The organism is Paenibacillus glycanilyticus, assembly GCF_051200795.1.
Lineage (GTDB): Bacteria > Bacillota > Bacilli > Paenibacillales > Paenibacillaceae > Pristimantibacillus > Pristimantibacillus glycanilyticus.
Window position 1 is genome coordinate 4960857 of sequence record NZ_CP195155.1, and the last position, 57671, is coordinate 5018527.

Here is a 57671-nt window from a genome sequence, read left to right on the forward strand (position 1 = left end):
GATTAAATACGAATAAAACGAGAAATATGCAACTATTTTGGTCAGTTATTTTTAAGTTCATATTCTTATATAAATCGTTGTCTATTTTATATATCCTATTCACTTTACAGCATCTATTATAGTTTGTATCTTTTATAATTTTTATATGGCGGTGATCAACTTGTTATTTGCAGGAACAAACTACCATCCGCATGACTGGCCACCAGAGCGGTGGAGACGCGACATTGAATTCATGCGCGAAGCTTCTTTTAACATTGTCCGGCTCGGGCATTTATGTTGGGACAGCTATGAGCCTTCCGAAGGGAATTTTACGTTTGAGTGGTTTGACGAGGTTATGGACCTGTTCCATGAAGCAGGGATCCAGGTTGTACTTGATATCGCCACCCGCCCTGCGCCTACTTGGCTGCATAAGAAATACCCGGACATTAGTCTCACCGATACCAATGGTATTCGAATGGAAGCACAATCACGTTATATGGAGGATATCGGGCATCCGGCCTTCCAGGAATATGCGCTGCGATTCGCCGAAAAGCTGATAGGCCGGTACCGAAGCCACCCTGCGCTATACGCTTTTGGTCTATGTAACGAGCTTGGCTCCGGGGCTCCTTCCTATTCCAACGCTGCAAGGGATCGTTTTATAGAGTGGCTTAGCCAAAAATACGAGACAATAGGTAATCTGAATGCTGCTTGGACCTCCCAAAGATGGTCGCGCAAGCTGGGCAGCTTCCATGATGTTGTCCTCCCTGTATCCGGTAAGGTTCAAGGCGCTCCGGAACGTGTTCTGGATATGTGGCGTTTCTATTCAGACGAAACGTTAGCCTATATGCAGAAATTGAGCGATCTAGTCAAAAAATTAGCTCCGGGTGTAAGAGAGACTACCAATCACTGGTCTGAAAATCCCGGTTACGGATTCGATTACTTGAAGCAATACCGGGAAATCGTAGATTTACCGGGCATCGGCTTCTATCCGGGCACCAACCCTGAAGACAGGCGCGCTTTGACGGCTGCGTGCTTCTTCATGGATCACCGTACCGGAGAGCTTGACGAACCTATATGGTGCCTCGAATTCCAGACAGGCGATTTTGGAGGCTACGGATCTCCTCGTAAAGCGATGAGAATGTATGCATATTTATCTCTCGTTTATAGATCTCAGGCAGTTTGTGCTTGGACCTGGCGCTCTATGCTTGGGGGAGAAGAACAGTATATATTCGGCCTGCTCGATCATGACGGTGTTCCAGGCTGGAAATATGACGAATTCAAGCAATTCTCGGAGGAATTCAAGCTGCTGCAGGACCATGGCTTCCCGCGAAAAACAAAACCGGAAATTGCCATCGCTTATTCCTATGAAAGCTTGAAGGTTATGGCCGGCAACCGCAGCTACTATAAATCTGATTATACCCATCAGGTGCTTCAAGCTTACGATTCGGTTGTTAGAGCTAACCTAGACTGCAACATCGTGAATTTGCGAGATATGCGCAAGGACTACAAAATCCTTCTTGTTCCTGGTCATGCTGTCATGGACAAAGCCTCCGCTGCAGCTATTCGTTCCTTTACGGAGAATGGCGGGACCGTTATCATGACAGCTTACTCTGCTAAGGTCAATGAACACAACCAAGTATTCGACACAACCTTACCGGGGGAGCTCAGCGATGTATTCGGCATCCGTTGCGGAGCGTTCACGCGCACCAGAAGCCATACTCCTTCCGAAAACGCCGGAGGTCTGGAGAAGGTCGAGCTTAGGCTGGAACGTGAGCGTCCGGTTATTCAACTCGGGGATTCGAAGCATGTTCCTGAGATCGATTATTATGAGATACTCGAAGTCCGCACTGCAGAGGCAATGGCCACTTTCACAAATACGCTTGAATCGTCCCCTGCCGTTACGAGGAACCGTTATGGTAAGGGAGAAGCTATTTATGTCGCGATTCCTGCGGAAACTTCCTTTATAAGCTCGCTGCTTGAGCAGCTTTATCCGGATCTGGGTATTATCAAGGGGCCAATTACTCCTCTTGGCGTAGTCGCGCGCAGACTTGAGGATGATTCCGTCATCTACGTAAATACGACTGGCACGGAGCAAGCCATTACGCTCAACAAGCCTGCAACGGGGTTATTGACGGGTCGCCGTTTCGATCAAGTGATGGTCCTTAGCGGCTATGAAGCAGAGCTATTAATTTAAGATCTACCATTAGGAGGAGACCACATATGACAGAACGCATCAAACAAGTTGCGCAAATCGCACCTTCAGCAAGACAATTGGCCTGGCAAGAGCTTGAGTTCTATTCCTTCATTCACTTCGGAGTTAATACGTTCACGGACAAAGAGTGGGGACTTGGAGACGAAGAACCCTCGATCTTTAATCCAAGCGATTTTGACGCAAAGCAGTGGGTTGAGGTATGCAAATCGGCAGGCATGAAAGGACTCATTCTGACCTGCAAGCATCATGACGGTTTCTGTCTATGGCCGAGTTCGCATACCGATCATTCGGTTAAGAATAGTCCGTGGAAAGACGGAGCAGGCGACATGGTACGTGAAGTAGCCGATGCCTGCCGCGAAGGCGGATTAGCCTTTGGTGTCTATCTGTCGCCATGGGACCGGCATGATCAGCGCTACGGAACCGAGGAATATAACGATTACTTCAAGGATCAGCTTCGGGAGCTTCTCACCGCCTATGGAGATGTCTTTTGTGTATGGTTTGACGGCGCATGCGGAGAAGGACCTAATGGCTTAAAGCAAGTGTACGATTGGGACGGCTATTACGAAGTTATTCGCGAGCTTCAACCAAATGCGGTCATTTCCGTATGCGGTCCGGATGTTCGGTGGTGCGGCAATGAGGCTGGACATACGAGGGATTCGGAATGGAGCGTTGTTCCCGAAGAGCTCCAGGATTGCGAGAAAATTCAGGAGGAATCCCAGCATGTCGACGATGGCGAGTTCTCCAAACGCTCTAATTCCCGCGACGAGAATCTGGGAAGCAGAGAAGCCATTAAGAACAAAGAGAAGCTAATATGGTATCCCGCTGAAGTAAATACATCCATTCGGCCAGGATGGTTCTATCATTCCGCCGAAGACGACAAGGTAAGAAGCCTTGAGGCCCTGCTCGATATTTATTACAAATCCGTTGGAGGCAACTCTACATTTCTATTGAATCTACCTCCAGACCAACGGGGGCTTATCCATGAGAACGACGCCTGTCGCATGGCGGAACTTGGTCAAGTCATCAGAACGGTTTTCCAACATAACCTTGCCTCCGGGGCTGTTGCAATTGCAGAGGAATCGCTTGATGAGGAGCACAATGCAATGCGCATGCTTGATGGCAGCAAAGATACTTACTGGTGTCCACTGGAAGGAACTGAACAGGCTGTTATTGACATTGACCTTGGGACTACCCAAACCTTTGATACCATCGTACTGCAAGAACATATTCGCTCTGGCCAGCGTATTGAAAAACTTCGTATAGAGGTTCTGGAGGACGGAGTATGGAAGCGAGCAGCCGGTTGCACGATTGTAGGCTATAAACGTATCCTAACCTTTGCTGAAACCACGGCAAGGCAGATCAGACTGGTAATCGAAGAATCCCGTTGGTGTCCGACGATTTCCACATTTGAAGTATATTCCAGCACTGGTCAAAAAAGATAAAACAACAACAATTTTGTAAAGTTATTTAATTATAAATACCGCAGCAACCCTTAAAGTGACTATGCTCCCCTTATGGCGGACAGGTGAAAAATGCAACCTGATTACTGTAAAGGGGAGCTTTTTACGAATTACGAATGCCTATCACGCTTATTGGAATTCAAAGCGAGATCTTGAAAGAAGGGTTAGTCAGAGGTAAACTGCTGGAACTATTGTTTGATGTTGCGGATGCCGACGAACAGTTTTTCTATCAATTCCTGCAATTAAAACGAAGGGTCAGAAAAGGAATTACAGAAATTATGGAACTGAATGTTACAAATCCGGTTTCGCGTAAGGATCTTGCCTACTTGTCTGGTCGAAGTTTGTCGACATTCAAACGCGATTTTCAAGCGATACATTATACCTCGCCCCTGCGTTGGATTCGTAATCGCCGGCTGGACATAGAAAGAGACATGCTGCTTCATACGTTTGCTTCCGTTACCGATATATGCTTCTCAGTGAGTATTTCAAGAGCGGCTGCCCCAATAGTTACGTTCAAAAAAACTAAGTTCTTCAGTGGCCCCAAAATACCTCAAATATTTTTCGTCCCCAATCCGTCCCCAATTACCGAAATCGGGTACTTTACCGCTAATAAGCATCGTTTTAAAAAATAAGAAAAAACCCTTGAAACACAAGGGTTTTGAGTGTTTTATTATGGTGGAGCCAAGGGGGATCGAACCCCTGACCTCATCTCTGCCAGAGACAATATTCTTTTCCCATATTCTATGGTTCAATTAGACCTTAAAAACTTTCTTCGTGCCCCAATCAGACTTAATCATCTCAACCGCTTCTCTGAACCTCAACGAATGGACAATCTCACGTTCACGAAGAAACTTTAAGCCATCCTGTAAATCCACATCATCAGTCATATCGATTAGCCATTGGTAGGTGGCGCGTGCCTTCTCCTCAGCGGCAATATCCTCATACAGATCAGCGATTGGATCTCCTTTCGCCTGGATATAAGCTGCAGTCCACGGAACACCCGAAGCATTCACATACATCATACCATTATCATGGTTGACAAAGTTCTCTCCTAGCCCCGCCTCATCCAACTGCCTAGGAGTTGCATCTTTTGTCAATTTATAGACCATTGTAGCGATCATCTCCAAGTGGGCAAATTCTTCCGTGCCTATATCCGTTAATAGCCCTATGACTTTATCCGGAATCGAATACCGTTGATTCAAATATCGCAGCGCAGCGGATAATTCGCCATCTGCCCCACCGTATTGCTCAATTAAGTATCTGGCCATCCTAGGATCACATTTGCTTACCCTGACGGGGTATTGCAACTTCTTCTCGTATAACCACATCCGTTTGACACGTCCCCTTTCTCAAGTGGAAATACAGGCTCAAACCGTGTTACTACACCTGCCACGGCCATGGACTTTGAGACCACTGCCAGGGATAATTTGAGAAGCTGTTCCCGAATTGAAGCGTTGGGCCGTATAGGCTTTCGAACGCCTGCCTGCATTGATGCTGCTGCATTGCAAGCTGATTAAACTGCTGGATCGCCTGTGCGTCATGCGGATGGGTGTCCAAATATAAGGTCAATTCCACCAAGGCAAAACTTATCGCCTGAAGCTCTTCCAGCTTGCTATAGTATTGTTCGTCCAGAACAATGCTCAAGAAAATCAACCTCCTCAAAAGAATTGCGAAGCAATTCTTACTTCGAAAGCATAAACCTTAAGAATTGTCACCCATTTGGCCATTCTCTGGCCATTTGTGATAATTCTTACTTCGTAAGCGTAAACCGAGAATTGCGAAGCAATTCTTACTTCGTAAGCGTAAACCGAGAATTGTCACACATTTGGGCCAGTACCTGGCCATTTGTGATAATTCTTACTTCTTACTTTACAAGTAATACCTGGACTGATAGGAGCTGAACAATGCCGGCCAGAGCGTTCCCCGCCTTAATGCCTCATGGATAGGATACTGGGGCAGCCCCTGCGGCTGATACGGGATAAACAGGTGAGGCGGTAAGACATAAGTTTTCAGTTTCATCGGCGGACATGGATCGCATGGACCGATAAAAGGCTCATACACATGGACCTGATTAAGCGGGTTTGTGTTATTTGCGGTCTTGTACCCCGTATTTTCCTTGCCTATTGCCATGTTCTCTACTGGCGCCATATTTGGCATAGGGGCATTATTGGCTGCAGCCGCAACATTTTCTGCGTTAGCTGCATTTGCCTCTGCATGAAATACGTTTGCTGCATTCGGAACACTGTTCATAGCTTGAGCAGCCATACTATTGTTGCTTTCCACGCGGTCATTGCTCTCGGTGGTCATCCGGATATCCCTCCCGACAATTAGACATCTCCTAATAACTGTATGCGGGCAGGGCTTTTCCCCATTATCACAATAAAAAAAAATCCGACAGCAGCTGCCGGATCCTTATCGTTCCTCTTCTTACATTAAAGAAACAGCTCAATATCACCTAATTTCAACCATAGTGTCGAGGGGACGTCTCAGCACGATACAGCCAGTTCGCTGGCACGTCATCAAGCTCTTTGAGCTGCACGAAACGCGTCCCGATTTCTGCAAAGCGCTCTTCTATATTTTTGTCGAGGAGTCCCCTTTGGTTCGGCGCCCCGTTCAATAAGAACGTGACGTTGTGACGATTCGCATCCTCAACCTTTTGCAATACCCAATCCGTACTTTTCAATTCCATAGTGGAATCGGTTTTTCTCCAGAACCAGGTTTTGGTCAGAATGTTGCAGCTTGCACCCGGCCCGCTGAAGGAATCTTCTATTTCCTGACCGGCGGCATTCTCGTAAAAGACGATATCCGTATGCTCCAATGTCGATTCGCAGCTGATATTCATCAGCAAGCATTGCGGTTGGAATCCTTTTACCCATTCATCTATCTCTTCGAACGGAAGCTCCTCGTAATTCGGACCACCCCAATGCGCGTTCCACCCATCGATGATGATGAACGGAATCTCTCCATAGCTTGTCAGCAGCTCCTCCAGTTGATTTTTGATAAAATGCTTATCCTCTGGCGTACACTTCTTACGGCCGATTTGATGGTGCAAGTCCAGCATAGAGAAATAAAGCCCCGCCTCAATGCCTTCTTGCCTGAAAGCATCCAGGTACTCCTTGACGACATCACGCTGAATGGCTGCGTTTTTCACGCTGTGCTCCGTATAACGGGTCGGCCATAAGCTGAACCCTTCGTGATGCTTCGCTGTTAATGCGGCAAACTTCATACCTGCTGATTGAGCTGCCTTAGCCCACTGCGCGCAATCCAATTCTGACGGATTCCAGCTCTTCGGGTCAAAAGGGAATCTGCGAGGCTCGTCGTGATTCTCGTGCGCATATTCCCAATCCTCTATTTCCGTATCGGCAAACTGAAAGGTAGCGCTATTGAAGTGAATAAACATGCCGAATCGTTGATTAACAAACCATTTCTGCCTCTGCACCAGCTCGGGGTTTATCATTTTTTTGATCCTCCTTATTATTGCGAGCAACCACTCGATATCGTATGATATCTACTAATGTATCTCATTTATTTATTGAATTAATCAGACAATGACGACTAATAATCATACAATATCTACATGGATTAGAAGGAGATGATACCATGCTGGTCGTCGAACTGCCCGTCCCGCCATTTCCTTTATTGACGACTATCGGGCATACGCTGTGGCAAAGCGGAGTTGTGCATGCTCGCCGCCAATTCAATGTATACGACCTGATTATCTGCACCAAAGGTACGTTATACATGGAAGAGAACGATATCCCGTACATGCTTGAACAAGGGATGATGCTTCTTCTGGAACCCGGGAAAATACACGGTGGCTACCGCCCCACGGAATCGGAAACGGAAGTGTACTGGATCCATTTTCAATACCCGTCGCCCGAGCTTTTGCTACTGAAAGAGAAGTTCATCTCCCCCCAGCCCCTGCTGCAGGTAACGGACCAGGATATCGTCCCTCCCCCCGCCATCATCGATATTCCCAAGTTTGCAGCTATCAATGTGCGGGCAATCGTTCCCTTGTTGCAAGAAATGATCAAATTGCACAGCAAGCTGACTCTTTCGCGCTCTTTCGAATTAGAGATCCTCTTCGGTCAGCTTCTCATTCTCTTACAGAATGGACTACGGGAGAACAGCCCAAATGCCCGCACATACGAAATTGGCGAGATGATGGCTTCCTACCTGGCAGACCAGCTCGAACTTCCTTTCGATTCCAAACGGATTGAATTGGATTTAAATTATCATTTCGACTATTTGGCGCGCTGTCTAAAGGAATATTCCGGCATGAGCCCCATGCAGTACAGGCATCACTTGCAGATCGATCGCGCAAAAAAACTCCTCGCGCATACCAAGCTTCCTCTGGTTAAAGTCGGGGAGCAATGCGGCTTTCAGGATATAAATTACTTTTCGCGTCTGCTTAAGCGCCACACTTCGTATACCCCCGGAGAATACCGAAAAAAACATCAAATATTCCATACGTAATCGAATTGCAAAATAAAAAAATCCGGCAGCATCTGCCGGATCGCGTTATAGCTTAATATTTATTTTGAATAAACCTGCTTTGCGGATTGCCATGTAGATAATGACAACCAGCGGTCCAAGGAAAACCCCGATTACGCCAACCAGCTTAAAACCAACGTACAAGCTGATCAAAGCGGACAAGGAGCCGATGCCTACCGAATCGCCCAGAATCTTCGGCTCTACAATGCGGCGGAATACCGTCATGAACAGGAACAGGATGTAGAGTCCAATTCCGGCATACAGGTCACCGGTGATCACTAGATAAGTTCCCCATGGGACTAGCACCGTGCCCGTACCCAAGATTGGCATAATATCCACGATTACGATAAGAAGGGCGATCGCCAGCGGATACTTGATATCCAGGATAATCAGACCGATCAACGAGAGGATGTAGGTTAGAGCACTCAGAATAATTTGCGACCGAAGGAAGCCAAAGATCGACTTTTTCAAATTTTCGAGTACTTCATTGACTTGAGGCCTTGATTTCTCCTCGAACAGCGTCAGGAACGTATCTTTCATCGTATTGAGGCTGAAGCCGAACATGTACACCGCAACGAGAAAGACGATAAAGAAAATGAACATGCTCGGAATCCCCGAAGCGAAAGAAATAACGGAGGACGACAATGTGCCTACCATACCTGTAAGCGACTTGCTCATATCGGTCAGCCAATTCTCGATCTGGCCTACGGTATCCGGCGAGAAGTTCGCATAAAGCGATCTTGCATTCTCGACCAGATCGGTTACGTATGTACTGGCATCCCCAACATAGTTGGGTACTTTCTGCGCGAAGGCGATAAGCTCCGCGACCACCTTGACACCCAGCAGCGCCATGAGTCCAATCAGGATAACCGTAAACAGGCTGCTTGAAATCGTCGAAGCTACGAGACGATTGGTCTTAAGCCGGCGGATCAGAAACTGGGTTAGCGGCTCGAGGAAAATAGCGACAACCAGCGCAAGCAGGAACGGCGCCCCAACCGTAAACAACAGATACAACAGGAACAGCCCAAACGCAACCATGACTAACGTTTTAATCGACACTCTAACGATACCTCCTTTCCTCTGGAAAAGTTTACGAACCGTTATGTAAGCGGGGCTATGACTTTCGTATGAGCTTCGTCCACTATCAGCATACGCCCATTTCCGAAAGTAATGTCCCCTTTTCCGCGCGGAAGCTTAAAGAATGGCTTTCTTCTGGTGGAAATCCTCATCCTTATAATACATGTCTTTCACCAGCAGGTTTGGACCGCAGCAAGCGGCCGCCGGACAATGGCAGTTCACGCTTTTTGCGAGCTTATGGTCAAGCCAGCGATCAAACAATTGGTCCAGCTGCTCATCATTAATGTTGCCAAATGCAGGCACATCCGAGAAGTCGGTTACAAATACTTCACCGGTAAAAAGATTTACGTTCAGACGGTTACGGCCGTCCGGATCATTACGCACCGTCACATTCGGCTCCGAAGCCAGTCTCGACAAGAGCTTTCGTTCCTCCGGATTGTCACTGCACTGATAGAACGGCAGGGTCCCGAACAGCATCCACACATTCTTGTCCCTAGTATCGAGCAGTCTGCTGATCGCCCGTTGCATATCTTCCTTGGATAAGACCGGGAGATCCTTCGCGAACGAGCTAGGATACATCGGATGCACCTCATGGCGCTGACAGCCCATCTCGATAATTAACCGGTGAATTTCTTCAATTTGATGATGAGTGCGGTAGTTAATCATCGATTCGGCGGATACAAGAACGCCAGCATCGCTTAACCGCTTGGCATTATCAATCATCCGGTCATACAGCTTGGCAGCGGCTTCGCGGGATACCGCATGGCCGGCCTTCGCGAAGCCAATCTGGTGGAAATCGTCCGCATTCGTATAGTTAAAAGAAATATGCATCACGTCCAGATAAGGAGCGAGCTGCTCATAGCGGCTATAAGGCAGCGTGACATTCGAGTTAATCTGCGAACGAATGCCGCGGCTTCTCGCATATTGAAGAAGCGGAACCATGTACTCCTTCACGGTGCGATCCGAGAAAGACGGCTCACCGCCCGTAATGCTTATGGTCTCCAAATGCTTCACTTCATCCAGACGTTTGATCATCAGCTCTAGAGGAAGCTTAGCCGGCTCCGACATTACAAGCGTATCGCCTACGGCGCAATGCTCGCAGCGCATATTACAAAGGTTGGATACGGTCATCTCGACACTGGTCAAGGTATGGCGTCCATATTGCTGCAAGGATCGGATCGGGTCCCAAGGATCATTAAGGGGAGATAATGGCGTGAGGGTATTGTTTTTCAAAGCGTAATCTATCGTATTCATTAATATCAGCACCTGACTTACATGGTTAAATTGGGTATAGCTTATACCATTGTAATGTTCGAAGGGGAATGAAGCAAATGGAAATAGGTATAAAAAACGAAAAAAGAGGCCGGACAGCCTCCTTTTCTCCTATTATATTCCCGAGGCTAGACCAACATTCGACTGCTCGCCGTTTACGCTGACAATCATCGTGCTGAGCTGCTTCGATAAATCGATTTCGTAAGGCACGGCCAGCTCTTCCCCCGCTTCGTTATAGAGCATCCGGATAATTGGCCGGTGCGGATACGAATGGTTGAAATCGACGACAACTCCGGTCTCGCCCGTATGGATCTTGACCGTTATCCCGATTGGATAAATAGCGACCTTGTCTCTGAAGAGCTGCACCATATGCTGTTCGTATAAGGTGCCGGTGCCGGCATACAGCAATTCGATTGCTTGATGAGGCAGCATAGGCGCACGGTATACGCGGTTTGTCGTCATGGCGTCATAAGAATCAACCAGGCCGATCCACTTGGCGAAATCATGGATTTCGTCCCCTTTAATCCCGCGCGGATAACCGCTTCCGTCAACCCGTTCATGGTGCTGGAACGCGCAATGCGCGACAATTAGCGGCATATTTGGCTCATCCTTCAGTAGCTCGAATCCGATTTTGGCATGATTGCGCATCATCTGGAATTCATGATCCGTCAAAGAGCCCGGTTTTTTCAGCACGTCCATCGGAATCTGCGTCTTCCCTATATCATGAAGCAAAGCGCCCATTCCGAGCTTCATCAATTCATCCCTTGTATATCCGTGGGCAGAGCCTAGCAATGTCGTATATACGCAGACATTCAGTGAATGCTGATAGAGGTATTCGTCGACAATCCCCATGTTCATCAACATAATCATGGCATCTTTATGATTGGATAAATCATCGATAATCATATTCATGATCTGTTTGAAAGGCTGCGCGATGTACGGGTATGGAGCGCCTTTTTTCTGCTTCGGCAACTCCATCATCGCGCGGAAATTCGTTTTGATCTCCTTCAAGGCGAGACTGATCGTATTTTCGCTTATAATTTCCGGAACAACGATATCATCCGTCCTCGGATCCTTAATAAACACATAATGAATACCATATTGTTCCAGGCGGAAAATATGGCGACTCGTTAATTCCATGTTTTCTCCCAAGAGGACTAATCCGTCGCCCGAGAAAATCTTTTTGGCAAGTCTCATGCCAGGCTGGCATTGCGATATGGGTACCAAGCGCATGTTCCTGATCCTTCCCCTTAACAAAACGGTGTCTATACTAACAGAAAAAACTTATACATTCTTATATTCGGTCAAAACTATCCGTATTGTTAATGTAAGGTATAAATTCACGCTTGGCAACCATTTTATACTAAAAATTCGACAATATTCTCCATCTTTCTCGGTGACAAGCGCTGATTCCATGTCCTTCCTTCAGTTCTTCGGCAAGAAGATCCCGGATAAATTCGGGCAGATAGTAGGATACCTCCGTCGCCTTTCCCAGCGACAAATAGCCGATATGGAACGTAAACATATCGATGCAGCCAACCACGTATTCCCGCTCGTCGGAGAGCGGCTCGCCGTTAACATGAATCGACACGATTCGATGCAGCTCCGGAAGGGACGGATCGTATTCGACCTCCATGCCGTCAATCGCAAGCGTCCCGAGCACCTCGCCGCGGAAGCCGTAGCCTTTGATCGGCATGCCCGTGAAGGAAGGCAGCAGCGCTTCTTCCAGCGCTGCCCGGATATTCGCGCCGCTGAGCAGCAGGCGGCACGGATTTATCGGCGACGGACAGAGGGCATGCAGCTGCCCCTCCGTCACGTCGCCCTGCTGCAGGCCGCCTAGCAGCTGCCCCGTGTTCACGATGCCGATCTCGGCATCGGCATGGCGGCGCAGGCCGGCGGCCAGCAGGTTCCCGAGCGGCGATTCCCGCTCGGGGAGGGCGGGCAGCGGCGCATCCAGCCGGGCGATAACCCGGCTGAGGCGCCGCTCGCCCGCCTCGCGGTAGCCGCCGATAATCGCGGCGGCTGCGGGATGCTCCGCATAGGCGGCCATCGGCACGCATGCTGCGCGGATAATGGGACGCTCCGCGCTCTCGTCAAGCTCGAGCTCGACGCGTCCGATCTGCTCGCCGTATTTCCCGGCGGCGCAAATTGAAGTGCCGCCGATAACAAGCGGCTCCTCAAGCAAATGATGCGTATGCCCGCCCATGATCAGATCGATGCCCGGTATTTTTTCCGCCATCTGCTTATCGACGTTAATCCCGAGGTGAGACATCACGGCTATCACGTCAACCTGCTCTCTAAGCCTCCTCACTTCTCCCCCAATGGCTTCAAGAGGATCAGTCAGATCCCAGCCAAGCAGCTCGTAAAAGTCCGTGTAACGGGCCGTAGCGGCGATGAGACCAATACGGATGCCGTTCTTCTCCATAACCGTGCCGGGCAGCAGCCATTCCGGCAGCTTGCCGGTATCGAGCTCGCGCATATTGGCACCAAGAATCGCAAACTTCGCCTCGCGGTATACCCGCTCCAGAGTATCCTTCGAATACGTTAAGCCTTCGTTATTGCCAAGCGTTACCGCATCATAGCCGGCCGCATTCAGCAGCTCGACATTCACCATGCCGTCGCTGCCCTCGGTTTCCAGCCGGATGCGGTCCATATGATCGCCGATATCCAGGCAGAGAATATGTTCGCTGCCGTAGGCGGCACGCTGTTCCTCTATATAAGTCATTATTTTTGCTGCATTCTCGAGACGGCTATGAATATCGTTGCTATGCAGAATTAGAATTGATCGATTTGAGAATGTCATGCCTGCCTCCTCCGGTTCGTTACCCGCCAATTTGAGACATTCGGCGGTCGGTTGGCGTATGGGACAACGCCTCATTCGCCAGCTTAGCCGCCATTTCATGATTTTCAGGCTTCAGATCCATCGCCTTGTAGAAAATGTCGCGCATCGCTTCGGGATCACCAAGCGCCGCTTTCACATTCAGCTCATCCACCCAATACAGGCATGGCTTCATCGAACCGTCTGCCGTTAGGCGAAGCCGGTTGCAGCTCTTGCAGAAATGATCGCTGACCGGATGAATAAGGCCAAAGGAGCCCTTGCCGCCTTCCATCTGCCAATCATCGGACGGGCCGTTTCCTTTTACGTTCGTACGTCTTGCAATCGAGTAGCCCTCGCGCTGTGCCGTATCCAGCACATGCGACAACGGCAAATAATGGTTGCGCCAATTATCGTCCGCATGGCCAATCGGCATATATTCAATAAATCGGACATGCATCGGCTGCTCGTATGCCAGCTTCAGGAACGAAGCGATTTCGTCCTCGTTAATTCCTTTGAGCAATACGCAATTCAGCTTAATCGGAGCAAGGCCAGCCCTGCCGGCTGCCTCAATCCCCTCAATGACCCGTTTCAGCTCGCCGCGGCGGGCAATAAACTTGAACCTCGCGGGATCAAGCGTATCCAGGCTTATATTGACGCGGTTCAAACCCGCAGCCTTTAAAGCCTCGGCGTATTTGCCGAGCAGCATGCCGTTTGTCGTCAAGGCAATGTCCTCAATGCCCGGGATCGCCTTCAGCCTGCGGATCAGAGTATCCAGATCCGGGCGGACAAGCGGTTCGCCGCCAGTAATTCGCAGCTTGGTAATACCAAGCTCCGCAGCCGTCTGAACGACCTCCACAATATGATCATAGCTGAGCAGATGACTGGCATCAGCGAATTCCATGCCTTCCTCGGGCATGCAGTATAAACAACGCAAATTGCATCTATCCGTAACCGAAATACGCAAATAATCGTGTTCTCTCCCGAAACGGTCCAACAATGGGGGCATGCCTCTCACTCCTTTTCTCTTCTACTAGAATAACATTTTTCACATGATTATGGTATGCTAATACGGAGTTCACCCTTTAGCGATGAGAGGTTATATAACATGGCGTATACTTGGAAAATCCAGTTATTCGCCGGGCTTTCCGACCGATTCGGCAGCCCGGTCATTCAAATAGAGACAGACACTCCCTCGATGACGGTAGAAGCCCTTAAGCAGGAGCTCGCCGGCAGTTTTCCGGAGCAGGCAGAGCTTGTGCGTATTTCGTTTGTGGCTTGCAATCAGACTTATGCTTCCGACGATACCGTTATTCAAGCATCGGACGAGCTTGCGGTCCTCCCTCCCGTCTCGGGCGGAGAGCCGGAGCAGAATGAAGCAGACGGATCGGAATGCTCATCCGCGGACGGCCGTTACATGATTACGAAGCAGCCTCTGACTTCGGATGAAGTGCTAGCTAAAGTCATTGTACCCGAACATGGCGCGGCGATTGCGTTTGTGGGAACGACGCGAGAATGGACCAATGGACAGCGCACGGTCCGTCTGGAATACGAAGCGTATGCGCCTATGGCCGTACGTACGATGGAACAGGTCGGCGCGGAGCTTAATGAACGCTGGCCGGGCACGTTAACGGCGATTTCCCACCGGATCGGCGTTGTTGACCTGGCGGAGACAAGCGTCGTTATCGCTGTCTCCTCCCCCCATAGAGATGCCTGCTATGAAGCAAGCCGGTATGCCATCGAAAGACTGAAGCAGATCGTTCCGATTTGGAAAAAGGAAATTTGGGAGGACGGTTCCGAATGGAAAGGGCATCAGCAGGGCAGCCCTTGGAATCCCATCGAGCCCTTATCCAATTAATGGATGGAAATTCGCGGAGTGGTGCTAAACGTATAGGACAATAGTCATGTTTTCGCATCCCTCTTATTGCCATAACATTCATTCATTGTTACTATTATTTCATATATTCTGTACATAATTTACTATAGAGGTGCAACGATGAGGCTGCATATATCAGATTTAAAAGAGGGAGATATCCTGCTTAAGGACACCTTTAACGGATACGGCCTGCACGTTTTGTCCAAGGGTACCGTCCTAGCGCAAAAGGATATTGCGAAGCTGTTTCAGCATCAAGTTGACTATGTTGACATTGAGGAACGGCGGACAACAGAGCAACCGGTTCATCGTACGCTTGAGACTACCGTAAATCCCAAATGGCTGCCCAATGTGCGTCCCGATTATGAGAATGCCGTCAAAGGCTTTCAGGATTTGTTCCAGAAAGCAACGGACGGCGGGGTTGTCAAGCAGGACGAAGTCGCAGCCGCCTTCCAGCCTCTTCTTAAAAATTTCCAAATGGAGCGCGATGTTGTCTCCATGCTTCTTCTGTTAAATACGGCTGATGATTATACGTATCAGCATTCCGTGCAAGTGGGCATGTTATCTTATTACTTGGCCTCATGGCTTGGCTATACGGAATTGGAAGCGCTTGAAATTTCGAAATCCGGCTATCTCCATGATATCGGCAAGAGCAGAATTCCTTCCAGCATTCTGAACAAGCCAGCCAAGCTGACCGACGAGGAATTTGAGGAAGTAAAGAAGCATACGCTATACGGCTATGATATTATTCAACAATCGTTTGAGGACGAATCGGAAATAATGGCGCTAAGCGCTCTTCAGCATCATGAACGCAATGACGGCAGCGGGTATCCGCATGGCCTGCGTGGTGACGAGATACATCCGGTAGCCAAGCTTATTGCCGTCGTTGATATTTACAGCGCGATGATCTCCGAACGCGTCTACAAGAAAAAGCGCGATCTGTTCTACGTATTGAAGGAGCTGTACAAGATGAGCTTCAACGAGCTGGATGCTCATACGACCCATACGTTTATCAAGCATATGATCCCTAACTTTATCGGCAAAAAAGCCGTCCTCGAATCCGGCGAAGTGGGTACCATCGTCATGACCCATCCAACCGAATTTTTCCGCCCGCTTATTCAAACGGGGGAACGGTTTATCGATCTTACCGTTGACCGCGAGTATGAAATCAAGGAAATTATTTTCTAAAGGAATAGCTGTACGTTGAAATGCCCGTCCAGATTGGACGGGCATTTCTTATTTTGCACATTTTCACACAAGGCAAGATTACTCCTAATCCCGCCTCCCTTCCAAACTAAAAATACGTGTCCGAGAATCTCGGACACGTATCCTAACCATTTATTAACCGATCGAGCCTTCCATCTCAAACTTGATGAGACGGTTCATCTCAACCGCGTATTCCATCGGAAGCTCTTTCGTGAACGGCTCGATGAAGCCCATTACGATCATTTGCGTCGCTTCCGCCTCGGACAATCCGCGGCTCATCAGGTAGAACAGCTGATCCTCGGATACCTTCGATACGGTTGCTTCGTGCTCAAGCGTAATGTTGTCGTTCATAATCTCGTTGTAAGGAATCGTATCGGATGTCGATTCGTTATCGAGAATGAGCGTATCGCATTTGATGTTGGATTTCGAACCTTCGGAATTGCGTCCGAACGATGCGAGACCGCGATAAGTTACTTTACCGCCATGCTTACTGATCGACTTCGATACGATCGTCGAAGTTGTGTCAGGAGCCAGGTGAAGCATTTTCGCGCCTGCATCCTGATGCTGGCCTTTGCCCGCAACGGCGATGGAAAGCACCATGCCTTTTGCGCCGCGTCCTTTCAGGATTACCGCAGGATATTTCATTGTCAGCTTGGAGCCGATGTTGCCGTCAACCCATTCCATCGTCGCGTTTTCTTCCGCAACCGCGCGTTTGGTAACGAGGTTGTAGATGTTAGGCGCCCAGTTCTGGATCGTCGTGTAGCGGCAGCGAGCGTTCTTCTTAACGAGAATCTCTACAACCGCGCTATGCAGCGAGTTCGTGCTGTAGATCGGAGCCGTGCAGCCTTCTACGTAGTGTACGAAGCTGTCTTCGTCGGCGATGATCAGCGTACGTTCGAATTGGCCCATGTTCTCGGAGTTGATACGGAAGTAAGCTTGCAGCGGAACTTCGCATTTCACGCCTTTTGGAACATAGATGAAGCTGCCGCCGGACCATACCGCACTGTTCAGAGCTGCGAATTTGTTATCCGTACGAGGAATGATCGTGCTGAAATATTCTTTAACAAGGTCTGGATATTCGCGAAGCGCGGTATCCATGTCGGTGAAGATAACGCCTTGCTTCTCCAGATCTTCCTGCATGCTGTGGTATACGACCTCGGACTCGTATTGAGCCGATACGCCCGCGAGGAACTTCTGTTCCGCCTCGGGAATACCCAGCTTATCGAAGGTTTCTTTAATTTCTTGCGGTACTTCTTCCCATGTCTTGCCTTGCTTCTCGGATGGCTTAACATAGTATTGAATGTCGCTGAAATCAAGATCAGCCATGTCGCCGCCCCAGTTAGGCATTGGCATTTTGTTGAATTGCTCCAGCGATTTCAGACGGAATTCGAGCATCCAGTCCGGCTCGCCTTTCATCTCGGAAATCGTGCGTACGATTTCCTCCGTCAATCCCTTACCGGATTGGAAGACCGCTTTATGCTCGTCACGGAAACCATACTTATAATCTTCCATTTCAGGCATTGTTCCTGGCATGGTATTCACACTCCTTCAAGTATTCGATTCGTTCTATACGTGCTTCTGCTCGATTCCTTTGCGCAATGCGTTCCACGCCAGTGTTGCGCATTTGATCCGTGCAGGGAACTTGTTAACCCCGGATAAGGCTTCGATGTCTTCGTTCTCCTCGAACTCGACGTCTTCGCCTTTCATCAATCCGGAGAATCGTTCGGCAAGCTCCATAGCTTCATCGTAAGTTTTGCCTTTAACTGCTTCCGTCATCATAGAGGCGGAGCTTAAGCTGATGGAGCAGCCTTCTCCGCTGAATTTCGCATCGATTACTTTGCCGTCCTCTACTTGAAGCTGAAGCGAGATGCGGTCGCCGCAAGTCGGGTTGTTCAAGTTGATGGTGACGGCATCAGTATCCAATGTTCCGCGGTTGCGTGGATTTTTATAATGATCCATGATGACTCGACGATATAAATCATCCAATTGCATGACCGAAGAACTCCTTTGTCCGGATGAGGCCGTCCACCAAGCGGTCGATCTCTTCCTCGTTATTGTATAGATAAAAGCTTGCTCTCGCCGTAGCCGATACATTCAGCCAGCGCATCAGCGGCTGGGCGCAATGATGGCCTGCGCGAATGGCAATGCCGTAAGAATCAAGCACGGTCGATACGTCATGAGGATGGATATCGCCCAGATTGAACGTGACAAGACCAACGCGGTTCGTTTTTGGTCCGTAGATCGTAACGTCTTCAATCGTGGACAGTTTATCGTAGGCGTAGGTTGCCAGCTTCTTCTCATGCTTATCGATCTCGTCAAGTCCGATCTGCTCCAGGAAGTCAATCGCGGCGCCAAGTCCTACGGCTCCCGCGATAATCGGCGTACCGCCTTCGAAGCGATACGGGGATTCCTTCCAGGTTGATTCATACAAATCAACAAAGTCGATCATCTCGCCGCCGTATTCGATCGGCTCCATGTTCGACAAGAGCTCTTTCTTGCCGTACAACGCGCCGATACCGGTAGGCCCGCACATTTTATGACCAGAGAAAGCGTAGAAATCGCAATCTAAATCCTGGACGTCAACCTTCATATGCGGCGTGCTTTGCGCTCCGTCAACGACCATTACCGCACCGTTCTTATGCGCGATAGCCGTAACTTCCTTAATAGGATTCACAACGCCAAGCACGTTCGATACGTGAGTCATCGCAACGACCTTTGTATTTGGCGTAACCGTCTGTTCCACGTCCGCCAACGAAACCGTGCCGTCCGGCTGAAGAGGAATATACTTCAGCGTCGCTCCCGTCGCTTTCGCTGCCTGCTGCCACGGAATAAGGTTGGCATGATGCTCCATCGGCGTAATGACGATCTCGTCGCCTTCCTTGCACACGGTGCGGGCATAGCTCGATGCGACTAGGTTAAGCGCCGTCGTCGTACCGCGCGTGAACACGATTTCTTCCGCCGACTTCGCATTCAGAAACTTGGCTACCTTCTCCCGTGCACCTTCGTAAGCATCCGTCGCCCGGGAACCAAGCGTGTGGACTCCGCGGTGCACATTGGAGTGATCCAGTTCGTAATAACGACTAACCGCATCAATGACGGAACGCGGCTTCTGGGAAGACGCCGCGCTGTCGAGGTAAACGAGCGGATGCCCGTTTACCTGCTGATGCAGTATCGGGAATTGCTCCCTTACCGCTTCTATATTCATCCTTCAAGCTTCCTTTCGAGCAAACGCTGAAGCTGCTCGCGTACCGCATCAATCGGAATTTCCGATACGACAGGCGCCAAGAATCCGTAAATAATTAAACGTTCAGCGTCTTGCTTGCTGATTCCGCGGGACATCAGGTAATAAACCTGCTCCGGGTTAACCTGGCCTACGCTTGCCGCGTGGCCCGCTTTAACATCGTCCTCGTCGATCAGAAGGATCGGATTGGCGTCACCGCGCGCTTTCGGGCTGAGCATCAGAACTTTTTCCGTTTGCACGCCGTTAGCTTTCGTAGCGCCCTTCTCGATCTTCGTGATGCCGTTGATGATAGCCGTAGCGTTGTCTCTCATAACCGCGCGGGTTACCATGTTGGACTCCGAGCTGCGGCCGAAGTGCGTCGCTTGCGTCGTAAGGCTCATCTTCATCTCGTTGCCGCCGATGCTGATGACTTTCGCATCGGAGTTCGAGCCATTGCCTTTCAGCAAGGATACCGTATCGGATACCGTGTAGCCGTCGTTCAAGTCACCGACAACCCACTCCATTTGCCCGTCATTCTCGATTACGGAGCGGCGGAGCGTCATGTCAACGCCATTCTCGGCCATATGGTGAATGGAACCGAAACGAACATGCGCGCCCGGCTTCACGAATACTTCAACAACCGAGTGATGGACGAACGCCGCATCGATCGAACCCGGTTCGGATACGACATAATCCACGTAAGTAACCGAGCTGTTGCTTTCCGCAACGATCAGAATGTGCGGAGCAAACGCGGCGCCTGCTTTGTTGTTGAACAGCACCGCTTGGAGCGGAAGCTCGACTTCAACGTTTTTAGGCACGTATACGAATACGCCGCCGTTCCACAGTGCCGCGTGCATCGCGGTCAGCTTGTTCTCGCCCGCGGATACCGCTTGGAACAAATATGGTTTGACGAGATCCGCATGCTCTTTGCATGCTGTCTCGAGATCTGTGAAAATAACGCCTTTAGCGGCAAGCTCTGCAGACAATTGCTTCAGAACCGCGCTCGAGTTGTGCTGAACAACGATATTCTCCGTGCCTTCAGCGACCAGCTCGCGGACTACTTCCGGCAGTTCGGCAACCGAACCTACCGCTTTGCCTTGCTCGTAAGCGCCGACAGCTGTCAAATTCCAGCGGTCGATACGCATTTTCTCCGGCTTCGGCCATTCCAATGTACCAGCCAGCTCAGCCGCTTCACCGCGAAGATCGACGAGCCATTGCGGTTCGCCTTTGCTGCGTGCAAGCGCTTCGGCCGATTGACGGTCCGTCGGAGTCGTTAATTGTGTACTCATCCCGTTATGCTCCCTTCTCCGCCGATTAAGCTTGGCCTACTGTTTCGTCAACAATGCCGAGTTCTTCTTTAACCCAATCATAGCCTTCGTTTTCAAGACGCTCCGCAAGCTCCGGTCCGCCGGATTTCACGATGCGGCCTTGCATCATAACGTGTACGAAGTCAGGCGTGATATAGTTCAGCAAACGTTGGTAGTGAGTAATGATCAGGAATCCGCGGTCTTCGGAACGCATAGCGTTCACGCCGTTGGATACGATTTTCAGGGCGTCAATGTCGAGGCCGGAGTCAATCTCGTCAAGAACGACGATTTTCGGCTCAAGCATAGCCATTTGCAAAATTTCGTTACGTTTTTTCTCGCCGCCGGAGAAGCCTTCGTTCAGGTAACGGTGAGCGAACTCAGGGTTCATCTCAAGATCCTTCATTTTCTTTTCCATTTGACGGATGAACTTGATCAGCGAAATTTCGCTGCCTTCTTCGCGGCGTGCGTTGATTGCGCTGCGGAGGAAGTCGGAGTTCGTAACGCCGGGAATCTCGCTAGGATATTGCATAGCAAGGAACAGGCCGGCGCGTGCTCTCTCGTCAACGCTCATTTCCAGCAGGTCTTCACCGTCAATCGTAGCGGAGCCTTCCGTTACTTCGTATTTCGGGTGACCCATCAGCGCGGATGCGAGAGTACTTTTACCCGTACCGTTAGGACCCATGATCGCATGGATTTCTCCGCCTTTGATTTCAAGGTTAATGCCTTTCAAAATCTCTTTTCCTTCGATCTCTGCTTTCAGGCCATCGATGACAAAATGCGTTGCCATAATATACTTATCCCTCCAAGGTTGGTAATCGGTTTTTAGGCTCATCCCTATAAAAGCTTTCCAAATGGGAATATTATAGAGTGATTCTCATTGATTCTCAATAATTATTTTATTATAAGTTTTGTTATTAATCAATGCGGGAACGTCCGGCGGCTGGAATTAGGAGCCCTCCGAAATATCTCTTCCTATTAATGCTTGTTTGATTAATTCAACCTGCTGCTGGAATTGTTCATCCGGTATTACGGGAGTCATGGCAGGCTGAAGCATCCCCTCGTCCAGTTTTACCCAAGATTTGCATCCGGTATAAGCAGGCTGCATCGGCAGCTCTACCGGTTTCTCCAGACGGTATACTCTCAGCAAAAGCAAATGCAGCGGCTTCGTGCGCTTCCATTTGAGCCGCTCCTCGGCGAACGTATCCGTCCAAATGTGGAAATCCCGGATCCGGTCCAAAGTCTCCTGGTCCGTAATCTCGATATCCTCTACCGCTTCCGCGTAAGTGTTCAGCTCCATGGACGGCATGTCGGGCGACCAGCCCTGCATGATACCCTGGATCTGCCCTTGATAAGCATCCTTCAGTAAATGCTCCTTCTGATGCTCGTATGCGGGCATTAAATAGAAGCCTTTGCTCACCAGCTGAAAATCCCGCGTCTCCTCGACAATCCCGCCTTTGCGCATAACAAGGATAAGATGCCCTTCCCGCAGCGCTTTTACCGTCACGGCCCATTCCTTGAGCGCAACCGGCTCCCGTTCGTTATTCGACATTAAAGGACCTCCTTCGTATAAAAATGTGATTACTCTTGCTCCATGTAGCTTCCATGCATTGCCCGCTTGTCCTTAATCATGTAACATTATATCATTTGGAGGTATTCCAAGGCGAAATAATATCCGCTATACTATGTTGAGGAGTTTACTAGGCATTAAGACGCCTTTTCAAATACGAAATCGGAGGTGGACGAACCATGTCTGCTTATCATGCATTAACCGAACAAGAAGCGATTGAAATCGCAGGCGGCATCGAAGGTTTTTTCCCTGCAGGTGCTCAGCTTAACTGCCGTGAAATCGGCGACGGAAACTTGAATCTCGTCTTCCACATTACCGATCCGGCAAGCGGCAAAAGCCTCATTATGAAGCAGGCCCTTCCTTACGCGAAGGTTGTCGGCGAATCCTGGCCGTTGTCGCTCGACCGCGCCCGGATCGAGAGCGAGTCCCTGATTCTCCAGAACAAGCTTGCTCCCGGCCTTGTGCCCGTTGTATACCGGTATGACGCCGAGCTTGCGCTTACGGTCATGGAGGATCTGAGCGATCACCTGATTATGCGCCAAGGGCTTATCAAAGGCATCCGTTATCCGAAATTCGCGGAAGATATTTCGACCTTTATGGCAAATACGCTGTTCTTCACTTCGGATCTCGGCATGAACCAGCAGGACAAAAAACAGCGCGTTAAAGAGTTCATCAATCCGGACTTGTGCAAAATAACGGAAGATCTGATTTTCGACGATCCGTATACGGTGTCTTCCAACAATAATATCGAACCCGCCATTGAGGATGCCGCCGCGGCGCTCCGCGAGGATAAAGCCCTTCATCTCGAAGTTGCTCTGCTCCGCGAGAAGTTCCTGACAAGCGCGCAAGCCTTGCTGCATGGCGACCTGCATACCGGAAGCGTCTTCGCTACGCCGGAATCAACAAAAGTAATCGACCCTGAATTTGCTTATTACGGCCCAATCGGCTTCGATATCGGCGCGGTTATCGCCAACCTTCTGCTGAACTATGCGGGACAAGGCCATTGGATCAAGGATGAGAAAGAGCTTGCCGATTTCCGCGGCTACCTGCTCGAGACGATCCGCGATACGTGGACGAAGTTCGACCGGAAATTCCGCGCTTTGTGGAACGAGCATGGCGTAGACCGCATGGCTAACGAAACACCGGGCTATCAGGATCTGTACATGAGCCGGCTGCTTCAAGATGCAATCGGTTATGCCGGCTGCAAGGTTGTGCGCCGCATCGTCGGCCTGGCTCATGTTGCCGATATCGATACCATTCCGGATCCGGCCGCACGCGAGCGCGCGCAGCGCCTTGCTCTGGAAATCGGCACCTCCCTCATTCATTTGAACCGCCGCGCGGTATCCATTGAACAAGCCATTGATGTTGTTCTGACTGCCGAAGCTAAGCATTAACGGAAATACGGAATCAAGAGAGGATTTACAAGATGACTACAGAAAACTATGCGGGCCTGCAATCCGTCATCTGGCATGACGATAAGCTGGATCTGCTCGACCAACGGCTGCTGCCGGAAGAAATCGTTTATTTGCCGCTTGTAACGCAAGAAGACGTATGGGAAGCCATTCGCCATCTTAAGGTCAGAGGCGCGCCTGCTATCGGTATTTCCGCCGCTTACGGCGTAGTGCTGGGAAGCCGTAACGCGGGTTCCGCCGAGGATTGGCTTGCGGATGTGCGCAAAGCTGCGGACTATCTGGCTACTTCCCGTCCAACGGCCGTTAATCTGTTCTGGGCGCTGGACCGGATGAAAGCCCGCGCGGAAGCTCTCGCTTCCGAAGGCCATTCGCTTGAAGCTTTGAAAGAGGCGCTGCTGATCGAAGCCATTGCCATTCAAAGCGAAGACGAAGAAACAAACCGCCTCATCGGCGAGCATGCGTTGTCTCTGTTCCAGGACGATATCGGCGTGCTTACGCATTGCAACGCGGGCGGACTCGCTACGGCGAAATACGGCACTGCGCTTGCCCCATTCTATCTGGCCAAGGAACGCGGCATGAACATCCGGGTATTTGCCGACGAGACTCGTCCGGTTCTGCAAGGCGCGCGCCTCACGGCGTTCGAGCTGCAGCAAGCTGGCGTTGACGTTACTCTCATTTGCGACAACATGGCCGGTCATGTCATGTCCAAGGGCTGGGTAAACGCCGTAATCGTAGGCACGGACCGCGTTGCCGCCAATGGCGACGTGGCGAACAAAATCGGTACGTACAGCGTTGCGGTACTGGCGAAGGCTCATGGCATTCCGTTCTATGTAGCCTGCCCGCTTTCGACTATCGATTTGAATACCCCTACCGGGGCAGAGATTCCGATCGAAGAACGCAATGCGGAGGAGATTACGGAAGGCTTCGGCAAACGTACCGCTCCGCAAGGCGTGAAGGTCTACAATCCTGCCTTCGATATTACGCCTAACGAATACGTAACGGCTATTATTACGGAGAAGGGCATCATCGAAGCGCCTTTTGACGTCAATCTCAAAAAGCTGTTCGAGCAATAACACAATAAGAGGCAGTCTCCTTGGGCGGGAGGCTGCCTCTTCGTTCATGCACTCGAGTGCTATATCATTAAGCGGAGCGCATCTGCGCCATTCATCCCGACAGTGATGCCAAGCGATTCCGCAGTAGTTGTTACGGATTCAAGAGGCGCCGCAAGCAGTTCCTCCAATGTCTTTACGCCAACTGCTCTACCCGCGATTATTTCTCTATCTTTCAGCCGATCGTTAAGCAGCCCCACATCCAGAGCTCCGCACATGATATAACCTCTATCCGTGGAGATGGAGAGCAGGGTTGTTTTCGGCAGCTTCACCTCGACTCCAAGCGCAGTAATACCGTCCCCAAGCGGTACGGGAACCATTCTCATCATTTTGGACACCTCCTTCACTACAGGCCATGACAGGTCAGTTCGAACCGCAACAACATTATATGCAGAAGCTGCAAAGCAGTGTTGGTTACTTGCTTATTTTTAGGACTATGTGTCCAACCTTTTTGATGATATATTTATAAAGATAATATTAATTATTAGTCCGGAGGAACTATGAAACCAACACAACCGGCCCGCACAAACTCATACGTATTCCAGGTTGAATTACTCGTTGAAGGGGACAGCAACGCTGCGGCCTTGGAGAAGCTTTTGAAATCGCTTAACCAAGGTGCTTACGCCGACTATCGCATACTTAACGGAATTCAGCTCGGACAGCTTATCGATCAACGAAAAACGGAATTGCCCGGCAGCCAGCCGGTTCCCGTGCCTCTGGCCGCGAAGTCAGCTGCCCAAGCAGCTTCGTCTCCCGTACCTCCCGTTGCTTCTGCCGCTTCCGTCGCTCCTACCGTTCCTGCATCCGGCAACGGACTCGATTCCATCCGGGCTTTTATGAAAAGCAATAAATTAATTCGCCTCATTGTGAACAAAGGACTTGGAATCAAGCTCAGCATCCCTTGCCGCATTCTAAACATAGATGAGGAAGGTAATCTGATAACGGTCTATCACGTGGACGAGAAGCAGGTCTATACGTTCAGGCTTAATGAGATCGAGGATTTCCAAGATTAAAAAAAAGAAGCTGCCCTCTCGTATTCGGACGAAAGGACAGCTTCTTTGTTCGTTAGAACAATTATTGAATATAGGCCGCTCCAAGCATTTGCTCGATGTCAGCGCTTGACACCGGAGGACTCCAGAAATAGCCCTGCATCTCATCGCAGTTATGCTTCCGTAAAAACTCCATCTGTTCCTCGTTCTCGACGCCCTCGGCAATAACCTGAATGTTCAGGTTATGCGCCATGGCGATAATGGCCGCAACAATCTCCGCGTCGCTAGGATCCTGTTGAATATCCCTTACGAAGGAGCGGTCGATCTTCAAACGGTCAATCGGGAAGTTCTTTAAGTAATGGAAGGAGCTGTAGCCCGTTCCGAAATCGTCTACGCTAATGCCGACTCCCATATCCGTAAGCTCGAGCAGGCAGCGGGAAACGTGGCCGGTATCCATCGTCATCGATTCGGTGATTTCCAGATCGAGATATTCCGGCTTTAACCCGGTCTTCTCCAGCACCGAAGCTACTTTGGTCGCCAGATCCTGCTGCACGAACTGACGGATCGAGAGATTCACCGATACCGGCATCGGCGGAAGGCCGGCATCCTGCCACTCTTTGTTCTGCCGGCAGGCCTCCTCCAGCACCCAGTCGCCGATTTGGACAATCATTCCGCTCTCTTCCGCGATTGGAATAAATTCACCCGGCGGAATCATCCCTTTCGCCGGATGTCTCCAGCGGACCAGTGCTTCGACGCCTACCATCATGCCCGATACCAGATCGTATTGCGGCTGATAGAGCAGAATAAATTCTTTGCGCTGAATGGCGCGGTACATCTCGTGCTGAAGCGTCAGCCGCTCGAAGGAGGAGTTACTCCAGCTCTCTGAATAGAGCATGCAGTCGTTTTTGCCGCTCTCCTTCACCTTGACCAGGGCTATATCGGCTTTCTTTAGAAGCGAGTAGCCTTCATCCTCTTTGACAAGGCTGGTCACCGCCCCAAGACTGCCGGTTATATGCAGCGGGAAGCCCTTCAGCTCAAACGGCTCGTCAATGGCGTGCAGCAAGCCGCGCGACAATTCGATCAGCTGCTCTTCCGATTCGATATCATGGAGCAGAAAGGCGAATTCATCGCCCTCCATCCGGGCTACGATTCCCAGCTCGCCAATCGCACTCGTAAGACGCTCCGCTACCTGCAAGAGCAGCATGTCGCCAAATTCGCGTCCAAACGAGGCGTTAACCAGCTTAAAGCGGTCCAAATCCAAATAACAAAGGCCAATCATCCGGTCATGCTCTCTGGCAAAAGCAAGGCTTTCATTCAACCGAATATGGAATAAGGTGCGGTTAGGCAGGCCCGTCATATCGTCGTAATAAGCCATGTAACGAATCCGCTCGATATTCCGCTTCCGGTCGCTCAAATCCTGGCTGACGATGACGGTTCCGATCACCTCGTCGTCTCTCAGCATGGGAGAACTGATGATTTGCAGCTCCAGCGGAAAACCCGAACGATGCGTAATATTAATATTGCGCTGCTCCGATTTTCCTTGAAGCGCATGCTCCAGCATCTCCTGCAGGCTGCTCCGGCTGCCCGGCTCCAACAGCGGAGCAAGCGGCTTGCCAAGCAGGTCCTGGCGTAAGTAGCCCAACGTATTGCTGGAGGCGACGTTCATCTCCATGATGACGCCGTCCCGATCCAAAATCGCCAAGGGAACAGCTTCCGACTGAAGCAGTGTCTCTACGATTGGCGTATGGAAATTCCGGAATCCGATCATTTGCCCGTTCCTGGCAAACAAGATTGCCGTTATCGCAATCGCCAATACGGCAATTATTGACGAAGTCCATTCCAACACGGGGTCGGCATTCCTATACAAGGCTGCTGCACAGAAAAGCACAGCCACAATAGCTATCGCAAGAGCGGCTGTCCGCAGCATGACTTGTGGCTGCGAAGCCCGATACCGTCTATTAGGCGAACCGTCCATCCGTTTCGTCACGCACCAACTTCCTTCCTCTTGTCAGGTCAAGCAAGGTTAGATTCATTATAAACGATATGGTCTGTGCGGTATAGAAATATTTACTAAAACAATAAATAATTCTTGTAGAATAAAGGCGTTTTATGTCGAAAAACCAAGCATTTCGCCATTTATGGCATGAATCTTGCAGTATAACAGACCTATATTTGACAAGTAGCAGTCATACTTCGGCTTATACTCAACCAGCTTTCGCCGTCCTTGACTGAGCGGACAATTTCAATAAAAAAGCCGCTCCAAGTCATCCGGGAGCGGCCTTGCCTATTCTATGCTTTTTTTCCGGCACGCAGCGCCGCGGCCGCAATGCAGCCCCAGCCGGCCAGGAAGGCAACACCGCCAAGAGGGGTGATGGCGCCTAATATTTTAACGTCGCTTAACGCGAGGACGTACAGGCTGCCGCTGAACAAAATAATGCCTGCGATAAGCAGGCGCGCTCCCACTCTCACAAGCTTAATGTCGCCAATCCGGTCTGCCAGCAAAGCCACCAGCATTAAGCCAATCGCGTGATACATGTGATAGCGGACGCCGGTTTCATAGACCTCCAGCATATCCTCGGACAAGGTATCCTTCAGACCGTGAGCGCCAAACGCCCCGAGAGCTACCGCCAATGCAGCGCCTATCGCGCCGTAAGCGAAATATTTATTAGACATCTTGTTTTCATCCCTTTCATGTTTGTGTATAATCTTACAAGGAAATCCACTTATTACAAAGGAGTCGATCATTCTTGGAAGAACCGCGCAATCCTTCGCAGCCAGAACCGCAAACCGGCTCATCCTCAAATCCCGAGCAGCCTTATGATAATCCGTACGCATCAAGGCCTTCCCATCCATTTGCTCCGGTTAGGGAGAATGGACCTGTGAAGCAATCGGGACTTGGCATCGCTTCCTTCATATTGGCACTCGTTACTTTATTGCTTGTCGTTGGATGCGTGATCAGCGCTACCGTGTTTGTGAGCAACGTAACCGGCGACGCCCAAGGGTTCCTGAATGAAGTCGAGAATATGGAAAGCGAGGGCACGCTTCCGTCTGACTTGGTACCGATTATGATCGCCGGATTATGCATTATCGCATCCATCGGCATAGCCATTATCGGCCTGATCCTCGGCATTGTTGGCGCCGTTCAGAAAAACCGCCGCAAAGTATTCGCCATTATCGGCATCGTGCTGAACGGCCTGATTGTGCTTGGAACAGCCGGCCTTGTCATTATAGGCCTTGTCTCCGCTGCCGCGCAATCGACAATTTAGCAACAAATAATCTACCTTCAGCAAAAGAGGCTGTTCCCCGGGGAACAGCCTCTTCTCGTATATCCGCCCTAATTCAGCTGGGCAGCAACGGTCTTGTTAATATCCGCAATCTTCTTCTCATAGCCCTCTATCCTCGCCTGTTGATCCGTGATTTGCTTCACGACCGTGGTCAGCGTAGTAAGCGAACGAATGGAGGTTTTGCCGTCATAGCCTCGCAGCGCGTACAGCAAATCGCTCCACTCCGCCGATTTTTGCTTGTTCAGCTGACTGATCGCGGACTTTGCTACGGCGATTTTCCGCTCCTCTTCGTTAATGGCGTCAAGCTGCCCGCGCAGCCGCTTCATTTTGTCGTTTGCGGATGTTTTGGCCGAGCTTAACGCGCTTTGCGCGGCGCGAATCTCCTCTTTGGCGCTTTTTACCGAAATCTCCAGCAGATCCACCTTCAGCTGTACGGCCGCAGTCAGCTCCTTGATGCCGAACTTCCGCGCCGCCTTCAGCTCCGCTTGGGCAGCTTCGTATTGATTAAACAAAGGCTGGTAATTGTTCTTTAATTGCGTAACCTTCTTGTCCAGCGCATCCAGCTTCGCCTTATCGATCAGCCGGATTTTCTGCCGAGTCTCAGACTCCTTGTCATCGTTTGTTTTGGCAGTTGCTTTGATCCGCGTATCCTTCTCTCCAATAACGTTCTGCTGCTGGACAAAGCTTAGATACAGCGACTGGAGCTTCGCCGCGTCAGCAGACGGCAGCCCGGCCTTGGTCTTGTCGAACTGCTTCTGCGCCGTTGCGGATAAGGAATGAACGGCCGCTTCCGCAACCGCCGCCGGGAGAATGGCAGACAGCAGAAGAGCTAACAGCAAGGCAGTAGCCGGCATTCGAAATGTCATGCGTGTAAATCCTCCTTATACAATATTCATAGCGGCAGCCGACAACAAAAAAAGCACCCCTCAAACCAAGCCCAAAGGCTGGTTCGAAGGGTGCTTCCCGTTCGAATAGAAATGGCGTTGCCGCATATGTCTTTTCAATATACGGCTTGACCGGCAAAAGTGTCAACCCATTATTTTACAATAATCAGCAAAGCCTACTCACCTTACGGCAATGGATGTCCGGCTGTAGCCTTCCTTCGTCTTGTACACTTCGAGCGTAGCCGGGAAGGCTGCTTTAAGCTCCTGCACGTGGGAGATAACGCCAATCATCCGGCCTGAACGCTGCAGATCCACAAGCGCCTCAATCGCTTTGTTAAGCGAATCCTCGTCCAGCGAGCCAAAGCCTTCGTCAATAAACATCATCTCGATGGAGACGCCGCCTTGGAACGATTGAATGACATCGGTCATGCCAAGCGCAAGGCATAACGAGGCATTAAACTTCTCGCCGCCCGACATCGTCTTCACATCCCGGTTCTGGCCGGTATAGGCATCGTAGACGTCAAGGCCAAGCCCGCTTTGCTTGCCTCGCGTCTCAAGCCGGTCGCTGCGCTGCAGAACGAACTGGCCGCCGGACAAATGGCGGAGCCGGACGTTTGCGGCATGCAAAATCTGTTCCAGATATTCGATAAGAATATAACGTTCGAATGATATTTTGAGTGCGTTGTCGCCTTTAAGCATCTGGTACAGATCCAGCACCTGCTCAAGCTTTGCTTCCAGCTCCTTAACCTTAGCCGATGCTTGGTCAATAGCCGTCTTCAGCTTGTCTGCATCCTCGGCGAACCGGGAAGCAATCTGCAGCGCGTTCGCCGCTGCCTCAATCCGAGCTTTCAGCTCGGCAATAGCCGTCTTCAGCGCTTCAATGTCTGCCTGCTCCTTGCCAGCTAACTCCTGCTCCAGCTCTTCAATCCGCTTGCCGGCGGCTGCTACGGCCGTCTTATACGCCTCGAGCTGATCCTTCAGCGCCCGTCTCTCCTGATCCGGCAGATGAGCCTCGCGGAATGCTTCCGCGGAGCTAAACTCCGCCTTCGCAAGCTCCTCCTCGAACCGTGCGGCTGCGAGCGCCGCATTGTCCCGGGCTTCGGCATGCTGCTGCTCGGTCTGCTCCGCATGAGCCTGCTCTTCGGCAAACTTCGCGCGCATCCGCAGCAGTCCATCCTGCGCCTCTTTCCAAGCTGCGGCAAGAGACTCCGCAAGACTGCGCTGCTGCTTAAGCCGCATCTCCATCTCCTTCGGAGAACGGAGCTCCTCCGGAATGCGCTCAAGCTCCTTCTCGAGCGCCGACTGCTTGGCGCCGCGCTCGACCGCAATCCGCTGCTGCTCCGCCTGCAGCTTATCCTTCGCCTGCTGAAGCTGCTCCAGCTTCTGCTCGATCTCTTCCGCCCGCTGCTTCATCTGCTTGCCTTGCTCGGCCTGCGCACCTAGCCGTTCCGCTTCCTCATTCAGCTGCTTCCAGCGTTTACGAAGCTCGGCCTGCTGCTCAGCCAGCCCGGAAGCTTCCGCCCCGTACTCCGCAAGCTCCGCCGCGCTTCCTTCCCAGCTCGAACGCGTTGCCGCCGCCTGGAGCTTCGCTTCGTTCAGCTCGCGTTCATAACGGGACAGCTGCTCCTTCGCCTGCTGGAGCTGCTCCCTGGACGGCACGGCTTCCGCCGCAACGGCTTTGCCCGGATGCTCCTGGCTGCCACAGACCGGGCAAGGCTGGCCATCATGAAGATGGGCGGCCAGCAGGCTTGCTTGCCCTTCAATCCAATGGCGTTCCAGCCGGTCATGCTCCTCGCGGATTTGAGCAAGCGATAATGCCCGCTCATCAATCACGGATGCATGGGAGACAAGCTCCTTCTCCAGTTCAATTAACTTGGAAATATATTTGCCTGTCTGTAGGACTTGATTTCTTTGCTCAACAACGCCCGGCAGCGCCTCGACCGCGCCTTCAATCGCCTTAAGCTGCGACGCCAGCGTCAGCTTGGCTTCCTTCGCTTCGGCGATGAGCGCCTCCGCCGACGTCAGCTTCGCCGCGCCGCTTTTCTCCGCCGTTGCCAGCTGCTCAACCGCTACGCGCTGCGCCTCCAGCGTCTGCACCGCCGGCGCCAGCTCCGCGAGGCGGTGCAGCTCGCGCTCCGCCGCCTGGCGCTCCGCGCCGCGCTCCTCCTCGCGGCGATGCCGCTCCTCGGCTGCCGCGAGCGCCTCCTTCGCGGCCTCCGCCGCCTGGCGCCGAATGTCGCGGGCCTGCTGCTTCGCCGCGGCATCCCGCTCGGCGCGGACCGCCTGCTCCGCGTACGGCGCCAGCTGCGCCGCGCGCTCCGCGAGCAGCAGCCGGCGTTCGCGCTCCGCATGCTCGCCGCTTTGCGCCGCGAGCCGCTCCCGCTTCTCCCGCTCGCTTGCCAGCTCCGCGGAGCGCGCGTGCAGCGCCAGCTCGCCTTGCAGCGCCTCTTCCTGCTCGCCAAGCTGCCGCTGCAGCTCGCGCTTGCCCGATTCGCCTTCCGCCATGAGCTGGCGGTAATAGCCAATCTCCTGCTCCAGCGCTTCGGATAGCTGCGCCGCATTGTACAGCTCCTGCGCCAGCGTCAACGCAAGCTGGCTGTCTTCCCTGCGCGGCAAGTTATCCGCCGCCTGCTTCATGAAGTGGTCCACGCGGATCTTCGCTTCCTTCAGCTGGTCCCCAAGCTCCCGGTTCTGCTGCTGGAAGCGCGTCTCAAGCCGCTGATACAGCTCCGTCCGGAATATCCGGCGCAAAATCTCTTCTTTATTGTCCGTGTCCGAAGTGAGCAGCTTGCGGAATTCGCCCTGCGGCAGCATCACGATCTGGTTGAACTGCTCCTTCGTCAGGCCAATAATCGTCTCCAGCTTGGCGTTGACGTCGCCGACCATAAACCGGTCCACCGCCGGTACGGCTTCGCCGCCTGTCAGCTCGTACAGCTCGGCTTTGCCGCCCGTCTCGCTTTTGTTCGTGCCCTTCCGGTGGGGAAGCTGACGGAATACCCGGTACATCCGGCGTCCCACGGCAAAATCCAGCTCAACGGCGGTATGCTTCTCGTCATCGGCGAAGTGGCTCCGCAGCATGCGGGGCTCCGAGCGGTCCTCGCCGCTTGCGGTTCCGTATAAGGCAAAGCAGATCGCGTCGAAAATCGTTGTTTTACCTGCGCCGGTACTGCCCGAAATAACAAACAGGCGATGCTCCCCAAGCTCGCTGAAATCCACGGTCTCCGCATCGCGGTACGGGCCAAAGGCCGTCATCGTAATTTTGAGAGGTCTCACCCTGCTTCCCCCTCCTCTCGCAGCAATCCGCCAAACGTATCGGCGAACAGCCGTTTTTTCGGCTCATCGAGCGCTACACCCTTCACTTCGAGATAAAAGGATTCGAACAGGCTTACCGGATCGGCTTCGCTCCTCCGCACCGCCGTCTCCGGGGCATCGCCATCCTCGCCAATGCCGCGAACGGCCGTTATCCTGCGCTCCACATGGAGAGCATTCGGGTAAACCGCCCGAACCTTCTCCATCGGGAACAGGACGGGGTTGTCGTTCAGCAGCGTAACAAAGACGTAATCCTCGTTCACCGGATGGGTCTCGATCTCTTCAATCGGACCGGCAATCCGCCGCATATCGCGCAGCGGCTTCAGCTCTCTTTTCTCAATCGCCACGTTCCCGTCCGCATCCATCTCCACCACGAGGTAACCTTTATTGTGATGCTCCTCGGAGATCGAATACTTGAGCGGAGAACCCGCGTAACGGATTTTTTCGCTGCCGACAAAATGCGCCTGATGCAGATGCCCAAGAGCGGTATAATGGAACGGTGCAAAATAATCCGCCCGCACATGCTCGGCTCCGCCAATCGAAAGCGGGCGTTCCGAGTCGCTTGTATTAGGCTCCGCTGCGCCCGTTGCCGTGACGAAAGCATGTCCCACAACGATATGTCTCGCAGCGGGGTCCATTTGCGAAGCAATCCGTTCCGTGATCGCGCGCATGGCTTCATCATGCGTCCGAATATTCTCGTCTTCGTAAGTAATCCGTACTTGAGCCGGGTCGGCATAAGGCACCAGATGCACATGCACCTCGCCAAACGCGTCCTTCAGCACAACCGGCTTATGTTCCGTTCTTAATCTTCCGGCGATATGAAGCCCTCGGCTTTCCATCATGGCCGTTCCGAAGTCAATCCGATCCGGACTGTCATGGTTGCCCGAGATCGCGAGCACAGGCGTATCCAGCCCAACAACGATCCTCTCCAGCAGCTCGTCGAGCAGATCCACCGCTTCCGTCGGCGGGATGGCCCTGTCGTACAGATCGCCTGCGATAATAACGGCATCCGGCCGTTCCAGCTCTACCGCGCTTACAAATTGCTCCAGCACATGCCGCTGGTCTTCCGTCATATATACACCCTGCACAAGCTTGCCTAAATGCCAGTCTGCAGTATGAAAAAATTTCACTCTATGAACATTCCCTTCCGCTACTCATGTACCTATCTTTTTCGATACCCGTAACCGTACATATATTCGCTTTTTTCTCCCGATTTCCTTCCTGAAAATATTTCCCCCAGGCCCTATCAATGGTACATTAATAGACGGACTTCATAGATTGTTCATAGACTCAAATAGACGCCAAACAGGAGGATAACATGCAAACCGAACTAGAAGCACGGTCAAAACGGTCCTTGTTCAGCAACTACACGCTGCTCTTGGCCGTTGTATTTGGCGGCTTTCTCATATTTGGCTTTTCGGAAAATATAAAAGGTCCCGCCATCCCGCGCATGCAGGCCGATTTCTCGCTGAACGAAGCGCAGATCGGCATGCTGCTTGCCCTTAATTCCCTCGGCTATCTGATCGCTTGCAGCTTTACGGGCTGGCTGGTCAAAAAAATCGGCATCAAGCTGACGACCCTTATCGCCTTTGGCTCGATGGTCGTATCCGGCTTCTGCCTGTACTTCTCTATCAGCTATTCCACGATGGTATTGTCCTACTTTTTCATGTATATCGGCAACGGACTTCTAGAGATCGCCCTTGCGATTCTGGCCGCACAGATCTTCACCCGGAATACCGGCACGATGATGAATCTGGCTCATTTCTTCTATGGGCTCAGTTCGATTGTCGCCCCGCTTCTGGCCGCTAATCTAATGGGGATTCACCTGTTCGGCGCAAGCTCCGAGCTTGGCTGGCGCGGAATGTACTGCTTGATGCTTTCGCTGACTTTGCTGCCGATGATTCCTACCATCTTTTCCAAAGCACCGAAGCAGGAAGAGAAACAAGGCGAGCGTCTGTCGTTGCGGGAATATGTACGGGATAAAGCGGCATGGCTGCTTGTGGGCGTTCTCTCCCTTGGCGTTGTATCCGAGATGTCCATCGGGAGCTGGCTCGTCAACTTTCTGGAGAAGGCCTATGACTGGAGCAGCGATACGTCCGCGGCTATGCTGTCCGCCTTTTTCCTCTGTTTTACCTTTGCGAGACTTGTTCTAGGTCCGGTTACCGACAAAATCGGCTATACGATGTCGCTCATCGTGCTGTCGGCCTTCTCCGGTCTGTGCTCGATAGCGGCTGTTATTCTTGGCGAGCCCGGAGCCTTCCTGTTTGCGGCAGCCGGCATCGGCATTGCGCCGATCTATCCGACGGTTATGGCCCTCATTGCCAGACGTTACTCGAAGGAAAGCGATACGGCTATTACGTTTACGGTGACTTTAATGGGGATTGCAACGGTTGCGGGGAATTATCTGATCGGGCTTATTATTGAGCTGTTCAAGGACGGCTTTGCGGAAGAGGCTCATCCGAAGGCCGGTCTCATTGCCGGCCTGCAAGCGGGTTATATGTTCATCGGGGCATGCGCCCTGTTGTGCTCGGTTATGTCCATCGCGCTATACCGTCATCTAAAAAAACGCGGTGCCCTGCTATGAGAAAGCCTCTATCGAGGCCTCTCGACGATGAGCGAACGCGTCTATAGGCAGGAAGAGGCTGCCCCTTCACGGGAGCAGCCTCTTCTGTTTGCTTAGTTTTCGGAAGACACGGTAAAACGTTCGTTTACATGCGCGGCATTCTCGGCTTCATCCACAATGGCAATCGCAAAGTCCGCGTAGCTGACATAGCTGTGGCCTTTCGAATTCACAAGCAGATGGTCTTTGCCTTGTGTATAGGAACCCGTACGCTTGCCTTCCGGATCAAAGAAAGCGGACGGGCTGACAAAGGTCCATTTCAGACCAGTCGATTGCTTCAGATCTTCAAGGTTTTGTCCTTGGTTCTTCGCCGTAGCAAGGAACATCTCAGGGAAATCAGGCGTGTTAAAGAGCTGAACCGTCTTGGCTTCGTCCACGTACAAGCTGCCTGCTCCGCCAATTACGATCAAGCGCGTATCCGTTCCGGACAAGGCATCGATCAAAGCTTTGCCGGCAGTTACATGCAGATGTTCCTGGCCAAGCGGAGCGCCAAAAGCGTTCACGACGACGTCAAAGCCTTGCAGATCGGCTGTTGTCAGATCGAAAACTTCCTTCTCGATCACTTGAACGCCTTCCTCCGTTACCTTGGCACGGTTCCGAACAACCGCCGTAACTTCATGTCCGCGGCTAAGCGCCTCTTTCACAATAAACTGACCTGCTTTGCCTGTGGCACCTACAACTGCAATTTTCATATGAATAACCTCCTGATAAGAAATAAATTATTTGTTCTGATTCGTCCTGATCAGATCCGCGACCAGTTCCTCCAGCGTGATCTGCGCGAGAACACTCTCCATCGCATCCTGCGACTTCTTCAGCACGAGCTCCAGCACAACCTGAATGCTTGCTCCAACCGGACAGTCCGGATTCGGCCCTTCGTGAATATGAAAAAGCTGTCCCTCCTCGACGACATCTACCGCCCGGAAAATATCCAGCAAGGTAATCTCGCTCATTTCCTTGGTCAGATACGCACCGCCTGTTCCGGCCCGGACTTGAACGAGGCCAGCCTTTTTCAACTGTCCCAACAGCCGGCGGATAATAACCGGGTTCGTGTTGACGCTGCCGGCAATCCATTCGGAAGTGTTATGAGCGTCCTTGGAAATCTCCAGCAGCGATAAAATATGGACCGCTATGGAGAAGCGGCTGCTGATTTTCATGATTGTCACCTTCTTATATGGGGCTCCGGTTGTTTCGGTTGATTGGGCTCCGGTTGTTTCGGTTGATTGCTCCATGTAGTTTGTTCCTCAGATTAAATTTTCAATGGTTGGAACAAACGTACAAAGTCGCACTCAACTCGAAACAACACTCCGCTGGACGTTTAAGTGCATAAGACCGAGCACAAGACCGAGCACTAAACCAAGCATAAAGCCGAGACATAACCGAACACAAAGCCATAATTGTTGTGACAATTGTAGTTACAACTGGGGTAGAAGTCAAGGACGCTACGGTTGTTTCGGTTGATTGCTCCATGTAGTTTGTTCCTCGAATTAAATTTTCAATGGTTGGAACAAACGTACAAAGTCGCACTCAACTCGAAACAACACTCCGCTGGACGTTTAAGTGCGCAAGATCGAGACAAGACCGAAAAACAACCTCTGCTGGCCGGATCTGATTGACAGGTCGTTGTAACAATTGTAGTTACAACAAAATGAAAAGTCAAGTCGCTTATAGCAAGCTGCTGCAAATTAGCTACAATGGATTCAGTCCAATGAAATCAAGAAATATGACTTACTTGGTTGCTTACATTGGATTTTATCCAATAAATATGGACGTTTTGGCTTTACAATCGCTGATTTGGTTGATTATCCTGTATGCGATCCAATGTAGCTCTTACTACGGACCCATATCGTTCAGTTTTACTGTACCAATTCCAACGTAAATCTCTAACGACAGGACACTTAAAGCCCATCCCACTTAACCAGAATTAGAGTATTGACAAAAATATTTTTATGTGTTATAATATAATATTTTACTATTTACACATTTCCCAAGAGTCTGTAATATAGTCACATGACCTCGGCCGGGTCCCCTTCATTTTGTACGAGGAGTGTGACCTTTATGCAAGCCCAACTTGCCATGCTGTCGATAAGCGCCCCTGTGATGGGCACAATCGATACCGTTTATCCGGTTCTTATCCGGGACGATCAGCATCAAATTTTGCTGGATACGGGTTATCCCGCCCAGCTTTCCCAGCTCCAAGCCGCGATTGAAGCCACGGGCGGCAGTCCAGACAGGCTTACTCATATTATTCTTACCCATCAAGATATCGATCATATCGGAAATTTGCCTGAATTAGCCTCCGGTGCAGGAATCGAAGTATGGGCGCATACGCTTGAGAAACCATACATCCAAGGAAACAAAAGGCTTATCCGTTTCACGGACGAAGCTATCGCGAGCGTTGACCGGATGCCGGACTCCGTTCCCGAATCGTTCCGTAACGGTCTAAAAAGGATGATGCTGAATCCGCCCAAGGCTAATGTTGACCGGGAAGTAAGTGGCGGCGAGCTTCTTCCGCTAGGCGGAGGAATTACCGTCATTGATACCCCGGGCCACACGCCGGGACATATCAGTCTTTACCACAAGCCTTCCCGTACGTTAATTGCCGGAGATGCTCTGATGGTGAGAGACGACGAGCTATATGGAGCTGATCCCGCTACCACATTAGACCCATTAACTGCCCAAGCTTCCATCGCCGGACTGCTTGATTTTGATATTCAGACCATCATCTGTTACCATGGCGGACTATATAACCGGAAGGTTATGGAGCGACTCGCCGAGCTTGCGGCACAATAATAAGAAGTTAATGGCTGACCATCGGGTCAGCCTTTTTTCTAATGTGCAAAAGGATCTAGGCTTTATGATGGAGAATACTTCCAGAAACAATCGGGAAGGATGTTCCGCAATGTCATACAAACCTTCATTTCTGGAGATGCTTTTGTCGCTCCTCCTTCTCATACTGGGTTTCGGCAGATAAGGAACTATCACACTCATGAATCATCTTTTCCTTATCGGACAGTATGGACATTTCGACTACAACAAATATAACAGGGATTATAAACACGATTTTTACGGCATTGAAGCTTGTCTATTCCGGAGCGAGCAGGATATTGAGAATCTGATCCGGGAATCACATATTGCAGGCTTTCGGATCGGCATTCATTTTCCGCTGCGGGCTGGGATTACCCCGCTTCGGGATCCGCTGCTTATCGCCAAGGAGGATAACGTAAGATCGGATGCCTACTCCATAGCGGAGCAAGAGCTTGCTTACATCCATTCGCGAATGCAGCCTGACTATGTGCTTTTTCATTATCCAAAGCCCGTTATTCTGGATGACCGCGCGGATTGGTCTAACTGGCGATTCGATAGCCGCATGGAATACGAATTCGAAAGCGAATATTCCTTAGATGAATTTCGGACGTACAGCGATGCTTTATTTGAATGGTTGTCCCTTATGGGCACCAGATACGGATTTACGCCTGTCTTGGAATTTGACGCCTTGAACCGCTATGTCTATGAAGACGACTATTTGCATCGCAAGCTGGAGGAATATAGCAGCATCAAGCTTTGTCTTGATACCGCAAGGCTGTACATCCAGGACCGAATTGATCCTTATTTCCATGCCGAGACCATTCTTCGACGATATGCCAAGTATGCCGCAACCATTCATTTATCCAATGTGCAGATTGTTGACGGACAAATAAGGCAGAGCCGGATTCCCGTCCTTCCCGGTCAGCAGCCAAGCGAAGGCTGGGCTCCCATTGAACGGTATTTGCGGATGATCTCCTGCGAGAATCCGGATGTAAAAATCATGTTCGAGCATCGCTCGGAGCATGCATCCGATGAACAGCTTGAGGAGTGTTACCGCTGGGCTAGCCAGCTGATCCAAAAAAGAGGTGAATGAAGCTCCGTCAGGGACCTTCATTCACCTCTTGTATTTAATAACGGAAATAATTCATCTCTTCCCCGTTTATTCTCGCGACCGATTGCCCCGGACTTGCGACAATCAGCTCAAGCAGATCCTGATGGCTGATGCCGGTATAGATTAGCTTGCCGCCAAGTCTTGATGCTTGCTGCAAGGTAAATTCTACCCCGCCCATCCGCTCGGCGAACGCAGCCAGGCTGCCGATTGCAAGCTTTTCCGCTTCATCCCGCCCCAATATTTCCACCGCTACCGCGGCAGGCTTTCCTTGCAAACGAACCAAATTATAGTCCTCAAGCTCCTCGAAGGTATAATGCCCATGCAGCAGAATAGAAACAAAACCATTTTGCACCTGACCATACAGGCCCGCTGCTCGCTTAATCCAAGTCCCTTTCGGAAGAACGCCGATAATCTCTTGCTGCTCGGCATGCTCAGGGACAGGGAATAACGTCAGTATCCGGTTTTTGTCGTACAGCACCTCCGCGTACTCGCTTTGATGCCGCGGATCCCCTTCTCTCCAGCCCTCCCCCGGATGGAAGAAATACAGCTGATTGACGCCTGTCTCTCCCGTAACCGGGAACGAGACCATCCACCGGATTTGCTCGTTATCAAACTCTTTTACCCGCTCCCAGATGCCGCCGGCCGCATAGTCCTTCGTCACATATGCATACGAATGAAGCGGAATTTCTTCCCCGGTATCAATTTTTATCATTTGTTTTGTGACCACCTCGGGCTGGTTGCGCTCCAGCGCTCTCCTGAGAGCATCCTCCGGAGCAGGATAGCAGAGGAAGCCCGCGTACTCCGTACGAGGCATACGATCTCCCAACGGAAAATCTCCAAATTGCACATAATCATGCAAGACGTTGCGGTCAGCAGGCGCATCATGCGGCCAGCCCCGAGAATGGGCACCAACCCAAGCGCCCTTCAGGTAAAAGAGCGCTCTCTCCCGCCACAGATAATCGAGCATCCCGGCAAGCTGCTGCTTTAACGCCGGCTCCGCCGTCAGCTCCCACGCGCAAGTAAACGCCTGAACCCAATGCCAGAACCATGGCAACGCCCCATACTCCGGCATTCCTTGGGCCGTTACCCGCTCCATGGTGCGCTTCAGGGAAGCGATACCGTCTTCGAGCAGCTCCTGGTCTTCATAGAACTGTCCGAATATGATCTTGGCCGCGGTATATTTGGCCTCATGGTGATGAAACAGCTGCAGCGGCTTTCTGTAAAAGCCTCCTTCATAAATACAATGGAACGCACGCTCGAAGGCCACCTGCAATTCCGGACCCAGATGTTGTCCATAACGCGTATAGAAATAAACCATTAAGCTGCCCATTAGCTCGACCGGGAGCTCATGGGCTTTCGCAAGCTCAGGCGAAGGATTCAAATTCAGCGGAAAATGGCCATACAGCGGCTGATCCGGATCCTTTTGCTGAAGCTGCAGCACCCGTGCAAGCACGCCTTCCGCTTTCTTTTTCGAGTCGGCCGGATTGCTCAATAGGGATTGAATTTCTTCGTCCACCGCTGCCGCAAATAAATAGGAGGCATAATAGAAGTTATCCCGTATATCGTGATGGAACCATAATCCGCTGGCGAGCATAGGCAAGCTCTGTGCCGATAAGGCTGCCGCCTGAATGATCTCTATTTGACGCTGCTGTTGTCCGTTCATGAGTATCGTTTACTCCTCTCTATCCCGCAAAAAGTTCATTTATGTTTATTTTAGTTCATTTAATAGAAATAATCATTAATAAAATTGTATTTGAACCTAACTACACCTTCAGTAACTATGGACGAGACGACAAGCTAAGTTTAAAATAATGGCAATACCAATGAGAACGGATGAGCATGAAATGAACCATTTACGCCGATACGAGAGTATTATGGAGGTTCTGCTGACGCAGAAGGAAGTGACGGTTGCGGAGCTCAGCGAGCGGCTGAACGTAACGGGCAAGACGATCCGGGAGGATCTGACGAAGCTGGAGGAACAAGGCCTGGTAAAACGGGTTCATGGCGGCGCCGTGCTGGCAAACAGCGATCAATTCGGCATTCTACCGGTGAAGGAGCCGCTCGCGAAGCATGCCGACGAGAAAACCGGCATTGCGGAAACCGCGATGAGGTTTATCTCCAGCAATGACATTATTGCGCTGGACGGCGGCAGCACAACCCTTGAGATCGCAAGGCGGCTGAACGATTTGCCGGTGACCGTCATTACCAACGATGTATACATCATCAGCGAACTGGCGGGAAAAGAAAACGTCCGGCTCGTCGTCCCCGGCGGGTACCGCGTCCGCAACGTTCTTGCGGGTCCGGAAGCGGTCGCTTACGTGCGCAACCTGAACATTAATAAAGCGTTTATTTCCGCCACCGGCGTACATCTCGAGCATGGCTTGTCCGTCTATACCGGCGACTTGATCGATTTCAAGCAGGCTTTGATGACAACAGCCCGGGAATGCTACGGAGTTGCCGACCATCATAAGTTTGGCCACAGCGCGCTTCGTACGTTCGCGAGGTTATCCGAGCTGACGGCTCTCCTAACCGATAAAGGCCTACCGGAAGAAACGGCTGCCGCATTCCGGGCAGCGGGTGTCCGGGTGGAAAAATAAAATCGCCAGCCGAATGCTAAACAGCAGCAGGCTGGCGATTTTTTATCAGTTGAATCCGCCGTTCACGCGAAGCGTCTGTCCGGTAATCCAGCGGGCTTTATCGCTGACGAGCAGTTCAACAGCATTGGCGATGTCGTCAGGCTCCCCAAGGCGCCCAAACGCGTTCATGCGGCGGAATGAATCCACAAGCTCCTCGGATTTGCCGTTCAGGAACAGCTCGGTTGATACCTGACCAGGCGCAATACAGTTGATGATAATATCTTTTGGGCCAAATTCCTTTGCCAGCTGACGGGTTAACTGTTCAACAGCCCCTTTAGTAGCGGCGTAGACGCTATATGTCGGAAGCATCGCGCCGGATACGGAGGTAGAGAAGTTAATAATCGTCCCGCCGCTTGCCATATGCTTCATCGCTTGCTGGCAGGCGAAATACGTCCCTTTCACATTGATCATGAACTGCCGGTCGAACATTTCCTCCGTTACGTTCATTATCGGCGCCAGATCCATAATCCCCGCATTATTCACGAGAATATCCACGCGTCCGAACCGCTCAAGCGCCTCCGAGAACAGTCCCTCCACATCGCTGACCTTGCCGATATTTCCGCGGATGGCAGCAGCTTGCCCGCCCGCTTGCTCGATTAATTGGACAACCTCGTTTGCTTTCTCTTCGTTGGAGGAATAATTAACAACGACTTTCGCGCCGGCTTCGCCGAGCTGAATGGCGATTTGGCGTCCGATCCCTCTCGAAGCACCGGTGACAATTGCGACTTTTCCTTGTAAACTCATTATTCATTCGCTCCTTTATGTTTCGTATATTTAATTGGCGTGGCTACAACATTGATTATAGGGAATGCAAGGGGAAAACCGTTAGAACAGAACCGTTCAATCCTTGCCTATTTCTCTTCGCGGATGAAAGATAAGCTTAGTATAGTGAAACTCGCGCATTTCTATTTTAAAATAAAAGAAATCCCATCTTCGGAAAGGAATTCACAAGCCATGGACGAAACCTTGCGAACGGAGCAGGCTTTGCGGCACTTAGCGGACTTGATCCTGCGCCATGCTCCGTCAAACGGCACGTTTCCTACTTCTGTTCCCAATCTGTCATTGATGAATGCCGACCATTTGTCGGAGCCGCTTGAATCCGTATATAAGCCCTCCCTTTGTCTTGTGGCGCAAGGGGCAAAGACGGCTACTCTCGGAGATGAAACGTACCGGTATGACCCGATGACTTTTGTTGTTATTGCTGCCGAACTGCCGATTATAAGCAAAATCGTGGAGGCTTCGCCCGAGGTCCCGTATTTAAGCTTAAAGCTGAGCTTCGACCCCGATGTCATTCTCGATATTGTAAAAGAAAGCAGCCGTATCTCAACCTCACCAGTTGATGCCTCTCCGGGCATAACAATGAACCGCACGTCTCCGGGCTTGCTCGAAGCCGCCGTCAGGCTTGTTCAACTGCTGGATACGCCGGAGGACATTCCGGTCCTCGCACCGCTTATTGTCCGCGAGATCCTGTACCGCGTGCTGCAAAGCGAGCATGGCTCGCTTATCCACTCCTTCGCCATGGTTGGCAGCCATTCACATAACATTGCGCAAGCGATTCGGATGATTAACCGGCAATATGCGGAGCCGCTTGTCATCGAGCAGCTGGCCAAGGAAGCAAGCCTCAGCACTTCGGCTTTTCATAAGCATTTCAAGCGCGTAACGTCGATGAGCCCGCTGCAATATCAGAAAACGCTGCGCCTGCAGGAAGCAAGACGCATAATGCTGGCGGAAACGGTGCATGCTTCGGAAGCCGCCTTCCGCGTTGGATACGAAAGCCCGTCTCAGTTCAGCCGCGAATATGCCCGGATGTACGGACGGCCGCCGATGCTCGATATTCAAGAGCAACGCGCTTCAGCAATAACAGGGCCATGACGATCAATCGTCATGGCCCTGTTGTTTTTGGGGATAATAGCATTTATCGCGCTTCGGTTTTTTGCAGCATTACGTTCAGCACATCTTCCCAATGCAGCTTCATCTGCTCCCTCGTAGCCGCATGTTCCAGATTTTCCTGATGGAAGCTGACCGTTGTTTTCTCCGGACCGCTTGAGATGAGCCGGATTTGCAAGGTCGAAGGCTTCTCCCAGCCGGGCTTAGTCCACTTCAGGCGCAGCTGCTGCCGAGGCTTCACAATTCGCAATTGTCCCGATATCCCTTCAGCGCTTTGAAACGTCTCGCCGGCTTCAATCTCTAAGTTCTTGACGCTGCCAATCCATAACCTCAAGCCTTCGGCCGAGGTGAGAAATGCCCAAGCTCGCTCAGGGGAAACAGGCAAGGTCCTGCGAACCCCGATCTGAAAACCGGCCGAGGCCGTTTTACCAACGATTTTTTCGAAAAATCCCATTCTTCATCCTCCTCGAATTTAACGGCTTAAAGCCCGCACGAACAAATCAACGCTGGATTCCGCAAACCTCTCTCTCGTAACCTTTGTAACCGCCTCGGCCGTGTACAGCCGCGAGATAAAAGCCCCGTAATTCATCCACATAAACGTGATGGCCTGCGTCTCCGCATCCGTGTCGATCATTTTGTCTTGTCTTTGCATTTCCTTAAAGTAATCCATCAAAAGCTCGAGCATAATCCGGGGATGCTTCTGCGCTTTCTGCCTGATGCCGGCCAAATCATTGTCCGCCAGAACGATAAGAAACAGCTTGCGGTTGCGCTCCATCACCTCATGATACATTTCGCTTACAAGCAGCAGGTCTGCCCGCATATCCCATACCACTTCTTCTTGAAAAATCCGTGTCATTTCCATGGAATAATGGAAATAGTCAACGGCCTTTTCGAGCAAATTCAGCTTATTGGCGAAGTTCCGGAATAACGTCATCTCGCTAACGCCTGCCACCGCGGCAATCTCTTTGGTGGATACGCCTTTATAACCCTTCTCCGCCATCAAATCAATCGCGGCCTGCATGAGTTTTACCTTATTATCCAAAAAAGCTCACCCTTACTCATCTGTATGTTAGTACTCACTAACATTTGTTTTAAGAATAGTCTCTTTGGAAAGAGATGTCAACCTTTGGACCGGCAATCGCTGCAAAAAAAGCCGTTGCTCCTCCCGCCCGGGGCGGCTGGAGCAACGGCTTTTTGCTTTTTGTGCTGTTCTTATTTGCCCTTCGCAGCCAGGAAGGCGTCGAACTGCTTCTGCTTCTCGGCGATGACCTTCTCGACACCGGCGGATTTCAGCGCCGCGACATATTCGGGTAAGACCTTGTCGGTGTCGACCGAGCCGGTCTCCAGCGCCTTCTGGTACTGCTTGATGACGTTCGCGAGCGCGCCGACCTCCGCCTTCACGGAATCGCTGTTGAAGACAAAGCCGAGACCCGGCGATGGCTTGGCTCCCTCGTTGAACGCCTTGAACTGCTCCCATTTGTCTGGCGCCTCGGTGTTCCACACGTGATTGAGGAACTGGTTGCCGAGTTCCCAAGCGACGCCGGGGGCGTATTGGCCGGATTTATCGGTAGGCGTCATGACGTCCCCGCTGAGCGTGTAATGCACGCCTTCGATGCCGAAGTTCAGCAGGTTGACGATATCCTTGTCGGTGTGAAGCAGGTTAATGAACATCATTGCCCGCTCAGGGTTCTTGGACGTCGTCGAGACCGCCAGCATGGCACCTGCCGTCTCGGAAGTAGAGACCGTTTTGCCGGTCAGATAGATTTGGTCCAGCTTCCCTCCGATGCCGGCCGCATTGGCGATTTCCGCTGCCTTGCCGGGCTTGAGCGGCTCGATCGTCGAGAAGACGTTGCCGCCCTTATAGGCGTCGCCGCTCGAGAGCTGCGTAGTCGCGGCGTCCTTATTGATATAGCCTTTCTGGAAGAAATCGCGGGCGAGCTTCAGATAACGCTTGTAAATATCGAAGTCCTCCATCATCTTTACCGTCGTGTCGCTGTCTTCCTTGGAGATGACGCCGGGAATCGTGCCGTCGCCTAAGGAGTCGAATTCGGTCAGCTGCCCGAACGACCCGCCTTGCATATAGAGAGGAGTCATATCCGGTTTCTTTTCCTTCACCACCTTGTAGATGGCGTCCAGATCCTCTGCCGTCTTCACCGTGCTCATGTCAAGGCCCAGCTCATCGGCAATATCCTTGCGGTAGACGACTCCGCCCGCGAACGCGAGCTCCTTGTTCGTCGGTATGCCATAGTTTTTACCGTTGATTTTGGAGCCCTCGAGGAACGATGGATCAAGCGAGCTGACAATCCCTTGGCCGTATTTGCCCAGCAGATCGCCAAGCTCCTTATAGGCACCCTTGGCGACATTCTTCGAATAGCCGTTCCACTGCGCCGTGAATAGAATGTCTACCGGCTCGCGGGAGGCAATCATCAGGTTCACCTTGTCGTCCCATGCCCCCCAATCGATCGGTGCGATGTCGATGGTGGCGTTGATTTTCTCCGTCAAAATTTTGTTCAGAGCATCCTCCACCATCGCCTCGTCCGCCTGCGGCGGCCCTTCGTACACCAGCTTCAGCTTGTAAGGCTTGAGATCGGCTGGCGCGTTCCCGCCGTCATTCGCCGTCGCACTGGCTCCGGCGTTGCCGGCAGACGCTTCATTGCCGCCGGAACCGGATGGCTGGTTTTTGCTGCATGCGGACATGAAGAGGGCGATAACGAGCAGGGGCAGGACAACCAGCGAAATTGTTTTTCTCGTCTGCTTCATAAAGAGATAGACCTCCCAATAGTTGATTTGTATGCTTAACCGGATTACCGGTTACAGCCAAATGCAAGGCAGATCGTTCCGGCGGGATAGCCGGGAAAGGGATTAGCCCTTCACCGCGCCAACCGTCAGGCCGCGGACGAAATATTTCTGGAAGAACGGGTAGGCGAACACGATCGGGCCGATACCAACCACGACGAGGGCCATCCGCACGGTTTCGCTGGGAAAGTTGAACATGCCGCCCGCCCTGGCAATCTCGGCCGCAGCCGTCGGATTGCTGGAGAGATACTGAATATTCGCAAGCATTTTATAGAGCAGGTATTGAACCGAGATGTTGTGATCGTTGGTGATGAAGACGAGGCTTAGAAACCAGTCGTTCCAATACGTCAGCGTCTGGAAGAGCGCCACCGTCGCCAGTACCGGCATGGAGAGCGGAAGAACGATGCGGATGAAAATCCGAAGCTCGCCGGCTCCGTCGATCTTCGCCGACTCTAGTACCGCCGCGGGTATGGTCTCCTTGAAAAAAGTCCTTACGATCAGCACCCAGAAGGAAGACACCAGAAGCGGCATAATGAGCGCCCAGAGCGTATCCTTCAGATTCAGCATCTGCACGTAGACGAGATACCAGGGAACAAGCCCCCCGGAGAAGAGCATCGTAAAGAAGACGAAGAAGGTGAAGAATCGGGCGTGCGGAAATTGGCTGCGCGATATCGGATAGGCGTAAAGCGCGATGATCAGCATGCTGAGCACCGTGCCGACGATCGTAACCGTAATAGAGATTCCGTAGGAATACGCGATCTGTCCGATGTCCTTGTAAAGGAAGGCATAGGCGGCCAGATTGAACTTCTCCGGGATGAATCGGTAGCCGTGCGTCAGGACGGATTTCTCGTCGGAAAACGATACGGAAAGCAGCAGCAGCAGCGGGATGACGCACAGGGCGGAATAGAGGATGAAGAAGATATTGATGCCGCTTGAAGCTGCGGCGGACAACCGGTTTTTCGGATTCGAGCCCGCAGTGTTTTTGTCGGAGATGGCAGCCATCCGGTTCCCTCCTAGAATAAGGCGTTGTCGCTGTTGATACGGCGAACGACCCAGTTGGATAGAAAGACGAGCGTGAAGCCTACAACGGATTGAAAAAGCCCGGCGGCAGACGAGAGGCCGATGTCGCCGACGGTGAGGAACGTACGGTAGACGTAGGTGTCGATGACGTTCGTCACGGGGAACAACGTGCCGGATTCCCGCGGAACCTGGAAGAACAGTCCGAAGTCTGCGTTGAATATCCGGCCGATTTGCAGCAGGGTCATGATGGTGATAACCGGCATAATGAGAGGGATAGTAATACTCGTCATTTGCTGCCATTTGCTGGCTCCGTCGATCGTCGCCGCCTCGTAATATTCGTCATCGATGCCGATAATCGCCGCCATATAAACGACCGTATAGTAGCCCATGCTCTTCCATGTATTGATGAGCGGCAGGACGAACGGCCATACCTCCTTCGTGAAGTACCAGCGGACCGAGTCGAGACCGAGGGCAGGCAGAAGCGTGCCATTCAGATAGCCGTGCTCATCGCTCATGAAGCCGTATACCAGGTAAGCGATGACCGTCATCGAGAGGAAGTACGGCAGGAACATGATCGTCTGATGCAGCTTGGACAGGAAACGGTTCTTCATCTCGTTCAACATAAGGGCGAAAGCCAGCGGGAAAATCAGATTAAGCACGATGAACGCTGAATTGTACAGCAGTGTGTTGCGGATGATGATGTACGAATCGCTGGATTGAAACAGAAATTTGAAGTTGGTAAGGCCCGCCCAGGGACTGTTCAGAATACCGATATCGAACCGGACCGACTTGAATGCGATTACAATACCGAGCATGGGGATGTAATTGTTGAAAATGAGCAGCAGCACCCCGGGAAGCAGCATCAAATAGAACATCCAATAGTTTCGGATCAGGTAGGTGAGCGTCCTTTTCCGCGTCCCTTTCCGCGTCTTGGCTCCCGTCGCTTGCAGCGGAGCCGCTTCCGCATTGGCCATGTTAGGTCCTCCTTGTCTATCGACTATGGCTATAATCGTACACAAAAAAAGACACCGCACTCTAGCGGCGTCGTTACCACCTTATTGCTCCGGTGACATTTTTACCGAACATTCTGGTATTTCTTGCGGTAATCTTGCGGCGTCATTCCCGTCGAACGCTTGAACTGCTTGGAGAAGTGGGAGAAGCTCGCATATCCAACGGATATCGCGATATCGCTGATTTTATGGTTCGTCAGCTTGAGCTCGGATATGGATCTTAGCATGCGCCGATCAACCATGTAGTCGGTAAGCGACTTTCCCGTCTCTTTGCGGAACAGCCGCGACAGATAGGCGGGGTTCAAATAGACATGCCTCGCGATCTCCTCCCGGTTCAGGTCATGCTGCAGGTTCTCCTCGATGTATGTCTGTACCTTGGCGATCGTATTGGACACGTCCTTTCCCTGTTTAATCAGGCAGTCCGATGCTTTGGCGGCAAACTGGATCGTCCATGCCTTCATCGCGCCGAGCGACTTCATCGCGTTCTCGCCGCTGTGCCACTCCTCTTCCGCATACACCGTTTCCGCGGGTACGGAGCGCCGCTGCAGCACCTGAAAGACCGTGTGGACAAGCCCGAAATAGTAGCTGACCATATAGGCATGGTCGACCTGGCCATACTTGAGGTGGTCGAACAAATCCTCGATGTGGCGCTTCAGCTCGCATGTCTTGCCCTGCTCGATGAGCGCCGACCATTCCTGAAAATTCGGCTGGGCGGTAATGGACTTCTTCTCCCGCTTATAGTCGGATAGACGGAATACCCGGCCGGTCTGGCAGACATTGGAGCGCTCCAGCTCGCCGAGACTCTGAGCCCCGAACCGCAGCGAGGCGACGGGAGCTGCCTCGCCAATGTAACAGGAGACGACGGCGTACAGGTATTCCGAGCATTTGCGGATATATTCCGCGCACCGCTCCTCAAGGGTACTCTCGTCTTCCCCCGACGGCTCGTAGAGGAGGGCGAAGAGTATGCCGCCTGCGTCTTGAATAACATGGCCGGAGCGGTCTTTCAGTATAATGTCCGCCGCGGCGTTCTTCAGCGCGTAGGTCATAATTTCTTCGTCGCGCGCGTTCCAATCCTGCGTCCACTGCTCCACGCTGATCAAGAGCGGCTGTACGCGCTTGCCGATATCAAGCGGAATGCCGTACAGCTCGAACAGCGGCTCTAGCTTGTCCGCCGAGGCTGGGATGCGCAGTCCCAGAACGTCCTGCCACAGGCGCTCGACGAGCAGCGGAAGCTGGCGGTTCCACTGGTCGAAATAGTAGGCATACGTCTTGAGATACGCCTCCTCCTGCTCGCGCCTGCGAACTGCTTCGACGGCTTTCTCCACGCAGCTCTTCAGCACGTCATGATCGACCGGCTTGAGCAGATAGTCGAAGCTGCCGAGCTGGACGGCCTGCTGAGCGAAATTGAAATTGGCGTGGCCGGTCAGGAAAATGGTCTCCGTTTGAGGCGAAGTCTCGTTGACCCAGGCGAGCAGAGTGATGCCGTTCTCCTGCGGGATGTCGATGTCGGAGATCAGGACGTGAATGGGGTGCCCCTTGAACACCTGCCGCGCCTCCTCGGCATCGTATGCGGTAAAAATATTCGCCAAGGGGAGGGATGACCAATCGATCCCCTCGACAATACCGCGGATGGCTATATCCTCGTCGTCCACTACAAGCAGGTTGTACATCGTCATTCTCCTTTCGGTTCCGGAAGCTCGGGCTCTGTCGATACCGGCAGTCTGATCGTGACGGCCGCCCCGCCTTCGTCTGTATTTCGGAAATCGACACGCGCGGCACCGTCGTACCGCAGCTTGAGCCGCTGGATGACGTTGGCAATGCCGAGCCGGCTCGAATCCGCGGAAGGGAGACCCTGTCCCTCGTTCAGCCGCCGCAGCACCTCCTCGGGAAAGCCGCCGCCGTTATCCTCCACGGTAATTTGCATAAACGCCCCCTCCTCCTCGAGCAGCTCGCCGCGGATCCTGATCTCAAAAGGCTTGCGATGATTGACGAAGCCGTGGATGATTGCATTTTCCACGAACGGCTGGATCGACAGGGCAGGCATCAGACTGCCCTTCATGCAGCCCGGAATGTCGTATACGCTGCCAAGCTTGTGCGGGAAACGGAACTTCTGGATCTCGAGATAGTTCGCGATATGCTTCAGCTCCTCCTCAAGAGTGATCAGCTCCCGGTTGGCCCGCATGATGAAGCGGAAATAATCGCCCAGATGGAGCGCCATCTTTTTCACCGAATCGGTATCCTTCAATGCCGCGAAATTATAGATGATGTTCAGGCTGTTCATATAGAAATGAGGGTTGATCTGCGCCTGCAGCTGCTTCAGCTCGATCTTCTGAGCCTTTAGCTGCTCCTCGTACATCCCGATTCGAAGGCTCTTGATCTGCTCCGCCATATTGTTGAAGGTGTTCGCGAGGAAGACGAACTCCAGCGTGTTGTTCGTCTGCAGCCGAACGTTGAGCATACCGAGCGAAATTTTCTTCATGCCGCTGATCAGCTGCTGCAGCGGCTTGAACAGCGTGCGCCTTATGAAGAAGAGGTATAGGGAGAAGATGAAGATGACGCCAACCGCCATCGCATACGTCAGCAATTGGAAATAGGGAAGGCCTTGCAAAATATAACTCTCGGGAATTAGAATGCTGGTTGTCATATCGGCCACCTCGCTGGGCCGGTTCATCATGAGATACCGTTTGCCGGTCTCCCCGTCTTTCACGAACCGGTACGGCGCGTTCTCGCGAATCAGGTCTGTCCGATTCAATTGCACATGGCTGTCCGTTCCCTGCCCGCCTAGACGGGTGCCGTCCGAGCGGTAGATGGCGGCTTCTCCGATATCGCCGTGCGACCATTGGATCGACAGCTGATTGGCAATCTCCGACATGCGGATAATCGCGCCGACGTACAGTCCGGTATCAGGGACCTCGCTTACCTGCACGAGAAAATTGCCGCCCTCGATTCTCCGGTCGTACCACAGCAGCCAGCGGCCCGGCGTGCTCTCGTCCACGATGCGCCGGACGTTATCATTTAAGACGTTCTTGAGGATGCCGTACTGATTCTGGGAGCTGGTGCTCAGGATGAGTTCGTTGGAGTTAAAGAGAAAAATGGTGTCGATCATATTGTATAAGCCAATGTCGCGGTTGATTTTAAGCTGGATGCGAATCTTGGTCAGGACGTAGTTGTCGCTGCCCGGAGGGAAGGAATTGAGCACTCCGACGTCGGTATCGTAGACGCCAAGCTTGTTTAAATAGTTCGTAATGTCGTTCAGCGTCCGGTCCGTATGGTCGGCGAAGATATCCAGCGTATTCCGGTAGGTCTCGGTTACCTTGTCGCGGACGACGTTTTTGGCGTATAGGTTATTGCCGATGAAGAACAGCACGCCGGGGATCATAACGACGAAAAAGCTGATGATCAGCTGGGTCTTAATCGATAGCTTCAGTAAGCCTCTCCTCCTGCCCGGAAAGATATGTTCAGTCTATCAAGCGAAAGCGTTTTCAGCAAGGGTAGCATTAGACCTATTCCCCCTCACCATCAATCCTCCTTAACATCCGTATAAAAAAACAGCCAAGCATCTCGTCTAACAGATGCTTGACTGTCTCTATCGATATTTTTAAGGCGTCACCGGAAGGCCCTTGCTCTCCCTCATCAGCTGGAAGTAGACATCCGGACGGACAAATACAACGTCAGCGTTATCTTTGTATAGATTCATAGCGTTGATAAAGTTCTGATAGCTGACCTGCCAAGGGTTGGCCTGTATGGAGACGAAGGATGGCGACTTGCCGTCCCATTTCTCGACACCGTCGGCAATGCCGCTTGTCAGGTCGCTCTCCGCGCTGCCGTAGGCCACGTTTAACTCCTGGCCCGGCATCGAGTTGCCGTAAACCCCGATCGTGCCGGTACCGAACTGCGAAGTAAATCCGAGCAGCGACGGAGCATGCTTGGCGAGCTTTTCGGCTACCTCCGGCTTAATCTCGCCCTTCACGTAATTCCACACCGTCAGAACGTTTAGACCCGCTTGCTGCATGTAATCGTTCGTACGCTCGATAAAGCGGTCGAGTCCGTCTTCCTTCTCCCAGAAGTTCGGGTACGTGTAACCCACGCCGGACGGACCGGAAACAAAAGCATCGTTAGGCGTAGCGTTTTTGTACAAATAATCGAGCAGGCCCGGCATCGTATCGACCATCAGCGGCGAGATCGTCCAGCCAAGCGGCACCTCTCCGCGGTTCGGCGTATTCCACACGTTCCAGAAGGCATGCTCCATGTACTGCAGGTTGTCGCCGTCACTCAATATAAACGAGACATACACTTTATTCTCGATCTTCGGCTTCACCGGCGCCTTCGGCATCGTTATCGACCGCGAAGTACCGCTGAGCACGCTAAGGTTCGAGGAGAAATCGCTGGCAACCGTCGCCAGTCCGTAATCCGACGTCTTCTTGACGCCCATCCCTTCATCCGGCCACCAGCCGAGATAGAGTCCCGTCCCGTAAGGCATATCCTGCAGGAACTTATCCAACAGCGCCGACTCGCCCTCATCCGCCGGATTCAGCCAGACCACCGCGGCGTCCATTCCCATTGCATAGTCGCGAAGATAGGATTGGATGCCCGGGTCCAGGCCAACAATCGCTTTATGCGTCGTCTGCTTCCAATAGTGGTCATACAAATAACCGTAGACCTCCAGCTTGGAGCTGAATTTACCGCGCAGGTCCTCCAGGATTGGCAGATTATACGGCGCGCCTGTCAGCTTATCCACGAGGGATGGCGAAGCGACAATGGCGTTTTTTAATCCCGCAATCGTAGTTGCCAGATTAATCGTATCCGGCTGCTGATCATCGTAGACGATGAGCCCCTTCAGCTCGGACCGGTATTTGTTCAGCAGCTCCCAGTTATCCTTCACCTCGGCATATTTCAGCCCCAAGTCATCCAGCAGGGCGGTACCGGTAGAGCCCCGGACATTGTCCGTATACGAATAAATGCGAGGCTTCGTCTGATTCACGACACCCTTCAAAGAGGTGAACAATAAGTTCTCGTCTTTGCGGAGCGGCCAGAACACGCCAACATCAAACAGCTTCAGCGTGGATTTGCCGGTCCATAACACCTTGAACTCCAGCTCATGCCCTTCTCCCGGCGCGTTATAAGAAAGCTCAAAGCTTTGCGACGCATTCGGCAGCCGGAAATCCCAGTTGCGGACTTCCATCGAGGCAAGAACGGCATCCGCCGTCTGGTCCCGAACCTCAAGCGTGGCGACAACGCCATCCTCATCGGCAAAATTGTCGACCTGCATATTAAACGCGGCCTTTATTTCTCCCGCCGGTATTTCCTTGCGTCCCGTTACGTCCAACATCGCCTTGCCGGCAGCGTCGCTTCCCGCTTCCGCCAACCAGCCGTCTCCGTCCGCTTTGCCCGTGTCATGCCCAAACGCTTCGTTCTCGGCCTGATAGTAATAGCTGTCTGTCGTATAGATGAGATCAAGTGTTTCGGCCGGGGCCTGAAAAGTCGGCAAAGCCTGCTTGCTTGGCCAGCTGACCCCTTCCTTCTTCTCCGGCCATGCCAGATACGAGGATACGGCAGCGACGAGGATAACCGCCAGGGAAATGCTAATGATTTTACCTTTGCCCTTCACTCGATTTTCCTCCCCCTTGAAAATAGCCCGTTACCAAATCACCTTTACCGACACGCCGGCCGGGTCATTCTCGTAACGGAAAAGCACCGTCGAGCTGCCTTCGTCCCACTTGAACGCCAGCGGCATCCGAATGGAGGTCCCTGTCGCGCTAAAAGCTACGGTTTTAGGCTTGCGCGGGCATTGGAATCTGGCGGCAGCCTGAATGCCTTCAGGTCCGTAAGCCTTAAAGCTAAAACCGTCATCACTCTCTTCTATACGGTCGATACGGGAAGCTGCCGCGATCAGCTGTACGCCGCCTCCCGCTTTGCTCAGGTCATAGAGCAGCGCTTGCTCGCCTTCGTTAACCGTAACCTCATCCACAACGGGAAGGTTCGCGTCCAGCAGATCGACCAGCTTGCCGTAGATTTTATAAGGCTCTTCGCTCACGGACTCATCCAGCACGGCTGCAATAATGTAAGGGCCTCTGCACAGCGCCATGCCGTTCTTTTTCTCCCAGCGAAGAGAGCTCTCTGCTGTTGCAATAGCAGAGGCTACCGTCTGTCTCAGCTGCTCGCCCGCTTCAGGCAGGATCGCGCATTGCGACGGATGCAGAGGCAGGTAGGCCAGGCAGCCTTTGCCCACGGCATATTCTCCCGGAGCCAGCGACGTTTCCAAGCCCAGACTGGCGAATAGATGCTCCATTGGCGAAGCGAACCTCTTGCTGCCCTGATTCCACCATTCGCGGACGGTATGGAAGTCGTCGCTGCCGTCTCCGACGTAGACCAACGTGCCGCCTTCCTTCACCCATTCCGCCAGCGCATTGTGCAGTCCGGACGATTCCGGCTTCATATATTCATAGCTGAGCACCAGGACGCGGTAATCGTCCAGATACCCCGGGAATCTTCCCGCATTGTCGAGCTGAACCGGACGGACGGCTGCGCCATGCTTGAGGAGCGGCAGCGCAAGGCCATAAAACGGTGACCAGTCCAGCAGCTCCATAAACTCGCTGCCAAGCGCCGAAGCAACCTCCGTGCCATCGTATTTGAAGGAAGTAGCTTCTTCGCTCCAATCCGGGTGATTACGCTGATACATCGCCGAATCGGCGAGCAGCAGACCTACCTGCAGGCTGTCCGTCAGCCATTCCGCATCGAGCCCATCCATGGTGCCGAGCACGTTTAACACCGTTTGCAGCTCCGTTGCGTAAGCGGCCGGAATTCTTTCCTTGCCGTTCCCGCCTTCTCTTGGGTATTGCCCTTGATAAATTCTTCTCGGCCAAGGGCATACCTCGTAACGGCTTACATGCGGATGCAGCAGGGACGCGACCAGCGTGCGGATATAATTGCTGCGGTAGTCCTTCCACGTATGCTTCGGGTCGTCGGCAATCGGGTCATGCAGGAACCACATTCTGCGGTCGGTGCCTCTGACAAGCTCCTGCATAATGCCGTATTCCAGATAGGCCGTCTCAAACGTGCGCTCCTTGCGGACGCCGTTGTACACATTTGGCGTTTGCGCCGTACCCGTCCATACCTGCGCGATATAGCCGTCCACACCCGGCAGCTCAAGCAGCTTGGATTCCGGGCTGACGATCCGCCATTGCGTATAGTTGATCAGGCTATGCGTCGGCACGTAAAAGCGAATCCGGCGGCCGTACTTCTGCATCGCATATTCCTTGAGGGTACTGCAAATCCGGTCAAGCGTGCGGGTATATAGGTAAGCCTTCAGCTTCGAAGCGCGGTACTGCGCATCTACAGAAGCATGCGGAGCCTGCCAAGGCTCGCGGTAATAGATCTCCCATTCGCGCTTGAACGCATCCGAATAACCGCCCTCCACCCAGAATTCCGGCTCCTCCAAATGAATCGCCTCTACGCCGGCGTCTACGGCGATTCGGATCCGTTCGGTCAGAAAATCGGCGTAAGCAATTGTAGGTACCATATAAGGAATATCCTCGGAGGTGCCGTGAATGATATTTTCGTATTTTCGGTTTTTCTGCGCTTCGTCCCAATGCGTCCGGCCGTCGACTTTACCGTTCAGATAGTCCTGATAACCGCCCCAGGATACGCCCGTCATGAGATGAACCACATAGCCTTTTTCCTTCCATGTCCGGATCCGTTCCTGAAAATCCCCTTGGATGCCATAGACCATAACGAAGTCTGTCTGCAAATCATAGGACGGATGATAGGGTCCACCCTCCTGAAAGCCCGTTAACTCTTCCTGCCTATTCTTTCTGATCATGACTGCAACATCCTCCTCTATCCATTCGCCTATTAGCCGAAAATAAAACAGGAGGGAGCCGTTACGCCTTCCCTCCTGATTGACCTAACCATGACTAGAGCTTCACGCGAAGCGACTTGATCTCGAATGGTTGGAACGACAGCTTCGCCCCACCCTCTCCGATCGTATTTTCCATCAGATCCACTTCCTCGACGAGCGAGACCGGAATACCGAAACCAACCGATGTTTCGGCAAACGTTCCGGACACCTCGTACAGACGGATAATGAGATCATCCGAATCCTCGGCTTTTTTCACCGCTTCAATCATGACATGCGGATGATTCACTTGAACAAGAGAGGCAAAGGAAGCCGTGCGTCCTGCTGCCGAAGAAGCTTGAGAAGGCTCGGCAACCGTCAGCGGCGTATTCAGCTCATACCCTTTGCGGTACACCTCTGCCTGGATAAAATCTCCGCGGTGCGGATAAACCGCATAGACGAATTGATGTTCCGCGCGGTCTG

At 52.0% G+C, this 57671-nt stretch carries 50 protein-coding genes (1 of these 50 only partly in view); 15 read left to right on the top strand and 35 right to left on the bottom strand.

The genetic code is table 11. The annotated features are described in order from the left end of the window. The first annotated feature begins 160 nt into the window (after positions 1-160). From ACR9FF_RS22495 to ACR9FF_RS22505, 3 genes are all read left to right on the top strand, one after another. A complete protein-coding gene (locus ACR9FF_RS22495; RefSeq protein WP_435164971.1) occupies positions 161-2173 on the top strand; it encodes a beta-galactosidase in 2013 nt (670 codons plus the stop codon). Between the two features lie 26 nt (positions 2174-2199). After that, positions 2200-3633 carry an alpha-L-fucosidase gene (locus ACR9FF_RS22500; RefSeq protein WP_435164974.1) on the top strand — a complete coding sequence of 478 codons (1434 nt, stop codon included), beginning with the start codon at positions 2200-2202 and terminating at the stop codon, positions 3631-3633. A 170-nt stretch (positions 3634-3803) separates the two neighbouring features. Continuing rightward, positions 3804-4283 (top strand): hypothetical protein, encoded by a 480-nt coding sequence (locus ACR9FF_RS22505; protein WP_435164977.1) that lies wholly within the window; start codon positions 3804-3806, stop codon positions 4281-4283. Positions 4284-4403: 120 nt separating this feature from the next. On the opposite strand, the gene ACR9FF_RS22510 is transcribed toward ACR9FF_RS22505, so the two are convergent. The 4 genes from ACR9FF_RS22510 to ACR9FF_RS22525 all read right to left on the bottom strand — a co-directional run bounded on the left by ACR9FF_RS22510 (position 4404) and on the right by ACR9FF_RS22525 (position 7108). Continuing rightward, entirely contained in the window at positions 4404-4979 is a 576-nt protein-coding gene (locus ACR9FF_RS22510) for a manganese catalase family protein (RefSeq protein WP_116394337.1), read from the bottom strand. Positions 4980-5031: 52 nt separating this feature from the next. Continuing rightward, a complete protein-coding gene (locus ACR9FF_RS22515) occupies positions 5032-5295 on the bottom strand; it encodes a spore coat protein CotJB (RefSeq protein ID WP_244935612.1) in 264 nt (87 codons plus the stop codon). A gap of 225 nt (positions 5296-5520) precedes the next feature. Beyond that, positions 5521-5670: a spore coat associated protein CotJA gene (locus ACR9FF_RS22520; RefSeq protein ID WP_236013581.1), complete on the bottom strand. Its 150-nt coding sequence runs from the start codon at positions 5668-5670 to the stop codon at positions 5521-5523. Positions 5671-6112: 442 nt separating this feature from the next. After that, positions 6113-7108, bottom strand: coding sequence for an alpha-L-fucosidase (locus ACR9FF_RS22525; RefSeq protein ID WP_127495534.1), 996 nt, complete (start codon positions 7106-7108; stop codon positions 6113-6115). A gap of 143 nt (positions 7109-7251) precedes the next feature. On the opposite strand from ACR9FF_RS22525, the gene ACR9FF_RS22530 reads away from it, so the two are divergent. After that, positions 7252-8127 (top strand): AraC family transcriptional regulator, encoded by an 876-nt coding sequence (locus ACR9FF_RS22530; RefSeq protein WP_435164982.1) that lies wholly within the window; start codon positions 7252-7254, stop codon positions 8125-8127. Positions 8128-8172: 45 nt separating this feature from the next. Here the strand turns inward: ACR9FF_RS22530 and ytvI are convergent, their stop codons facing one another. The 5 genes from ytvI to moaA form a co-directional block, all read right to left on the bottom strand. Beyond that, positions 8173-9204 (bottom strand): sporulation integral membrane protein YtvI, encoded by a 1032-nt coding sequence (ytvI, locus tag ACR9FF_RS22535; RefSeq protein WP_127495536.1) that lies wholly within the window; start codon positions 9202-9204, stop codon positions 8173-8175. Positions 9205-9339: 135 nt separating this feature from the next. Then, the gene (gene yfkAB / locus ACR9FF_RS22540; RefSeq protein WP_127495537.1) at positions 9340-10476 is read right to left on the bottom strand and encodes a radical SAM/CxCxxxxC motif protein YfkAB; all 1137 of its coding nucleotides are present in this window, start codon (positions 10474-10476) and stop codon (positions 9340-9342) included. Positions 10477-10608: 132 nt separating this feature from the next. Continuing rightward, on the bottom strand, positions 10609-11727 hold the full coding sequence (locus ACR9FF_RS22545; RefSeq protein ID WP_435164987.1) for an HD-GYP domain-containing protein: 1119 nt from the start codon (positions 11725-11727) through the stop codon (positions 10609-10611). A gap of 130 nt (positions 11728-11857) precedes the next feature. After that, the gene (locus tag ACR9FF_RS22550) at positions 11858-13297 is read right to left on the bottom strand and encodes a bifunctional metallophosphatase/5'-nucleotidase (protein ID WP_435164990.1); all 1440 of its coding nucleotides are present in this window, start codon (positions 13295-13297) and stop codon (positions 11858-11860) included. Between the two features lie 19 nt (positions 13298-13316). Next, entirely contained in the window at positions 13317-14318 is a 1002-nt protein-coding gene (moaA, locus tag ACR9FF_RS22555; protein WP_127495540.1) for a GTP 3',8-cyclase MoaA, read from the bottom strand. 99 nt (positions 14319-14417) lie between these two features. Between moaA and ACR9FF_RS22560 the strand changes: the two genes are divergently transcribed. Both ACR9FF_RS22560 and ACR9FF_RS22565 read left to right on the top strand, forming a co-directional pair. Further along, the gene (locus tag ACR9FF_RS22560) at positions 14418-15167 is read left to right on the top strand and encodes a molybdenum cofactor biosynthesis protein (RefSeq protein WP_435164993.1); all 750 of its coding nucleotides are present in this window, start codon (positions 14418-14420) and stop codon (positions 15165-15167) included. Between the two features lie 138 nt (positions 15168-15305). Next, positions 15306-16370 carry an HD-GYP domain-containing protein gene (locus ACR9FF_RS22565; protein WP_435164996.1) on the top strand — a complete coding sequence of 355 codons (1065 nt, stop codon included), beginning with the start codon at positions 15306-15308 and terminating at the stop codon, positions 16368-16370. 153 nt (positions 16371-16523) lie between these two features. On the opposite strand, the gene sufB is transcribed toward ACR9FF_RS22565, so the two are convergent. From sufB to ACR9FF_RS22595, 6 genes are all read right to left on the bottom strand, one after another. Continuing rightward, a complete protein-coding gene (gene sufB / locus ACR9FF_RS22570) occupies positions 16524-17921 on the bottom strand; it encodes a Fe-S cluster assembly protein SufB (protein WP_116394326.1) in 1398 nt (465 codons plus the stop codon). 33 nt (positions 17922-17954) lie between these two features. Then, positions 17955-18380, bottom strand: a complete 426-nt coding sequence (gene sufU, locus ACR9FF_RS22575; protein ID WP_116394325.1) for a Fe-S cluster assembly sulfur transfer protein SufU — start codon at positions 18378-18380, stop codon at positions 17955-17957. Beyond that, positions 18367-19593, bottom strand: a complete 1227-nt coding sequence (locus ACR9FF_RS22580; protein WP_435165001.1) for a cysteine desulfurase — start codon at positions 19591-19593, stop codon at positions 18367-18369. The genes sufU and ACR9FF_RS22580 overlap by 14 nt, the downstream gene beginning before the upstream one ends. Continuing rightward, complete coding sequence (sufD, locus tag ACR9FF_RS22585) at positions 19590-20897, bottom strand: Fe-S cluster assembly protein SufD (RefSeq protein ID WP_116394323.1); 1308 nt, start codon at positions 20895-20897, stop codon at positions 19590-19592. The genes ACR9FF_RS22580 and sufD overlap by 4 nt, the downstream gene beginning before the upstream one ends. Positions 20898-20922: 25 nt before the next feature. Continuing rightward, on the bottom strand, positions 20923-21702 hold the full coding sequence (gene sufC / locus ACR9FF_RS22590; protein WP_116394322.1) for a Fe-S cluster assembly ATPase SufC: 780 nt from the start codon (positions 21700-21702) through the stop codon (positions 20923-20925). Between the two features lie 159 nt (positions 21703-21861). Further along, positions 21862-22464 (bottom strand): DUF1802 family protein, encoded by a 603-nt coding sequence (locus ACR9FF_RS22595; RefSeq protein ID WP_435165004.1) that lies wholly within the window; start codon positions 22462-22464, stop codon positions 21862-21864. A 197-nt stretch (positions 22465-22661) separates the two neighbouring features. On the opposite strand from ACR9FF_RS22595, the gene mtnK reads away from it, so the two are divergent. Beyond that, complete coding sequence (gene mtnK, locus ACR9FF_RS22600; RefSeq protein WP_435165007.1) at positions 22662-23876, top strand: S-methyl-5-thioribose kinase; 1215 nt, start codon at positions 22662-22664, stop codon at positions 23874-23876. Positions 23877-23908: 32 nt separating this feature from the next. Further along, on the top strand, positions 23909-24967 hold the full coding sequence (mtnA, locus tag ACR9FF_RS22605; protein ID WP_435165010.1) for an S-methyl-5-thioribose-1-phosphate isomerase: 1059 nt from the start codon (positions 23909-23911) through the stop codon (positions 24965-24967). Positions 24968-25026: 59 nt separating this feature from the next. Here mtnA and ACR9FF_RS22610 read toward each other — a convergent pair whose 3' ends face one another. After that, positions 25027-25332 (bottom strand): YunC family protein, encoded by a 306-nt coding sequence (locus ACR9FF_RS22610; protein ID WP_127495545.1) that lies wholly within the window; start codon positions 25330-25332, stop codon positions 25027-25029. 171 nt (positions 25333-25503) lie between these two features. Between ACR9FF_RS22610 and ACR9FF_RS22615 the strand changes: the two genes are divergently transcribed. Continuing rightward, positions 25504-26016: a hypothetical protein gene (locus tag ACR9FF_RS22615; protein WP_435165013.1), complete on the top strand. Its 513-nt coding sequence runs from the start codon at positions 25504-25506 to the stop codon at positions 26014-26016. A 61-nt stretch (positions 26017-26077) separates the two neighbouring features. On the opposite strand, the gene ACR9FF_RS22620 is transcribed toward ACR9FF_RS22615, so the two are convergent. Then, positions 26078-27979, bottom strand: coding sequence for a putative bifunctional diguanylate cyclase/phosphodiesterase (locus ACR9FF_RS22620; RefSeq protein ID WP_435165016.1), 1902 nt, complete (start codon positions 27977-27979; stop codon positions 26078-26080). Positions 27980-28281: 302 nt separating this feature from the next. Then, positions 28282-28665, bottom strand: a complete 384-nt coding sequence (locus ACR9FF_RS22625) for a DUF423 domain-containing protein (RefSeq protein ID WP_435165019.1) — start codon at positions 28663-28665, stop codon at positions 28282-28284. Between the two features lie 206 nt (positions 28666-28871). On the opposite strand from ACR9FF_RS22625, the gene ACR9FF_RS22630 reads away from it, so the two are divergent. Further along, complete coding sequence (locus ACR9FF_RS22630; RefSeq protein WP_435165022.1) at positions 28872-29258, top strand: hypothetical protein; 387 nt, start codon at positions 28872-28874, stop codon at positions 29256-29258. A gap of 68 nt (positions 29259-29326) precedes the next feature. On the opposite strand, the gene ACR9FF_RS22635 is transcribed toward ACR9FF_RS22630, so the two are convergent. The 3 genes from ACR9FF_RS22635 to ACR9FF_RS22645 all read right to left on the bottom strand — a co-directional run bounded on the left by ACR9FF_RS22635 (position 29327) and on the right by ACR9FF_RS22645 (position 34599). Further along, the gene (locus tag ACR9FF_RS22635) at positions 29327-30142 is read right to left on the bottom strand and encodes a hypothetical protein (RefSeq protein WP_435165025.1); all 816 of its coding nucleotides are present in this window, start codon (positions 30140-30142) and stop codon (positions 29327-29329) included. Between the two features lie 198 nt (positions 30143-30340). Then, positions 30341-33433: an AAA family ATPase gene (locus ACR9FF_RS22640; RefSeq protein WP_435165028.1), complete on the bottom strand. Its 3093-nt coding sequence runs from the start codon at positions 33431-33433 to the stop codon at positions 30341-30343. Beyond that, positions 33430-34599 carry an exonuclease SbcCD subunit D gene (locus ACR9FF_RS22645; protein WP_435165031.1) on the bottom strand — a complete coding sequence of 390 codons (1170 nt, stop codon included), beginning with the start codon at positions 34597-34599 and terminating at the stop codon, positions 33430-33432. Before ACR9FF_RS22645 ends, ACR9FF_RS22640 begins: the two co-directional genes overlap by 4 nt. Before the next feature lie 188 nt (positions 34600-34787). On the opposite strand from ACR9FF_RS22645, the gene ACR9FF_RS22650 reads away from it, so the two are divergent. Beyond that, the gene (locus ACR9FF_RS22650; RefSeq protein WP_435165034.1) at positions 34788-36053 is read left to right on the top strand and encodes an MFS transporter; all 1266 of its coding nucleotides are present in this window, start codon (positions 34788-34790) and stop codon (positions 36051-36053) included. Between the two features lie 92 nt (positions 36054-36145). Here ACR9FF_RS22650 and ACR9FF_RS22655 read toward each other — a convergent pair whose 3' ends face one another. Both ACR9FF_RS22655 and ACR9FF_RS22660 read right to left on the bottom strand, forming a co-directional pair. Next, on the bottom strand, positions 36146-36781 hold the full coding sequence (locus ACR9FF_RS22655; protein WP_317981499.1) for an NAD(P)-dependent oxidoreductase: 636 nt from the start codon (positions 36779-36781) through the stop codon (positions 36146-36148). A gap of 27 nt (positions 36782-36808) precedes the next feature. Then, positions 36809-37243: an Rrf2 family transcriptional regulator gene (locus ACR9FF_RS22660; protein WP_116394308.1), complete on the bottom strand. Its 435-nt coding sequence runs from the start codon at positions 37241-37243 to the stop codon at positions 36809-36811. A 901-nt stretch (positions 37244-38144) separates the two neighbouring features. Here ACR9FF_RS22660 and ACR9FF_RS22665 point away from each other — a divergent pair. After that, the gene (locus ACR9FF_RS22665) at positions 38145-38879 is read left to right on the top strand and encodes an MBL fold metallo-hydrolase (RefSeq protein WP_435165037.1); all 735 of its coding nucleotides are present in this window, start codon (positions 38145-38147) and stop codon (positions 38877-38879) included. 196 nt (positions 38880-39075) lie between these two features. Then, the gene (locus ACR9FF_RS22670; RefSeq protein ID WP_435165040.1) at positions 39076-39987 is read left to right on the top strand and encodes a sugar phosphate isomerase/epimerase; all 912 of its coding nucleotides are present in this window, start codon (positions 39076-39078) and stop codon (positions 39985-39987) included. A 34-nt stretch (positions 39988-40021) separates the two neighbouring features. Here ACR9FF_RS22670 and ACR9FF_RS22675 read toward each other — a convergent pair whose 3' ends face one another. Continuing rightward, on the bottom strand, positions 40022-41668 hold the full coding sequence (locus ACR9FF_RS22675; RefSeq protein ID WP_435165043.1) for a hypothetical protein: 1647 nt from the start codon (positions 41666-41668) through the stop codon (positions 40022-40024). A 181-nt stretch (positions 41669-41849) separates the two neighbouring features. Between ACR9FF_RS22675 and ACR9FF_RS22680 the strand changes: the two genes are divergently transcribed. Further along, positions 41850-42602: a DeoR/GlpR family DNA-binding transcription regulator gene (locus tag ACR9FF_RS22680; RefSeq protein ID WP_435165046.1), complete on the top strand. Its 753-nt coding sequence runs from the start codon at positions 41850-41852 to the stop codon at positions 42600-42602. A 45-nt stretch (positions 42603-42647) separates the two neighbouring features. Here the strand turns inward: ACR9FF_RS22680 and ACR9FF_RS22685 are convergent, their stop codons facing one another. Beyond that, complete coding sequence (locus ACR9FF_RS22685; protein WP_435165049.1) at positions 42648-43385, bottom strand: SDR family oxidoreductase; 738 nt, start codon at positions 43383-43385, stop codon at positions 42648-42650. Positions 43386-43595: 210 nt separating this feature from the next. Here ACR9FF_RS22685 and ACR9FF_RS22690 point away from each other — a divergent pair, with 210 nt between their 5' ends. Next, positions 43596-44513 carry an AraC family transcriptional regulator N-terminal domain-containing protein gene (locus ACR9FF_RS22690; RefSeq protein WP_435165052.1) on the top strand — a complete coding sequence of 306 codons (918 nt, stop codon included), beginning with the start codon at positions 43596-43598 and terminating at the stop codon, positions 44511-44513. Positions 44514-44556: 43 nt separating this feature from the next. Here the strand turns inward: ACR9FF_RS22690 and ACR9FF_RS22695 are convergent, their stop codons facing one another. The 10 genes from ACR9FF_RS22695 to ACR9FF_RS22740 form a co-directional block, all read right to left on the bottom strand. Beyond that, positions 44557-44982, bottom strand: a complete 426-nt coding sequence (locus ACR9FF_RS22695; RefSeq protein WP_435165055.1) for an SRPBCC family protein — start codon at positions 44980-44982, stop codon at positions 44557-44559. Between the two features lie 18 nt (positions 44983-45000). Then, positions 45001-45549 carry a TetR/AcrR family transcriptional regulator gene (locus ACR9FF_RS22700; protein ID WP_435172189.1) on the bottom strand — a complete coding sequence of 183 codons (549 nt, stop codon included), beginning with the start codon at positions 45547-45549 and terminating at the stop codon, positions 45001-45003. Between the two features lie 191 nt (positions 45550-45740). Further along, a complete protein-coding gene (locus ACR9FF_RS22705) occupies positions 45741-47288 on the bottom strand; it encodes an ABC transporter substrate-binding protein (protein ID WP_435165058.1) in 1548 nt (515 codons plus the stop codon). A gap of 102 nt (positions 47289-47390) precedes the next feature. Continuing rightward, positions 47391-48326: a carbohydrate ABC transporter permease gene (locus ACR9FF_RS22710; protein ID WP_201008746.1), complete on the bottom strand. Its 936-nt coding sequence runs from the start codon at positions 48324-48326 to the stop codon at positions 47391-47393. Between the two features lie 11 nt (positions 48327-48337). Next, complete coding sequence (locus ACR9FF_RS22715; RefSeq protein WP_116394297.1) at positions 48338-49318, bottom strand: ABC transporter permease; 981 nt, start codon at positions 49316-49318, stop codon at positions 48338-48340. A gap of 101 nt (positions 49319-49419) precedes the next feature. Further along, on the bottom strand, positions 49420-51024 hold the full coding sequence (locus ACR9FF_RS22720; protein WP_435165063.1) for a response regulator transcription factor: 1605 nt from the start codon (positions 51022-51024) through the stop codon (positions 49420-49422). Positions 51025-51026: 2 nt separating this feature from the next. After that, complete coding sequence (locus ACR9FF_RS22725) at positions 51027-52733, bottom strand: sensor histidine kinase (protein WP_435165066.1); 1707 nt, start codon at positions 52731-52733, stop codon at positions 51027-51029. Between the two features lie 219 nt (positions 52734-52952). Beyond that, a complete protein-coding gene (locus ACR9FF_RS22730; RefSeq protein WP_435165069.1) occupies positions 52953-54962 on the bottom strand; it encodes a GxGYxYP domain-containing protein in 2010 nt (669 codons plus the stop codon). A gap of 30 nt (positions 54963-54992) precedes the next feature. After that, the gene (locus ACR9FF_RS22735; protein ID WP_435165072.1) at positions 54993-57173 is read right to left on the bottom strand and encodes a hypothetical protein; all 2181 of its coding nucleotides are present in this window, start codon (positions 57171-57173) and stop codon (positions 54993-54995) included. 94 nt (positions 57174-57267) lie between these two features. Beyond that, on the bottom strand, positions 57268-57671 hold the final stretch of the coding sequence (locus ACR9FF_RS22740) for an alpha-mannosidase (RefSeq protein ID WP_435165075.1). The gene runs 2596 nt beyond the window's last position; the window shows 404 of its 3000 coding nt (coding positions 2597-3000); the start codon falls outside the window, past its right edge; its stop codon occupies positions 57268-57270.

Excerpts from the sequence above, each read along its gene's own strand:
- ACR9FF_RS22500 (WP_435164974.1), top strand. The coding sequence starts at position 2,200 with ATGACAGAACGCATCAAACAAGTTGCGCAAATCGCACCTTCAGCAAGA.
- ACR9FF_RS22510 (WP_116394337.1), bottom strand. The coding sequence starts at position 4,979 with ATGTGGTTATACGAGAAGAAGTTGCAATACCCCGTCAGGGTAAGCAAA.
- ACR9FF_RS22520 (WP_236013581.1), bottom strand. The coding sequence starts at position 5,670 with ATGAAACTGAAAACTTATGTCTTACCGCCTCACCTGTTTATCCCGTAT.
- ACR9FF_RS22525 (WP_127495534.1), bottom strand. The coding sequence starts at position 7,108 with ATGATAAACCCCGAGCTGGTGCAGAGGCAGAAATGGTTTGTTAATCAA.
- ACR9FF_RS22530 (WP_435164982.1), top strand. The coding sequence starts at position 7,252 with ATGCTGGTCGTCGAACTGCCCGTCCCGCCATTTCCTTTATTGACGACT.
- yfkAB (WP_127495537.1), bottom strand. The coding sequence starts at position 10,476 with ATGAATACGATAGATTACGCTTTGAAAAACAATACCCTCACGCCATTA.
- ACR9FF_RS22545 (WP_435164987.1), bottom strand. The coding sequence starts at position 11,727 with ATGCGCTTGGTACCCATATCGCAATGCCAGCCTGGCATGAGACTTGCC.
- ACR9FF_RS22550 (WP_435164990.1), bottom strand. The coding sequence starts at position 13,297 with ATGACATTCTCAAATCGATCAATTCTAATTCTGCATAGCAACGATATT.
- moaA (WP_127495540.1), bottom strand. The coding sequence starts at position 14,318 with ATGCCCCCATTGTTGGACCGTTTCGGGAGAGAACACGATTATTTGCGT.
- ACR9FF_RS22560 (WP_435164993.1), top strand. The coding sequence starts at position 14,418 with ATGGCGTATACTTGGAAAATCCAGTTATTCGCCGGGCTTTCCGACCGA.
- ACR9FF_RS22565 (WP_435164996.1), top strand. The coding sequence starts at position 15,306 with ATGAGGCTGCATATATCAGATTTAAAAGAGGGAGATATCCTGCTTAAG.
- sufB (WP_116394326.1), bottom strand. The coding sequence starts at position 17,921 with ATGCCAGGAACAATGCCTGAAATGGAAGATTATAAGTATGGTTTCCGT.
- sufU (WP_116394325.1), bottom strand. The coding sequence starts at position 18,380 with ATGCAATTGGATGATTTATATCGTCGAGTCATCATGGATCATTATAAA.
- ACR9FF_RS22580 (WP_435165001.1), bottom strand. The coding sequence starts at position 19,593 with ATGAATATAGAAGCGGTAAGGGAGCAATTCCCGATACTGCATCAGCAG.
- sufD (WP_116394323.1), bottom strand. The coding sequence starts at position 20,897 with ATGAGTACACAATTAACGACTCCGACGGACCGTCAATCGGCCGAAGCG.
- sufC (WP_116394322.1), bottom strand. The coding sequence starts at position 21,702 with ATGGCAACGCATTTTGTCATCGATGGCCTGAAAGCAGAGATCGAAGGA.
- ACR9FF_RS22595 (WP_435165004.1), bottom strand. The coding sequence starts at position 22,464 with ATGTCGAATAACGAACGGGAGCCGGTTGCGCTCAAGGAATGGGCCGTG.
- mtnK (WP_435165007.1), top strand. The coding sequence starts at position 22,662 with ATGTCTGCTTATCATGCATTAACCGAACAAGAAGCGATTGAAATCGCA.
- mtnA (WP_435165010.1), top strand. The coding sequence starts at position 23,909 with ATGACTACAGAAAACTATGCGGGCCTGCAATCCGTCATCTGGCATGAC.
- ACR9FF_RS22610 (WP_127495545.1), bottom strand. The coding sequence starts at position 25,332 with ATGATGAGAATGGTTCCCGTACCGCTTGGGGACGGTATTACTGCGCTT.
- ACR9FF_RS22615 (WP_435165013.1), top strand. The coding sequence starts at position 25,504 with ATGAAACCAACACAACCGGCCCGCACAAACTCATACGTATTCCAGGTT.
- ACR9FF_RS22625 (WP_435165019.1), bottom strand. The coding sequence starts at position 28,665 with ATGTCTAATAAATATTTCGCTTACGGCGCGATAGGCGCTGCATTGGCG.
- ACR9FF_RS22635 (WP_435165025.1), bottom strand. The coding sequence starts at position 30,142 with ATGACATTTCGAATGCCGGCTACTGCCTTGCTGTTAGCTCTTCTGCTG.
- ACR9FF_RS22650 (WP_435165034.1), top strand. The coding sequence starts at position 34,788 with ATGCAAACCGAACTAGAAGCACGGTCAAAACGGTCCTTGTTCAGCAAC.
- ACR9FF_RS22655 (WP_317981499.1), bottom strand. The coding sequence starts at position 36,781 with ATGAAAATTGCAGTTGTAGGTGCCACAGGCAAAGCAGGTCAGTTTATT.
- ACR9FF_RS22660 (WP_116394308.1), bottom strand. The coding sequence starts at position 37,243 with ATGAAAATCAGCAGCCGCTTCTCCATAGCGGTCCATATTTTATCGCTG.
- ACR9FF_RS22665 (WP_435165037.1), top strand. The coding sequence starts at position 38,145 with ATGCAAGCCCAACTTGCCATGCTGTCGATAAGCGCCCCTGTGATGGGC.
- ACR9FF_RS22670 (WP_435165040.1), top strand. The coding sequence starts at position 39,076 with ATGAATCATCTTTTCCTTATCGGACAGTATGGACATTTCGACTACAAC.
- ACR9FF_RS22675 (WP_435165043.1), bottom strand. The coding sequence starts at position 41,668 with ATGAACGGACAACAGCAGCGTCAAATAGAGATCATTCAGGCGGCAGCC.
- ACR9FF_RS22680 (WP_435165046.1), top strand. The coding sequence starts at position 41,850 with ATGAACCATTTACGCCGATACGAGAGTATTATGGAGGTTCTGCTGACG.
- ACR9FF_RS22685 (WP_435165049.1), bottom strand. The coding sequence starts at position 43,385 with ATGAGTTTACAAGGAAAAGTCGCAATTGTCACCGGTGCTTCGAGAGGG.
- ACR9FF_RS22690 (WP_435165052.1), top strand. The coding sequence starts at position 43,596 with ATGGACGAAACCTTGCGAACGGAGCAGGCTTTGCGGCACTTAGCGGAC.
- ACR9FF_RS22695 (WP_435165055.1), bottom strand. The coding sequence starts at position 44,982 with ATGGGATTTTTCGAAAAAATCGTTGGTAAAACGGCCTCGGCCGGTTTT.
- ACR9FF_RS22700 (WP_435172189.1), bottom strand. The coding sequence starts at position 45,549 with ATGCAGGCCGCGATTGATTTGATGGCGGAGAAGGGTTATAAAGGCGTA.
- ACR9FF_RS22705 (WP_435165058.1), bottom strand. The coding sequence starts at position 47,288 with ATGAAGCAGACGAGAAAAACAATTTCGCTGGTTGTCCTGCCCCTGCTC.
- ACR9FF_RS22710 (WP_201008746.1), bottom strand. The coding sequence starts at position 48,326 with ATGGCTGCCATCTCCGACAAAAACACTGCGGGCTCGAATCCGAAAAAC.
- ACR9FF_RS22715 (WP_116394297.1), bottom strand. The coding sequence starts at position 49,318 with ATGGCCAATGCGGAAGCGGCTCCGCTGCAAGCGACGGGAGCCAAGACG.
- ACR9FF_RS22720 (WP_435165063.1), bottom strand. The coding sequence starts at position 51,024 with ATGTACAACCTGCTTGTAGTGGACGACGAGGATATAGCCATCCGCGGT.
- ACR9FF_RS22725 (WP_435165066.1), bottom strand. The coding sequence starts at position 52,733 with ATGATCCCCGGCGTGCTGTTCTTCATCGGCAATAACCTATACGCCAAA.
- ACR9FF_RS22735 (WP_435165072.1), bottom strand. The coding sequence starts at position 57,173 with ATGATCAGAAAGAATAGGCAGGAAGAGTTAACGGGCTTTCAGGAGGGT.